This window comes from Alicycliphilus sp. T452 (assembly GCF_054512775.1).
The window spans coordinates 1-55,349 of sequence record NZ_JBTNEH010000021.1 but is presented as its reverse complement, the minus strand read 5'-3'; the positions used below and the strand labels follow the sequence as shown (position 1 = coordinate 55,349).

Below are 55,349 nucleotides of genomic sequence, written 5' to 3'. Positions count from 1 at the left end.
CTGCTCCAGCGGGCGCACGAAGGTGCTGAACATGTCCATCAGCATGCCCTTGCAGCCCTCCTGTATCACCTTGAGCACGTCCATGTTCACGAGCGTGGTGAAGACGATGGGCTTCTTGCCCTCCAGCTCTGCCGTGTGGTTGACCTGGCGCACCGCCTGGTGCGCCTTGTCCACGGTGTCCACGAAGGGCAGGCGCACATGGCGCGGCCGCATGTCGAACTGGGCCAGGATGGCGTTGCCGAAGGTTTCGGCCGTGATGCCGGTGCCGTCGGAGATGTAGAACACGGTGCGCGTGTGCATGGGCAGGAAGCGGATAGGGTAGGACGCGGGGCGTGCGCGGTAACGGGCTGCGCCCCTACAATGGCGCCCATTATTCCCAATTTCTCCCCATGCACCGCGCCGGCCCACAACCACAACAGCAAAGCCGTGGCCGCTGCATGGGCGACCGCCTGAGGCATCTCTTGGCCTGTGCAGGCGCAGACCCGGTTTCAACTTCTGGAGCTTTCCCATGTCTGCACGTTTCGAGGCGACCGCCCTGGTCGTACCGTTTGAAAACCTGAGAATGAGCGACGTCGAGGTCGTCGGCGGCAAGAACGCCAGCCTCGGCGAGATGATCTCGCAGCTGCCCCAAGGGGTGCGCGTGCCCACGGGCTTTGCCACCACGGCGCACGCTTTCCGCGAGTTCCTGAGGCACGAGGGCCTGGCGGACCGCATCAGCGCCCGCCTGGCCAGGCTCGATACCGAAGACGTGCGCGCCTTGGCCGAGGCCGGCGCCGAAATCCGCGGCTGGGTCGAGGCCCAGCCCTTCCCGGCAGACCTGGAGAAGGCCGTGCGCGAGGCCTTCGCCCGGCTTTCCGGCGGCAACGACCAGGCCAGCTTCGCCGTGCGCTCCTCGGCCACGGCGGAAGACCTGCCGGACGCCTCGTTCGCGGGCCAGCAGGAGACCTTCCTGAACGTCGTCGGCATCGAGGACGTGCTGCACAAGATGAAGGAGGTGTTCGCCAGCCTCTACAACGACCGCGCCATCTCGTACCGCGTGCACAAGGGCTTCGCGCACGACGTGGTGGCCCTGTCGGCCGGCGTGCAGCGCATGGTGCGCTCGGACCTGGGCGCGGCCGGCGTGATGTTCACCATCGACACCGAAAGCGGCTTCGAGGACGTGGTCTTCATCACCAGCAGCTACGGCCTGGGCGAGACCGTGGTGCAGGGCGCCGTGAACCCCGACGAGTTCTACGTGCACAAGCCCATGCTCAAGGCCTCCAAGCGCGCCGTGATCCGCCGCAGCCTGGGCAGCAAGCTGATCCAGATGGTGTTCGCCAGCCCCGAGGAAAAGGCGGCCACCGGCAAGCTGGTCAAGACCATCGACGTGGCGACCGAGCAGCGCAACCGCTATTCGCTGACCGACGCCGAGGTGCAGCAGCTGGCGCAATATGCCCTGGTGATCGAGCAGCACTATGGCCGCCCCATGGACATCGAGTGGGGCAAGGACGGCCAGGACGGCCAGCTCTACATCCTGCAGGCCCGTCCCGAGACGGTGAAGAGCCAGGCCAAGGGCCAGGCCGAGCAGCGCTACAAGCTCAAGGGCCACGGTCAGGTGCTGGCAGAGGGCCGCGCCATCGGCCAGAAGATAGGCACCGGCCCGGTGCGCCTGATCCACGACATCCGCGAGATGGACAAGGTGCAGCCGGGCGACGTGCTGGTCACCGACATGACCGACCCCAACTGGGAGCCGGTGATGAAGCGCGCCTCGGCAATAGTCACCAACCGCGGCGGGCGCACCTGCCACGCCGCCATCATCGCGCGCGAGCTGGGCATTCCCGCCGTCGTGGGCTGCGGCCACGCGACCGACCGGCTCAAGGACGGCACCCTGGTGACGGTGAGCTGCGCCGAGGGGGACACCGGCAAGATCTACGACGGCCTGCTGGAAACCGAGGTGACCGAGGTGCAGCGCGGCGAGATGCCGCAGATCGCCACCAAGATCATGATGAACGTGGGCAACCCGCAGCTTGCCTTCGACTTCGCCCAGCTGCCGAACGAGGGCGTCGGCCTGGCGCGCCTGGAGTTCATCATCAACAACAACATCGGCGTGCACCCCAAGGCCATCCTGGACTACCCCGCCGTCGATGCCGACCTGAAGAAGGCCGTGGAATCCGTGGCCCGGGGCCACGCCAGCCCCCGCGCGTTCTACGTGGACAAGGTGGCCGAGGGCGTGGCGACGATCGCTGCCGCATTCTGGCCCAAGCCCGTCATCGTGCGCCTGTCGGACTTCAAGTCCAACGAGTACCGCAAGCTCATCGGCGGCAGCCGCTACGAGCCCGAGGAAGAGAACCCCATGCTGGGCTTCCGCGGCGCGGCGCGCTACATCAGCGAGGACTTCGGCGAGGCCTTCGCCATGGAATGCGAGGCCCTGAAGCGCGTGCGCAACGACATGGGCCTGACCAACGTGCAGGTCATGGTGCCCTTCGTGCGCACCCTGGGCCAGGCCGACCGCGTGACGCAGCTGCTGGCGGAGCACGGCCTCAAGCGCGGCGAGAACGACCTCAAGATCATCATGATGTGCGAGGTGCCCAGCAATGCCGTGCTGGCCGACGAGTTCCTGCAGTTCTTCGACGGCTTCTCGGTGGGCTCCAACGACCTGACCCAGCTCACCCTGGGGCTGGACCGCGACTCGGGCCTGGAGCTGCTGGCGAAGGACTTCGACGAGCGCGACCCGGCCGTGCGCGCGCTGCTCAAGCGCGCCATCGAGGCCTGCAAGCGCCAGGGCAAGTACGTGGGCATCTGCGGCCAGGGGCCCAGCGACCATCCGGACTTCGCCCTGTGGCTGGCGGGCGAAGGCATCACGTCGATCTCGCTGAACCCGGACAGCGTGATCGACACCTGGCAGAAACTGGCCGGCTGACTGCCGCCACGCCATGCCGCACCGCAGGACGCTGACGCACGACGAGCACGCGGGGGCGCCGTTCGCCCCCGACCTGCACGACGCGCGCCACCTGTGGCTCAAGGCCGGGCTGCTGCTCGCATGGGCGCTGGTGTCGTTCGCCGCCTGCTTCTTCGCGCGCGACCTGCAGTTCACGGTGGGGCAGTGGCACCTGAGCTACTGGATCGCCTCCCAGGGGGCGGTGCTGATGTTCATCGCCATCGTCTGCGTCTACTGCGCGGCGATGAGCCACTTCGAGCGGCAGGACATGGCGGCAGAGCGCAAGGCCGCCGAAGCCCGGGCGCATGACTGAGCGAGGCGCAGGGCGCTCCTACATGGCGCGCCTGAACCGCATCGTCGCGATGTACATCGTGGGCCTGCTGGGCTTCCTGGCCCTGATGGCCTGGGCCGAGCAGAACGGCCTGTCGCGCCAGTGGATAGGGCCCATCTTCCTGTTCCTGACGGTGATGGTCTATGCCGCCATCGGCGTCTACGGGCGCACCACCGACCCGGACGAGTACTACGTGGCGGGGCGCCGCATTCCTCCCGTCTACAACGGCATGGCCGCGGCCGCGGACTGGATGAGCGCGGCCTCGTTCATCAGCCTGTCGGGGGCGCTGTACCTGCAGGGCTTCTCGGGCACGCCGGACCAGCCCGGCGGCCTGGCCTACCTGCTGGGCTGGACGGGTGGCTTCGTGCTCGTGGCCATGCTGGTCGCGCCGCACCTGCGGGCCATGAACCTCTACACCATCCCCGACTTCTTCCAGGTGCGCTATGGCGGGCGCTGGCCGCGCATCATCGCGGCCCTGGCGGCCGTGCTGTGCTCGTTCACCTACGTGGTGGCGCAGATCTATGGCGTGGGGCTGATCGCCTCGCGCCTGACCGGCGTGCAGTTCGAGATCGGCATCATGCTGGGCCTGGGCGGAGTGCTGCTGTGCTCGTTCCTGGGGGGAATGCGGGCCATCACCTGGACGCAGGTCGCGCAGTACATGGTGATCCTGCTGGCGTTCCTGATACCCGTGTCCTGGCTGGCCTACAAGCAGCTGGGCAATCCTGCGGCCCCGGTCGCAGTGGGCCTGCAGATCGGCAAGATCGCGCAGCTGGAAGAGGGATTGCTGGCCTCGGAGGTCGAGCACCAGGTCGTGGCCGCCTACCTGCAGCGAGCGCGCGACTACGAGGCGCGGCTGGCCGATGTGCCTGCCGCGCTGGCGCGCGAACACGAGGCCGCGCGCCAGCGCATCCAGCGCCTGCGCGGCCAGAACGCCGACGTGGGCCTGATCGTCGCGGCCAGCCGCGAGCTGGCCTCCATGCCGCGCGACGAGGCGGCCGCGCGCGAGCGCTGGACGCGCGAGATGCACGCCAACTACGAGCGCGCGCGCGCGCTGGGCGGCCTGCCGCGCCACAGCCAGGCCTTTGCCGGCGACCCGCAGGGCACGCCCGCCGAGCGGGAGGCCTTCGACAATTCGCGGCGCAACTTCCTGGCGCTGATGTTCTGCCTCATGGTGGGCACGGCAGGCCTGCCGCACCTGCTCACGCGCTATTACACGGTGCCGTCCGTGGCGGGCGCGCGCGCTTCGGTGGCCTGGTCGCTGTTCTTCATCGCCCTGCTGTACCTGAGCGCGCCGGCGCTGGCGGTGCTGGTGAAGTTCGAGGTCATGAACAACCTCGTGGGCAGCAGCTTCGACCAGCTGCCCAACTGGATGGCGCAGTGGGCGCGCGTGGATGCCTCGCTGCTGTCGGTCGAGGACATCAACGGCGACGGTATCGTGCAGTTCGGCGAAGTCCGCTTCGGCGCCGACCTCATCATGCTGGCCACGCCCGAGATCGGCGGCATGCCCTACGTCATCTCGGGCCTGGTGGCCGCGGGCGGGCTGGCTGCGGCGCTGTCCACCGCCGACGGCCTGCTGCTGACCATCAGCAACGCGCTGGTGCGCGACCTGTACTTCCAGGAGACGCGCCGCAGGGCGTCGCCCGAACAGCGCGTGATCCTCACCAAGTTCACGCTGCTCACGGTGGCGCTGTCGGCCGCCTTCGTGGCGGCGCTCAAGCCCTCGGAGATCCTGCCCATGGTCTCGGCATCGTTCTCGATCGCCGCATCGGCCTTCGTGCCGGCCATGGTCCTGGGCATCTTCTGGCGCGGCACCACGCGGCACGGCGCCGTGGCCGGCATGCTGGCGGGCCTGTCGGTCACCATGTACTACCTGCTTGCCCAGGTCGATGGGGTGCGCGAACTGGTGCCGAAACTGCTGCTCTCGGATGGCCTGTGGTTTGGCATACACCCGATCTCCGCCGGAGTGTTCGGCGTGCCCACGGGCCTGGCCGTGGCCTGGCTCGTCAGCCTGGCCACCCGGCCGGGCAGGCCGCGGCCCGTGCCGGCAGACGGGCTGTGACTCGCGCCTGACCGCACTTCTGCGCAAGTGGTTTTGCGGTTCACAAATTTTCACGTTTGTGCAAGACTGAAACCTCTATGGCGCCATGTTCCCGATGTGGCGCGAGGCGAGGGCAAGCGCATGATCTTTGTGAAAACCCAGGCCGGGCAGAAGGCGCTCAAGGAGCACCATGGCGTGCTGTCGCCGCGCCAGCGCTCGGCCTTCATATTGTTCGATGGCCGGCGCGCGCTGGCGCAGGTGCTTGCGGCCACCGCCGCGATCGGGATCACGCAGGACGACGTGCAGTTCATGATCGACGAGGGGCTGCTCGAACGCGCCAGCGCGGCGCCGCAGGCCAGGGAGCCCGAGGCGCCCGCGCAGGCCGATGAAGGCGGCGCCCACTCCGCCAGCGAGCGCTACCAGGCGGCCTACCTCATCGCCACCGAACTCACGGCCAGCCTGGGCCTGCGCGGGTTCCGCCTGAACCTGGCCGTCGAAGGCACGACGGGCTTCGAGTCCCTGGCCGCGCTGGCGCCCAAAATCCGCGACGCGGTGGGCGAGGCGAAGTACGAACGGCTGGAGCGCGCGCTGTTCGCATGACCGCGCGCCCGGAGAACGGGCATAAAAAAAGGAACGTGCAGGGCACGTTCCTTTCCAGCCGGGTGGCGTCCGTTCAGACGCGCTTGCGGTATTCGCCCGTGCGGGTGTCGATCTCGATCCTGTCGCCCTGGCCCACGAACAGGGGCACGGCCACTTCGAAGCCGGTGGCGATCTTCGCGGGCTTGAGCACCTTGCCAGACGTGTCGCCCTTGACGGCGGGCTCGGTCCAGGTGATCTCGCGCTCGACGCTGGTGGGCAGCTCCACCGAGATGGCCTTGCCGTCGTAGAACACCACTTCGGCGGCCATGCCGTCTTCCAGGTAGCTGATGGCGTCGCCCATGTTGCCGGCCTCGACCTCGTACTGGTTGTACTCGGCGTCCATCCACACGTACATGGGGTCGGCGAAGTAGGAGTAGGTGCAGTCCTTCTTGTCCAGGATCACGTTATCGATCTTGTCGTCGGCCTTGAAGACGACTTCGGTGCCCATGTTGGACAGGAGCGCCTTGAGCTTCATGCGCACGGTGGCGGCGCCGCGGCCGCCGCGGGCGTATTCGGTCTTGAGGACGATCATGGGGTCTTTGCCCTGCATGATCACGTTGCCGGCGCGGATTTCTTGAGCGATTTTCATGGCTTGCTTGGGATGGTAAGGTTGGGCCGCTCCACAAGTCGGGGCGGGCGGGCGTGGCCGCGGGGGGGCCGCCTTCCACCCCGGCGCATGTTCCGCGGCGGGGGCGCCGGCTGGGCACGCTAGCGTGCGGCCTTGGGGTATGGCGCAAAACCAGGAATTCTAGCGTTTCTCCGCCACAAACCCTAGTAGTAAGGTCAATAAATCGGGTTGTGCCAGCAGCCGGGCGCGTGCCGCCGCCGTGCAGGCGCGCCATTCGGCCAGCGTGGCGGCATCGAGCAGCGGCAGCGCGGGCGCGCTGTCCAGCCCGTTCCACAGCGCATGGAAGCGCCGCAGCGATGCGGGCGCTTGCAGCCAGTCCAGGAATGCCATCAGCTTGGCGTGGTGCGCGCCGTCGTGCTGCGGGTAGATGTGCCACACGAAGGGTTGGCCGGCCCAGAGCGCGCGCGCCAGAGAATCCTCGCCGCGCACGAGGTTCAGGTCGCAGGCCCAGAGCATTTCGTCGAATGCCGGCTGGGGGCAGGGTTCGAGGTATGAAAAAGAGAGCTGCTTGCGCTCCATCCATGCGGGTTTCAGGTCGATTTCATGCAAAACGGCCGCCGTGGCGCGGCCCGGCGTGACCAGCAGGTGCGCGCCGGGGCGGGGCCCGAGCTGCGCGAGCAGCTGCGCAAGGGCGGGGGGCTCGTAGCAGAACAGCGAGACGGCCAGGTCGTGCGGCGCGATGCCGTGGCGCGCGCGCCAGGCCTGGCGGTCGAAGGCCGCCTGGCGGGCGGCGAGGTCGCGCTCGCGCAGCAGGCCGCCCGTGCGTTCGGTGAAGCCGGGGTAGAAGAACCAGCGCGTCAGGCCCGCGCCGGGGCCGCCCGTGAGAGGCGAGGGCAGGCGGTGGCAGCGTTCGACGTAGCTTTCGGCCGACAGGTACTCCAGGTTGATCCACAAGGGTTTTTTGCCTCCATCGCCCGTGTGGCGGGCGATGGCAGCTATGAAGTCGGGAGCAATCTCGCAGCCGAAGGCCTCCACGACCACGTCGCCCGGCCCATCCGGCGGCGCCTGGGCGGGCCAGGGCAGCACCTGTACGCCTGCGGCTCCCCGTGGCGCCATCCACGACAGGGCCGTGGCGTCGTCCACCCACAGGCGCACACGGTGGCCCCGGGCGGCGAGCTCGGCGGCCAGGCGCCAGCACACGCCGATGTCGCCGTAGTTGTCGATGACTTGGCAGAAGATGTCCCAGCGCAACGAGGCGTTCATGCGCCGGCCTCCGTGCCCTGGGCGCGCAGGTGGTCCACCAGCAGCCGGGCCACGCCCGAGAGCGGCTCCTGCGCGCGCACGCACAGCGAGAGCCGCCGGCGCGCCCAGGGCTCGGCCAGCGCGACGGCGCGGATGGCCAGCGTGCCGCGCAGGTTCTGCGCGCTGCCGCGCGGCAGCACGGCCACGCCCAGGCCGGCCGAGACCATGAGGCACAGCGCGTCGTAGCTCGTGACCTGCATGCGCAGCCGCAGGGGCATCTCCAGCTCGGCCGCCGCGCGCGTGAGCAGGTTGTTGATGGCGCTGCCCGGGTGCATGCCGACGAAGTCGCAGGGCAGGGCGTCGGCCAGCCGCACGCGCCGCCGGCGCGCCAGCGCATGGCCCGTGGGCACGATGAGCACCAGCTCGTCCTCGCGGTAGGGCAGCAGCGCGACGCGCTCGCCGTAGCTGCCGTGGTTGAGGATGCCCACGTCGGCCGCGTTCTCGGCCACCGACTGCGCCACGGCGCTGCTGATCTGCTCCTGCAGCCGCACGCCGACCTGCGGATGCGCGGCCATGAAGCGCTGCAGTTCGCCGGGCAGGAACTGCGTGATGGCCGAGATGTTGGCCACCACGCGCACATGGCCGCGCACGCCGGCGCGGTAGTCGCGCATCTGCGTGGCGATGCCGTCCAGGTCGTTGAGCACGCCGCGCGCGAGGTTCAGCAGCGCGTAGGCCGCGGCCGTGGGCTCGGTGCCGCGGTTGCTGCGCGTGAACAGCTCCACGCGCAGCTGGTCCTCCAGCTCAGCCAGGCGGCGGCTGGCGGCGGATGGCGCGATGTGTTCGCGCGCGGCGGCGCGGGCGATGGCGTTTTCCTCCATCACCGCGACGAACAGGCGCAGGGAGACCGGGTCGAGCTTCATGGGCGGCGATGGTACTGCGGCGGCGCGCGGCCATGCCGGTTTGCGATGGCAGCGTCGCGCTTGAGCGTTTTGTGCGCGGCGCCGGGCGGCGCATCATCCACAGCGGATTTCAGGAGACGACACCGCCATGCAAGAGACAACCACCCCCGCCGCGCTGGCCGGCGTGCGCGTGATCGAGATGGGCCAGCTCATCGCCGGGCCGTTCTGCGGCAAGACGCTGGGCGAGTTCGGCGCCGAGGTCATCAAGATCGAGGCGGTCGGAGCCGGCGACCCGCTGCGCAACTGGCGCCTCATCAAGAACGGCACGTCCGTGTGGTGGCAGGTGCAGTCGCGCAACAAGAAATCGGTGGCGCTGGACCTGCGCCAGAGCGAGGCGCAAGCAATAGCGCGCCGCCTCATCGCCGAGGCCGACGTGCTCATCGAGAACTTCCGCCCCGGCACGCTCGAGGGCTGGGGCATGTCGCTCGAGGAACTGCACGCGCTCAACCCGGGCCTCGTGATCCTGCGCATCTCGGGCTACGGCCAGACGGGGCCGTACCGCGACCTGCCGGGCTTCGGCGTGATCGGCGAGGCCATGGGCGGCCTGCGCCACCTCACGGCCGAGCCGGGCCGCGTGCCGGTGCGCGTGGGCGTCTCGATCGGCGACACGCTGGCCGCGCTGCACGGCGCCATCGGCGTGATGATGGCGCTGTACCACCGCAAGGTGCACGGCGGCGCGGGCCAGGTGATCGACGTGGCGCTGCACGAGGCCGTGTTCAACTGCATGGAGAGCCTGATCCCCGAGTACAGCGCCTTCGGCGTGGTGCGCGAGGCCGCGGGCAGCGCGCTGCCGGGCATCGCGCCCTCCAACGCCTACCCCTGCCAGGACGGCTGGGTGCTGGTGGCGGGCAATGGCGACAGCATCTTCAAGCGCCTGATGGCCGCCGTCGGCCGCCAGGACCTGGCCGACGACCCGCAGCTGGCCGACAACGCGGGCCGCGTGGCGCGCGTGGCCGAGATCGACGGGGCTATTCAAGCGTGGACGGCCACGCTGACCGTGGCGCAGGTCATGGAGCGGCTGGCCGCCGCGCGCGTGCCCGCGGGCAAGGTCTACACGGCCCGGGACATCGCCGAGGACCCGCACTACCAGGCGCGCGGCATGCTGCTCACGCAGCAGACGCGCGACGGCGACGAAGTCACCGTGCCGGGCATTTGCCCCAAGCTCTCGGCCACGCCAGGCACGATCCGCTCCAGCGCCCCCCGCCTGGGCGACGACACCGACGCCGTGCTGGCCGAGGCCGGCCTGACGCAGGAACAGATCGCGCTGCTGCGCAGCAAGGGCGTCATCCAATGAACACCGTGTGGAACGGCGCCGGGCGCCGCATCGAGATCTGCGACGTGGGCATGCGCGACGGCCTGCAGATGGAGGCGCAGTTCGTGCCCACCGAGGACAAGATCGCCCTCGTCGACGCGCTGTCGGCGGCGGGCATCGCCAAGATCGAGGTGACCTCGTTCACCTCGCCCACGGCCATCCCCGCGCTGCGCGACGCCGAGGTGGTGATGCGCGAGATAGCGCGCCGCCCCGGCGTCACCTACACCGCGCTGGTGCCCAACGCGCGCGGCGCGGAGCGCGCCATCGAGTCGCGCACCGACGAGCTCAACCTCGTCATGTCGGTGAGCGAGACGCACAACCTGGCCAACCTGCGCATGACGCGCGCGCAGTCGTTCGCGGCGCTGGCGCAGGTGGTGGCCATGGCGCAGACCGCGCACGTGCCGGTGAATGTGTCGCTGTCGTGCGTGTTCGGCTGCCCCATGGAGGGCGACGTGGCCCTGGACGGCGTGTGGGACTGGGTGCAGCGCTTCGCCGGCCTGGGCGTGGCCGGCATCACGCTGTGCGACACCACGGGCATGGCCTACCCCTCGCAGGTGGCGCAGGTGGTGGCGCAGGCGCGCGCGCGCTGGCCGGGCCTGGCGTTCACGCTGCACTTCCACAACACACGCGGCATGGGGCTGGCCGACGTGCTCGCCGCCATCGACGCGGGGGCCGACCGGTTCGACGCCTCGCTCGGCGGCCTGGGCGGCTGCCCCTATGCGCCGGGCGCCACGGGCAACGTGTGCACCGAGGAGATCGTGCACGCGCTCGCGCTCATGGGCTATGACACGGGCGTTCAGCTTTCCGCGCTCATCGCGGCGGCCGCGCGCCTGCCCGCGCTCATCGGCCACGAGGTGCCCAGCCAGATCGTCAAGGCCGGCTGCCGGCTGGACCTGCACCCGGTGCCCGCCGGCTTCGACGCGATCCGCGAACGCGCACTGGCGCGGTGACGCCGTACCCCGCATACCCCACAGGAGACGACCCCATGCCTTTCACCCATGCCGTGGCCCGGCGCCATGCCGCACTGGCGCTGGCCGCCGTACTGTGCGCCGCGCCGCTGGCCGCCGCCGCGCAGGACAAGTACCCCTCCAAGCCCATCACCCTCGTGGTGCCGCAGGCCGCGGGCGGCGCCAACGATGCGATCGCGCGCGTGCTCGCGCAGCGCCTGACCGAGCAGATGGGCCAGAGCGTGATCGTGGACAACCGCCCCGGCGCGGGCGGCACGCTGGCCACGGCGGCCCTGGCGCGCGCCAGGCACGACGGCTACACGCTGCTGGTCACGGCCGACAGCGCGCACGTGATCGGCCCCGCGCTCTACAAGAACCCGGGCTTCGATGCCGTCAAGGACTTCGAGCCCGTGGCGCCCATCGCCACGGCGGGCTACGTGCTCGTGGCGCACCCCTCGTTCCCGGCCAACAACGTGGCCGACCTGATCCGGCTCGCCAAGGCCAGCCCGGGCAAGTACGCCATCGCCTCGGCCGGCAACGGCACGCTCAACCACCTGATCGGCGAACTTCTGCAGAAGGCCGCGGGCATCCAGTTGCAGCACATCCCCTACAAGGGCTCGGCCGCCGCCGCCACCGACGTGGCGGGCGGGCAGGTGCCGCTGTCGGTGCAGAGCCTGCCCTCGTCGATTTCCTTCATCAAGGCGGGCAAGCTCAAGGTGCTGGGCGTGGTGAACGAGAAGCGCGTGGCCGTGCTGCCCGACGTGCCCACCATCGGCGAGACGCTCAAGGGCTTCGGCCAGGCGCCGTGGTATGCCATGTTCGCCCCCGCGGGCACACCCGCGTCCATCGTGGAGCGGCTGCAGGCCGAGGTGGCGCGCGCGCTGGACCACAAGGACGTGGCGGACAAGCTCGCCGTCGTCGGCTGCGAGCCGTTCAAGGGCACATCGGCCCAGCTTGGCGCGCTGGTGCGGGCCGACCTGCCCAAGTGGGCGCGCGTGGTGAAGGACACCGGCGCCACCGTGGATTGACGGCACGACCCACCGTTTTGATTTGATGAAACCCTCGAAGGAGACGAGATGACGACGATCACCCGCAAACGCTTCACCGCGCTGGCCCTGGCCGCGCTCGCGCCGCTGGCGCTGTCCACGGCCTGGGCCCAGGGGCCTTACCCCTCCAAGCCCGTGACCTTCGTGGTGCCGGCCGCGGCCGGCGGCACCACCGACATCGCGGCGCGCATGGCCGCGCAGGCGCTGGCACCCGTGCTGGGCCAGTCGGTGGTGGTGGACAACAAGGCTGGCGGCAACGGCACGATCGCGGCTGCCATCGTCAAGCGCGCCGAGCCCGACGGCTACACGCTGCTCATGCAGTACTCGGGCTACCACGTGATCTCGCCCCACCTGACCCGCGCGCCGCAGTGGGAGCAGAAGGACTTCCAGCCCATCGCCAACGTGCTCTCGGCGCCGCAGATCATCGTGGTGCGCGAGGGCCTGCCCGTGAAGACGCTGGCCGAGCTGGTCGCCTACGCCAAGGCCAACCCGGGCAAGCTCAACTACGCCTCGTCGGGCAACGGCTCGCTGCAGCACGTGACGGGCGCCATGCTGGAGCAGCAGGGCGGCATCAAGATGGTGCACGTGCCCTACAAGGGCACGGGCCCCGCGCTGCAGGACCTGCTGGGCGGCCAGGTGGACCTGACCTTCGGCACCGCGCCACCGTTCATGCCGCACATCCAGTCCGGCAAGCTGCGCGTGCTGGCCGTCACGGGCAAGGAGCGCCTGCCCAGCCTGCCCGACGCGCCCACCACGGCCGAGGCCGGCTACCCCGGCGTCAACGCCACCTCGTGGTTCGCGCTGTTCGCGCCCGCGGCCGTACCCAAGCCGATCATCGACAAGCTGGCGGCCGACATGAAGAAGGTGGTGGAAGACCCGGCCTTCCGCAAGAAGGCGCAGGAGCAGGGCGCCACGGCCGACTACCAGGGCCCGCAGCAGCTCGGCGCGCGCGTGAAGGCCGACTTCGCGGCCTGGGCCGACGTGATCAAGAGCTCCAAGATCGACCCCGAGTAAGCAGCGTAGCCGCCCCCCGGGCGGCTACGGCGCATCGGGCGCCGTCATGGCATCGCGCTGGCGCGTGAAGCATTCGCGCACCACGTGCGCGAACAAGGGCGCGCGCGGATTGTGCGCGCCGAGGCGCTCGGGGTACGCCATGACCACCGACTGGGCCGCCAGCGGCCCGCGCAGGCGCCGGCAGGCCAGGCGCTTGCCGTCGTAGCTCCAGTCGCGCACGGGGCGCGTGGTGAGCAGCGAGACGCCCAGCCCGTTGGCCACCAGCGAGCGCACCATTTCGATCGACGGCGTCGCATGCGCGATGCGCGGCGCGACGCCCGCCTGGCGGAACAGCGACAGGAAGTATTCGCGGCTGTGCGGCAGGTCGATGAGGATGAAGGGCTCCTGCGCCAGCGCGGTGACCGGCAGGCTGGTGCGCGCCGCCAGCGCGTGGCCCGCGGGCAGCAGGGCGTAGGGCACGAATGACGTCACGGCCTCCAGGCGTACGGGGCGCGCCAGGCCCATGTCGTAGAGCAGGGCGGCGTCCAGCGCGCCGCGTTCGAGCATCTGCAGCAGCGCCTCGGTGTCGCCCTCGTGCACCTCGACCTCCACCTGCGGATGGCGTTCGCGCATGCGCACCAGCATGGCGGGCAGGTGGCGCGGCGCGAGCGTGGACAGGCAGCCGACGCGCAGCAGCCCCGCTTCCTCGTCCGTGCGCGGCCCTTCGAGCGCGCGGGCGCGCTCCAGCAGCGCGTGCGTCTCGCGGTGGCGCATCTGGCCCGCCGCCGTGAGCTCCAGGCCGCGCGCATGGCGGCGCACGAACAGCGCCTCGCCCCACAGAGCCTCCAGGTCGGCGATGGCCTTGGAAATGCTGGGCTGCGACACGCTGAGTGCCGCGGCCGCGCGCGCCGCGCCGCCGTGCTGGGCCGCGGCGGCGAAGTATTCGAGCTGGCGCAGGCTGATATTTATCAAGATAGTTGATTCAAGGTATCAAGATTGAATATTTTATTTTGATCCTGCTTTGGGCAACCATCGGGCTTCCGTGCATTCACAGGAGCCCCGCATGCCCGTACCGCCCCCCACCATCCGGCCGCTCGACGGCATCCGCATTCTCGACTTCAGCCGCGTGCTCGCGGGCCCGCTGTCCACGGCGCTGCTGGCGGACCTGGGGGCCGAGGTCATCAAGGTCGAGCCGCCGGGCGGCGACGACTACCGCCACATCGGCCCCATGCGCGGCGGCATCAGCAGCCTGTTCACCGCGCTCAACCGCAACAAGAAGAGCATGGTGCTGGACCTCAAGCACCCCGAGGCCGCGGGCATCGTGGCGCAGCTGGCGCAGGAAGTGGACGTGGTGGTGGAGAACTTCCGCCCCGGCGTGGCCGAGCGCCTGGGCGTGGGCCCCGATGCACTACGCCGCGCCAACCCGCGCCTGGTGTACGTGAGCGTGTCGGGCTTCGGCCAGACGGGGCCGCTCGCGCACCTGCCGGCCTACGACATCATCGTGCAGGCCATGAGCGGCCTGATGGAGGCCACGGGCGAGCCCGACGGCCCGCCCACCCTGGTGGGCGAGGCCGTGTCCGACGTGATCGCGGGCCTGTTCGCGTCCTGGGCCACGCTGGCCGCGCTGCTGCAGCAGCGCCGCACGGGCCGGGGCCAGCACGTGGACGTGGCGATGTTCGACGCCACGCTGGCTTTCCTCGTCACGGGCGTGGGCCGCTACCTGTTCACGGGCGAGAGCGCACGGCGCAATGGCAACCGGCATTCCTTCTCGGCGCCGTTCGGCGTGTACCGCGCGCGGGACGGGCATTTCGCGCTGGCCGTGCTCAACAACAGGCTGTTCGCCGCGCTGGCGGCGCTGATCGGCGCGCCCGGCTTTGCGCAGGACGCGCGCTTTGCCACCGACGAGCTGCGCCGCGCCCACGAGCCCGAGCTTGCCGCCGCCATCGAGGCCTGGGCCGGCAGGCTCGGCGTGACCGAGGTGGTGGCGCAGCTGGAGGCCGCCGGCGTGCCTGGCAGCCCGCTGTGGACCATGGCGCAGGCCCTCGAATCGGAGCAGGGCCTGGCGCGCGGCCTGCTGCGCGCGGTGGACGACCCGCGCCTGCCGGGGCTGCGCGTGCCCACGCAGCCCGTGAAGTTCGGCGGCGCCGCTCCCAACCGCGCCGAGCCCGCGCCCGATCTGGGCCAGCACACCGACGAGCTCATGGCCGGGCTGCTGCAGGCGGGCGGAGAGCGGCTGGCCGCGCTGCGCGCGGCGGGGCTGTTCGGCCCCGCCTGAATTCCACGATCGCCCACAACCTTGAAGGAGCTCTTTATATGAATACCTTGAACCGACTCGGCGTCACCGCCGACGACCGGGCCGTGGCCGACGCCGTGGCCCGCTTCGCCACCGGGACCCTCGCGCCGCGCGCGCGGGAGATCGATGAACATGGCCTGTCCGTCACCTGCCACGTGCCGCAGCTGGCCGAGCTGGGCGTGATGGGCATGAACCTGCCGGAGCACCTGGGCGGCGCGGGCGTCACGCCCACGGCGATGCTGCTGTCGCTGGTGGAGATCTCGCGGGCCTGCGCGGCCACCTCGTCGATGATCGGCGCGCACTACCTGGGCACCGACGCGGTGCTCATAGGCGGCAGCCCCGGGCAGCACGCGCGGTGGTTGCCGCGCGCGGCCAGCGGCGAGTGGCTGGCGGGCTTCGCGCTGACCGAGCCGCGCGGCGGGTCGCACCCGGCCGACCTGCGCACGCGCGCCACGCGCGAGGGGGAGGGCGAGGACGCGCATTACCGCATCGATGGCGTGAAGCACTTCATCTCGAACGCGAAGGAGGCCGGGTTCCTCGTGGTCTTCGCCAAGACCGACCCCGGCGCAGGCGCGCGCGGGGTCAGCGCCTTCGTGGTGGAGACCGATTCGCCCGGCATCGGCATCTCGTCGCCCGAGAGGCTCATGGGCATCCAGGGCGCGCACGCGTTCGAGGTGGCGTTCGACGGCGTGCGCGTGCCGGCTGCGAACCGCCTGGGCGCCGAGGGCACGGGCTTCAAGACCGCGATGAGGGTGCTGGACAACAGCCGCCTCGACGTGGCGGCCACGGCCCTGGGCATTGCCGAGGCCGCGCTGGCCGACGCCACGCGCTGGATGAAGGAGCGCCAGATCGGCGGCGAGCCCATCGCGGGCAAGCAGGGCCTGCAGTGGATGCTGGCCGACATGAAGCTGCGCCTGGAGGCGTCCTGGGGCCTCACGCTGCAGGCGCTCGCGCTGCGCCAGGCGGGCCAGCCGTTCACGCTGCAGTCGGCCATGGCCAAGCTGCACGCCTCCGAGATGGCGGGCTTCGTGGCCGACGCCGCGCTGCAGATCCACGGCGGCTACGGCTACACGCGCGAGATGCCGCTGGAGCGCTACGTGCGCGACGCGCGCATCCTGCGGATCTACGAGGGCTCGTCCGAGGTGCAGCGCAACATCATCGCGCGCACCGTGCTGGCGGACTGACACCGTGCCGGGACGTTCCGCAACGCAATCCCGGGAGATGGGAAGGAGGCCGTTTTCTTGGTGCCCGAGGGGCGGTTTCCTCGTGTTTACCCTGTATAGACAGGTGCGTGGGCGCGCCGATCATCGCGGCGAGGAGGCAGGGCCTGCTTCCCGATCCGGATGAGCCAACGTACTTTTTCCTACAGGAGCTGAAGATGAGCCGAACGGTTGTGAAGATGGCGCCGCTGGCGGCGGCGGTGGCATGCGTGGCGGGGCTGGCCGCGCCGGCCCAGGCGCAGGAGACCAAGGTGGCCCTGGGCATGTCGGGCTGGACGGGGTTTGCGCCGCTGACGCTGGCCGACAAGGCGGGCATCTTCAAGAAGAACGGCCTGGACGTGGAGCTCAAGATGATTCCGCAGAAGGACCGCCATCTGGCCCTCGCCTCCAAGGCCATCCAGTGCGCCGCCACCACGGTGGAGACGCACGTGGCCTGGAACACCAACGGCGTGCCCATCGTGCAGATCTTCCAGATGGACAAGTCCTACGGCGCCGACGGCCTGGCCGTGCGCAACGACGTCAAGGGCTTCGCCGACCTCAAGGGCAAGACCGTGGGGGTGAGCGCTCCCGGCACGGCGCCGCACTTCGGCCTGGCCTGGATGCTGTCCAAGAACGGCATGAGCCTCAAGGACGTGAAGATCGTCTCGCTCGAACCTCAGCCCGCGGCCCAGGCCTTCATCTCGGGGCAGAACGATGCGGCCATGACCTACGAGCCGTATCTCTCCACCGTGCGCGCCAACCCGCAGGCCGGCAAGATCCTGGCCACCACGCTGGACTACCCCATGGTGATGGACACCGTGGGGTGCGACCCCGCCTGGCTCAAGGCCAACCCCAAGGCCGCGCAGGCCATGGCCAATTCCTACTTCCAGGCGCTGGAGATGATCAAGGCCGATCCCGCCAAGTCCTACGAGATCATGGGCTCGGCCGTCAAGCAGACGGGCGAGGCATTCGGCAAGTCCGCGTCCTACCTGCGCTGGCAGGACAAGGCCGCGAACCAGAAGTTCTTCGCGGGCGAGCTGCAGCAGTTCATGAAGGACGCCGCGGCCATCCTGCTCGAGGCCGGCGTGATCCGCAAGCTGCCCGACGGCTACGACGCGATGTACGACGCCAGCTTCATCAAGTGAGCGCAGGGTGCAGGAGGACCGGGATATGAATCAGGCGATGAGCGCCGCCCCCGCGCTGGGGCGGCGGGAGCGGCGGCCGCGCCGCCGCGGCCTGGCGCCGCTGGAGCCCGTGAGCGCCCGCATGCGGGTGGCCCTGGGCGTGGGTTTCTTCGTGCTGTTCTTCGTGGTGTGGGCCTTCTTCACGCTGGGCGGCTTCGTGTCGCCCACGTTCCTAGCCAGCCCCATCACCATGGCCAGGGAGGGCTGGCTGCTCTTCACCGAGTTCGGCTTCCTGCACGACATCGGCATGACCGTGTGGCGGGTGCTCGGCGGCTTCGTCATGGCCGCCGTGGTCGCCGTGCCGCTGGGCATCGCGATGGGCGCGCACAAGGGGGTGGAGGCCTTCCTGGAGCCCTTCGTGTCGTTCTGCCGCTACCTGCCGGCCTCGGCCTTCATCCCCCTGCTGATCCTGTGGGCGGGGCTGGGGGAACTGCAGAAGCTGCTCGTGATCTTCATCGGCTCGGTGTTCCAGATCATCCTGATGGTGGCCGTCACCGTGGGCAACGCCCGCAAGGACCTCGTGGAGGCCGCCTACACGCTGGGCGCCTCCAGCAGCGGCATCGTGCGCCGCGTGCTGATCCCGGGCGCCGCGCCCGACATCGCCGAGACGCTGCGCCTGGTGCTGGGCTGGGCCTGGACCTACGTGATCGTGGCCGAGCTCATCGGCTCGGCCTCGGGCATAGGCCACATGATCACCGACAGCCAGGCGCTGCTCAACACGGGGCAGATCATCTTCGGCATCATCGTCATCGGCCTGATCGGCCTGGTGTCCGACGTGCTATTCAAGGCCGTCAACCGCCGCCTGTTCGCCTGGAGTGCCTTGTGATGAACCCGCTCCTTTCCATCCAGGCGGTGTCGCGCACCTTCGTCAGCCCCAAGGGGCAGGCCACCCAGGCCCTGCTGCCCGTCGATTTCGACGTGCAGGAGAACGACTTCGTGACCATCCTCGGGCCGTCCGGCTGCGGCAAGTCGACCATGCTGCGCATCGTCGCCGGGCTGGACCATCCGACCTCGGGCCGGGTGCTGCTGGGCGGGCAGCCCGTCGAGGGGCCCGGCGCCGACCGCGGCATGGTGTTCCAGAGCTACACGCTGTTTCCCTGGCTCACCATCGAGCAGAACATACGCTTCGGCCTGCGCGAACGCGGCATGCCCGAAGGCGCGCAGAAGGAGCGCGCGGCGTATTTCATCGCCAAGGTGGGGCTGCGCGGCTTCGAGCAGCATTTCCCCAAGCAGCTCTCGGGCGGCATGCAGCAGCGCACGGCGATTGCGCGGGCGCTGGCCAACGATCCCAAGATCCTGCTCATGGACGAGCCTTTCGGCGCGCTCGACAATCAGACCCGCGTGCTCATGCAGGAACTGCTGCTAGGCATCTGGGAGGCCGAGCGCAAGACCGTGATGTTCGTCACGCACGACATCGACGAGGCCATCTTCATGGCCAACCGCGTGGCCGTGTTCAGCGCGCGCCCCGGGCGCATCAAGAGCGAGATCGCCGTCCACCTGCCGCACCCGCGCCACTATCGCGTAAAGACCTCGCCCGAGTTCATGGAGCTCAAGGCGCGCCTCACCGAGGAAATCCGCGCCGAATCCATGGCCGCCGAGGCCCATTGAGCGGCGTCCCATGGCATCCGCTTCCTCCGCCCGCGCCAAGGCGCGGCCTGCACGGCTCACCGAGGCCTCGCCGGTGGCCCTGTACCAGCAGGTCAAGGACCATGTCGCGCGCCGGATCCAGGACGGCTCGTGGAAGGCCGGCGACCGCCTGCCGTCCGAGAACGAGCTGGTGCTGCAGTTCGGCATCTCGCGCATGACCGTGAACCGCGCCCTGCGCGAACTGGCGGAGCAGGGGCGCATCGTGCGCGTGGCGGGCGTGGGCAGCTTCGTGGCCGAGGGCAAGCCCCAGTCCACGCTGCTGCAGATCGCCAACCTGGCGAGCGAGATCCGCCAGCGCGGCCATGACTACAGCTGCAAGGTGCTCGGCGTGGAACGCGTGGCGGCCGGCATGGAGGTGGCGGCGGCGCTCGACCTGCGCACGGGCGAGCCGGTGTTCCATGCCCTGTGCGTGCACCTGGAGGACGGGGTGCCCGTGCAGCTCGAGGACCGCTACGTCAACCCGCGCATCGTGCCCGACTTCATCGACCAGGACTTCGCGCAACTGCAGCCGTCGGAGTTCCTGGTGCGCAACGTGCCCTACGACCAGATGGAGCACGTGGTCGACGCCGTGCTGCCCACGCCGCAGCAGGCCCGGCTGCTGGAGATGGAGCCGACCCAGCCCTGCCTGCTGCTGATGCGCCGCACCTGGAACCGCGGCACGCCCGTGACGCTGGTGCGCTGCCTGCATCCGGCGTCGCGTTACCGCCTGGGCTGCCGCATCCGCGCCGACGGCAACCCGGTGTTCGGATAGCCACGGGTCGGGCACGCGCGAACCGTTTTTGCTTGTGTGAGCTTGTATATACAGGATCGAACCATGAACCCAGCCAACCCTTCCGAGCCCGACGCTCTGGTGCTGCGCCCCGGCCACGTGAGCCTGGCCGAGTTGCGCCGCATCCAGGCCGGCGGCGTGCATCTGCGACTCGACCCTGCGGCCCAGGCCGGCATGCAGGCCGCGCAGGCCACGGTGCAGCGCATCGTCGATGAAGACCAGGTGGTCTACGGCATCAACACCGGCTTCGGCAAGCTGGCCAGCACAAAGATTGCCCACGACCACCTGGCCGAACTGCAGCGCAACCTGGTGCTCTCGCACAGCGTCGGCACGGGCGAGCCCCTGCCCGACCCCGTGGTGCGCATGGTGCTGGCCACCAAGGCCGTGAGCCTGGCGCGCGGCCACTCGGGCGTGCGCCCGGCCCTGGCCGATGCGCTGCTGGCCCTGGCCAATGCCGACGTGCTGCCCGTGATCCCGGCCAAGGGCTCGGTGGGTGCTTCGGGCGACCTCGCGCCGCTGGCGCACCTGGCCTGCGTGCTGATCGGCGAGGGCCAGGCCCGGGTGCAGGGGCGGGTCGTGCCGGGCCGCGAGGCCATGGCGGCCGTGGGGCTCGATCCCTTCGTGCTCGGGCCCAAGGAGGGGCTGGCGCTGCTCAACGGCACGCAGGTGTCCACGGCGCTGGCGCTGGCGGGCCTGTTCGATGCCGAGAGCGTGTTCGCCGCGGGCCTGGTGTCGGGCGCGCTCACGCTCGAAGCCATCAAGGGATCGGTCAAGCCCTTCGACGCGCGCATCCACGAGGCGCGCGGCCAGGCCGGGCAGATCGCCGTGGCCGCCGCCGTGCGCGCGCTGCTGGAGGGCAGCGCCATCGACCCCTCGCACCCGCACTGCGGCCGCGTGCAGGACCCGTACTCCATCCGCTGCGTGCCCCAGGTCATGGGCGCGTGCCTGGACAACCTGCAGCATGCCGCGCGCGTGCTGCGCATCGAGGCCAATGCCGCGTCCGACAACCCCCTGGTGTTCACCGACACCGCGGAAGTCATCTCGGGCGGCAACTTCCACGCCGAGCCCGTGGCCTTCGCGGCCGACATCGTCGCGCTGGCGCTGGCCGAGATCGGCGCGATCGCCGAGCGGCGCCTGGCGCTGCTGCTGGACCCGGGCCTTTCGGGCCTGCCCGCCTTCCTGGTGCGCGAGAGCGGGGTGAATTCGGGCTTCATGATCGCCCAGGTCACGGCCGCGGCCCTGGCCGCCGAGAACCAGTGCCTGGCCCACCCCAGCAGCGTGACCAGCCTGCCCACCTCGGCCAACCAGGAGGACCACGTGTCCATGGCCACCTACGGCGCGCGGCGCCTTGCCGATATGGCGCGCAACACGGCCGTGATCGTGGGCATCGAGGCCATGGCCGCCGCGCAGGGCATCGACTTCGACCGCGTGCCGGCCCCGGGCGCCGCGCCCGCGCCGTGGCTCAAGAGCTCGCCGCTGGTCGAGGCGCAGCTCGCCGCCATCCGCGCGCGGGTGGCCTTCCTCGAACGGGACCGCTACCTCGCGCCCGACATCGAGGTCATGCGCCTGTGGGCGCTTCGGACCTGCTGGCCCGAGACGCTGCGGCGCATCCTGCCCAGTTCGGCGAGCTAGAAACTGCCCGTGAACCGGTAGCGCGATGCCGGGTGCCACAGCGCCGATACGGAGGCCACCTGGCCCTGCGATCGCGTGCTGCGGCGCAGCACCAGGCAGGGCTCGCCGGCGTCCATGCGCAGCATGTCCGCCACCTCGGCGCCGGGCATGCCGGCCTCGATGGAGAACTGCACGCCCTGCAGCGGCGCCACGCGCATCAGGTAGGCGTTGGGTGTCTGGCTGCCGAAGTCCTGGGCCAGGTAGTCCGGCGCGACCGCGGGGTTGACGTAGCGGTCCTCGACCTGGATGGGCACGTTGTTCTCGAAGTGCACCACCACGGAATGGAACAGGGTCTGGGCGGCGGACAGCTCGAATTGCCGCGCCAGGGCGGCGTCGGCGCGGCAGCGTTCGAGCTTCTGCAGCTCGCCGCGGTACGCATGGCCGCGCGCCGCGATCTCGTCGGCGATGTTGCGCAGCTGGACCAGGGTGGACTGGTACTTCTGCTGGGCCACGAAGGTGCCCGATCCCCGCACGCGCGTCAGCGTCCGTTCGTCGCTGAGCTCGCGCAGGGCGCGGTTGACCGTCATGCGGGCCACCTCGAACTGCTTGGCCAGGGCCGCTTCGCTGGGGATGGCATCGCCTTCCTGCCACGTGCCGCTCTGGATCTGCTGCAGCACATAGTCCTTGATGCGTTGGAACGTCGGCACGGCGGCCGGGGAGGATGTGCGAATGGGGCGATGCATAGGGTTTGTACGGATCAAAAAACCTGTATAGACGATTGACGGTGCCGCCAGTAAAACACAAAATTTGTATATACAACTAATGAGAAATTCATCGATAGTTGTATGTGCAAATAAACATCACCAAGGGAATGACGGAGCACCCATGCGCAGTGAGACAAGCACGCCGGTCTCGACCGGTCCCATCGAGAGAAGAACCATAGACATGGTCCCGGAGGATGAGCGCCACGGCTCGCCCTCCAGCCAGTTCACCCTCTGGTTCGGCGCCAACATGCAGATCACGGCCGTGGTCGACGGCGCCCTGGCCGTGGTCTTCGGCGCCGAGGCCATGGCGGCCATCGTCGGCCTGCTGATCGGCAACGTCCTCGGCGGCATCGTCATGGCCCTGCACTCGGCCCAGGGCCCGCGCCTGGGCCTGCCGCAGATGATTTCCAGCCGCGTGCAGTTCGGCGTCAAGGGCGCTGCCCTGCCGCTGCTGCTCGTGATCCTCATGTACCTGGGCTTCGCGGCCACGGGCACGGTGCTCTCGGGCCAGGCCATCAACCTGATGTTCGGGTTCAGCGCGCCGGCGGCGGGCATCGCCATCTTCGGCGCGCTGACCGCTCTGGTCGCCGTCGTGGGCTACAGGCTGATCCACACGGTGGGCCGCATTTCCACCGTGGTCGGCATCCTGGGCTTCGGCTACCTGGCCTGGCAGCTGTTCCATCAGTACGACGTGGCCAGCGCCTTCGGCCAGAAGCCCTTCACCTGGGCCAGCTTCCTGACGGCCATGGCCCTGTCGGCCGGCTGGCAGATGACCTTCGCGCCCTATGTGGCCGACTACTCGCGCTACCTGCCGAGCAAGACCTCCACCGCCGCCACCTTCTGGACCACCTTTGGTGGCAGCGTGATCAGCGCCCAGCTGGCCATGACCTTCGGCGCGCTGGTGGCCGCTCTGGGCGCCAACTTCATCAAGAACCAGGTCGGCTTCCTGGGCGAGCTGGCCGGCCCGCTGGCCGTGGTGATCTACCTGGTCATCGTGACCGGCAAGCTCACGGTGAACTGCCTCAACGCCTATGGCGGCGTCATGACCATGCTCACCACCGTGAGCGCCTTCAACGACAGGAAGCAGTTCTCTCCCGCCACCCGCCTCGCCTACATCCTGGGCTTCGTGCTGGTGACGGTGCTGGTGGCCCTGCTGGCCAGCTCCAACTTCCTGTCCACGTTCAAGAACTTCGTGCTGCTGCTGCTCACCGTGTTCGTGCCCTGGAGCGCCGTCAACCTCGTGGACTACTACCTGATCTCCAAGGAGAAGGTGGACATCCCCGCGCTCTACGACAGCAGGGGCCGCTACGGCGCCTACAACGGCGTGGCCCTGTTCAGCTACGTGCTGGGCATCGCCGTGCAGATCCCGTTCATCAACCAGGCCATGTACGAAGGCCCGCTGGCCAAGGCCATGGGCGGCGCCGACATTTCCTGGATCGTGAGCCTGGTCGTCACTGCGCTGGTGTACTACCCGCTGGCGGCGAGAACCATGAACGTTCCCAGGCAAATGATCTATCCGGTCACCGAGCCGGCCACCGGGGCGCCCGACACGGTGCCCGGCTATGACGGCAGCCTTGCCCACACCAGCCATGCCGGGTAAACCGGCCAGACCCTTTCCCCTCTCATTCATGAAGGACACGACCATGAACGCCAACGACGCCATCCTCAACGCCGCCCGGCAGGACCCCCGCCACGACGCAAGCCGCGTCATCCGCGCGCCGCGCGGCAGCGATCTGCATTGCAAGAACTGGCTCGCCGAGGCCGCCTACCGCATGATCCAGAACAACCTGGACCCCGACGTGGCCGAGAACCCCCAGGCCCTGGTGGTCTACGGCGGCATAGGCCGCGCCGCGCGCAACTGGGAATGCTTCGACGAAATCCTCGCGCAGCTCAAGAAGCTCGAGGCCGACGAGTCGCTGCTGATCCAGTCCGGCAAGCCCGTGGGCGTGTTCAAGACCCACCCCGACGCGCCGCGCGTGCTGCTGGCCAACTCCAACCTCGTGCCCAAGTGGGCCACCTGGGAGCACTTCAACGAGCTCGACCAGAAGGGCTTGTTCATGTACGGCCAGATGACGGCCGGCAGCTGGATCTACATCGGCAGCCAGGGCATCGTGCAGGGCACGTTCGAGACCTTCGTCGAGGCCGGCCGCCAGCATTACAGCAACGACCTGACCGGCAAGTGGATCCTCACGGCCGGCCTGGGCGGCATGGGCGGCGCCCAGCCGCTGGCGGCCACGCTGGCCGGCGCCTGCTCGCTGACCATCGAGTGCAAGCAGAGCAGCATCGATTTCCGCCTGCGCACGCGCTACGTGGACAAGCAGGCCAGGGACATCGACGACGCGCTGGCGCTCATCAAGCACCACACCGGAAGGGGGGAGGCCGTCTCCATCGCGCTGCTGGGCAACGCGGCCGAGGTCCTGCCCGAACTGGTCAAGCGCGCCAAGGCGGGCGGCTCCCGACCCGACATCGTGACCGACCAGACGTCGGCCCACGACCTGGTCAACGGCTACCTGCCCGCGGGCTGGACCGTGGAGCAGTGGAACGCCGCCGCGGCCGACCCCGGCCAGCACCCCACGCTCAGGAAGGCGGCGGCCCAGAGCTGCGCCGTGCACGTGCAGGCCATGCTGGACTTCCAGGCCATGGGCATCCCCACGGTGGACTACGGCAACAACATCCGCCAGGTGGCCTTCGACGAGGGCGTGAAGAGCGCCTTCGACTTCCCCGGCTTCGTGCCCGCCTACATCCGCCCGCTGTTCTGCGAGGGCAAGGGGCCGTTCCGCTGGGTGGCGCTGTCGGGCGACCCGGAGGACATCTACAAGACCGACGCCAAGATCAAGGAGCTGTTCCCCGAGAACAGGCACACGCACCGCTGGCTCGACATGGCGCGCGAGCGCATCAGCTTCCAGGGCCTGCCCGCGCGCATCTGCTGGCTGGGCCTGGGCGAGCGCCACAAGGCGGCGCTGGCCTTCAATGAAATGGTCAGGAACGGCGAGCTCAAGGCCCCCATCGTGATCGGCCGCGACCACCTGGACTGCGGCAGCGTGGCCAGCCCCAACCGCGAGACCGAGGCCATGAAGGACGGCACCGACGCCGTCTCCGACTGGCCGCTGCTCAACGCGCTGCTCAACACCGCGGGCGGCGCCACCTGGGTCAGCCTGCACCACGGCGGCGGCGTGGGCATGGGCTACTCGCAGCACGCGGGCGTGGTCATCGTGGCCGACGGCACCGACGCGGCCGCGCAGCGCCTCTCGCGCGTGCTCTGGAACGACCCGGCCACGGGCGTGATGCGCCATGCCGACGCGGGCTACGAGAGCGCCGTGGCCTGCGCCAAGCGCAGCGGCCTGAACCTGCCGATGGTGCGTTGAGGAAAGGGGAGGGAAGGGAAAAGGGAATCCCACGGAACGTCAAAAAAAGGGACCTTCATTCCCAATTTTTGGGAATGAGGGGCTGTGAATGGCAACGGCTTGCTTTGATACTGCCGCCATGTCCAAGAGCGCTTCGTCCGCCGCCGTCCCCACCGCAGACCGTGTGCTGCAGGTGCTGGCCGTGCTGGCCCGGCAGGGCAAGACCCTGTCGGCCGCGGAGCTCATGGAGCACACGGGCCTGGCGCGCAGCACGCTGTACCGCCAGCTCGCGCGGCTCAAGCGCTGGGGCTTCGTGCTCGAAAGCGATGGCCACTACGCGCCCGGGCCGCTGAGCCTGCAGCTCGCGCTGGGGTTCGACCTGGCCTCACACCTGGTGCGGCTGGCGCGCCCCGGCATGCTGGAGCTGGCGCAGCAGTCGCAGGAAAGCGTGGGCCTGATCGTGGCCGTGAACGACCAGGCGATCTGCCTGGACATGGTGGAGAGCCAGCAGTCGCTGCGCTGCTCGTTCGAGAAGGGGCGCAGCGTGCCCCTGCGCGCGGGCGCCTCGGCCAAGTGCGTGCTGGCCCATCTGCCCGAGGCCGCGCGCGCGGCCGTGCTCGACGGCCTGTGGGGCCCGGGCACGCCCGAGCGCCAGGCCGCGCAGGACGAGCTCGACGCCATCCGCCAGGCGGGCTTCGCCGTGAGCGCGGGCGCGGTGGACCCCGGCGTGTGGGGCTGCAGCGTGCCGCTGTTCGGCGCCTCGCGCCAGGCCGTGGGCGCCATCACGCTGATGGCGCCGATCCTGCGCTCCCAGGGCCACGAGGAGGCGCTGATCCGCATGACGGTCGTGGCCGCCGCGCGCATATCGCGCCAGCTGGTCTTGCACTGATTTCCCTTTTCCCTACCCCTAGAACCTCAACCGGAGACTTTCCATGATGACTATCCGCCGCAACCTTCTTCTCGCCGGCATGGCCGCGCTGGCGCTGGGCGCCGCAGGCGCGCACGCCCAGGACAACGTGCTGCGCGTGGGCACCGACGCCACGTTCCCGCCCATGGAGTTCGTCGAGAACGGCAAGCGCACGGGCTTCGACATCGAGCTGGTGGAAGCCATCGCCAAGGCCATGGGCAAACAGGTCGAGTGGGTGGACATCGATTTCAAGGGCCTGATTCCGGGCCTGATCTCCAGGCGCTTCGACATGGCCGTGTCGGCCATCTACATCACCGACGAGCGCAGGAAGGTGGTGGACTTCACCGAGCCCTACTACGCGGGCGGCCTCGTGGCCATGGTGAAGGAGGGCAACACCTCGATCAGGAAACTGTCCGACCTCGACGGCAAGAGGGTCAGCGTGCAGGTGGGCACCAAGTCGGTGGGTTTCCTCACGCAGAACTACCCCAAGGTGCAGCGCATCGAGGTCGAGAAGAACCAGGAGATGTTCAACCTCGTGGACATCGGCCGCGCCGACGCCGCCGTGACGGGCAAGCCCGCGGCCTACCAGTACGTGCGCACGCGCCCCGGCCTGCGCGTGCTCGAGGAGCAGCTCACCACCGAGGAATACGGCATGGCCCTGCGCAAGGACACGCCCGAGCTCACCAAGGCCGTGAACGCCGCCATCGCCAGGCTCAAGGCCGACGGCACCTATGCCGCCATCGTGAAGAAGTGGTTCAGCACCGGCGCCGCGGCCAAGTGATGAGGGGTTGAGCGATGGAACTCGATTTTTCCCCCGTCTGGGCCGGATGGCTCCAGCTGCTGCAGGGTGCGGTGGTGACGGTGCAGGTCACCGCGGCCTCGCTGCTGCTGGGCTGCGTCATGGGCCTGCTGGTCGGCATCGGCCGGCTCAACCCCAGGAACCGCATCGTCTACGGCCTGTGCACGGCCTACGTGGCGGCCATCCGCGGCACGCCGCTGCTGGTGCAGCTGTTCCTGCTGTTCTTCGGCCTGCCGCAGCTGGGCGTGCTGCTGCCGGCCTTCGTGTGCGGCGTGATCGGCCTGGGCATCTACTCGGGCGCCTACGTGTCGGAGATCGTGCGCGGAGCGATCCAGTCCATCGACAGGGGCCAGATGGAGGCCGCGCGCTCCATCGGCCTGTCGTCGGGCCAGGCCATGCGCAGCGTGGTGCTGCCTCAGGCCGTGGTGCGCATGATCCCGCCGCTGGGCAACGAGTTCATCGCGCTCATCAAGAACTCGGCCCTGGTGTCGCTGCTCACCATCCACGACCTCATGCACGAGGGCCAGAAGATCATCAGCGTGTCCTACCGTTCGCTGGAGGTGTACCTGGCCATCGCGGTCGTGTACTTCGTCCTCACGGGCGCCACCACGCTGGTGCTGCGCCACATGGAGCTGCGCCTGCGCGCGGGGGGGATGGTGCAATGACGATGCAGGCCGGTTCCCAGGGCGCCGAGCCCATCGTGCGCATCCGCGGCCTGCGCAAGGCCTACGGCGACCATGTCGTGCTCAGCGGCATCGACTTCGACGTGCAGCCCTCGCAGGTGGTGGTCGTGATCGGCCCCAGCGGCTCGGGCAAGAGCACCTTCCTGCGCTGCTGCAACGGCCTGGAGCAGCCGCAGGGCGGGCGCATCGACATCTGCGGGCGCACGCTCGTCGATGACGGCCGGATGCTGCCCGACAGCGACCTCAACGCGCTGCGCGAGGAGGTCGGCATGGTGTTCCAGTCGTTCAACCTGTTCCCGCACCTGTCGGTGATCGACAACGTCACGCTGGGCCCGCGCAAGCTGCACAAGCTGCCGCGCGCCGAGGCGGAGGCCGAGGCGCGCGTGCTGCTCGAAAAGGTGGGCCTGGCCCACAAGGCCGAGGCCATGCCCGCGAGCCTCTCGGGCGGCCAGAAGCAGCGCGTGGCCATCGCCCGCGCCCTGGCCATGAAGCCGCGCGTGATGCTGTTCGACGAGCCCACCTCGGCGCTGGACCCCGAACTCGTGGGCGAGGTGCTGCAGGTCATGAAGGTGCTCGCGCGCGAGGGCATGACCATGATGGTCGTGACCCACGAGATGGACTTTGCGCGCGAGGTGGGCGACGTGGTCGTCGTCATGGACGGCGGCGGCATCATCGAATCGGGCCCGCCCGCCACCATCTTCACCAACCCCGGCCAGGAGCGCACGCGCTCGTTCCTGCAGGCCGTGCTCACGCGCGCGTGACCAGCATGCAACGCTTCGACCTCGCGGCCGTGCCGCCCACTCCCTGGAAGAACGGCGGCGGCCACACGCGCGAGCTGGCCTGCTGGCCGCCCGGCGCGGGCATGGAGGGCTTCGAGTGGCGCGTGAGCGTGGCCACCATCGCGGCGCCGGGGCCGTTCTCGGCCTTCGCGGGCGTTGACCGGCAGATCATGCTGCTCGATGGCGACGGCGTGCACCTGAGCGCGCCGGGCGCCGGCCTGGACCACCGGCTGGACCGGCGCTGGCGGCCGTTCGCCTTCCCGGGCGACGTGGCCGTGGGCTGCCGCCTGCTCGGCGGCAGCTCCACCGACTTCAACCTCATGCTGCGCCGCGGCCGCTGGCGCGGCAGCGTCGAGGTGGCGCGCGATGCGCGCGTGCCCGGCAGCACGCCCGCGGGCCTGTGCATGGTGCTCGCGGGCCGCTGGAGCCTGGGCGGCGACGTGCTGGAGCCGGGCCAGGGCCTCTGGTGGAGCGCCGCCGGGGCCGGCCCCGCGCTCGCGCCGCACGCGCGGCAGGGCGGCGAGGCGCCCGTGCTCGCCTGGGTGGGGCTCATGCCTTGTTTTCAAGAGAAAAACGCCTCCAGCGCTTGATGGACAAGCGCTGCAAGCTACCGTTTGCATAGCGAGAGAACCAACCATGGACGATACCGATCCCTTCACCGCGCCCAGCGCCGACGGCGTCTGGGAGGGCCTGCGCCTTGCCCCCGGCCTGGCCCGCGCCGACATGGCCGTGGGCACCGATGAGCGCGCCAGCCTGGTCGTGCAGGGCGGGGTGCTGCGCTGGGTGGGCCCGTCCGCGGCCCTGCCCGCAGGCTACGCGCGGCTGGCGCGCCGCGACGGCGGCGGCCTGCTGGCCACGCCCGGGCTGGTGGACTGCCACACCCACCTGGTCTACGGCGGCCAGCGCGCCAACGAATTCGCCATGCGGCTGGCCGGCGCCAGCTACGAAGAGGTGGCCAGGGCCGGCGGCGGCATCGTCTCCAGCGTGCGCGCCACGCGCGAGGCGAGCGAGGATGAGCTGTTCGCGCTCGCGCTGCCGCGCCTGTCGGCGCTGCTGGCCGAGGGCGTGTGCGCCATCGAGATCAAGTCGGGCTACGGCTTGGCCCTGGAACACGAGCGCAAGCAGCTGCGCGTGGCGCGCCGCCTGGGCGAGGCGCTGGGCGTGACGGTGCGCACCACCTTCCTCGGCGCGCACGCGCTGTCGCCCGAGTACGCCGGCCGCAGCCAGGACTACACCGACGCGGTCTGCAACGAGATGCTGCCCGCGCTCGCCGCCGAGGGGCTGGTCGACGCGGTGGACGCGTTCTGCGAGCGCATCGCGTTCACGCTGGCCGAGACGCGGCAGGTCTTCCAGGCCGCGCAAAGGCTGGGCATCCCGGTCAAGCTGCATGCGGGCCAGCTCTCCGACATGGGCGGCGCGCAGCTCGCGGCGCGCCACGGCGCGCTCTCGTGCGACCACATCGAGCATCTCTCGCAGGAGGGCATAGACGCGATGAAGGCCGCCGGCACCGTGGCCGTGCTGCTGCCCGGCGCCTACTACACGCTGCGCGACACGCACCTGCCGCCCATCGCGCAGCTGCGCGCCGCGGGCGTGCCCATGGCCGTCTCGACTGACCACAACCCCGGCACCTCGCCCGCGCTGAGCCTGCTGCTCATGGCCAACATGGCCTGCACGCTGTTCCGCCTCACGGTGCCCGAGGCGCTCGCGGGCATCACCACGCACGCGGCGCGCGCGCTGGGCCTCTCGGACACGCACGGCCTCATCGCGGCGGGGCGGCCCGCCAACTTCGTGCTGTGGTCCGTGGGCGAGGCGGCGGAGCTGGCCTACTGGCTCGGCCACAACCCGGCGCGCACCATCGTGCGCCAGGGCCGCATCGTGAAAGGCACGTGAACCCATGGACAAGACCCACACCTCAGCGCGGCCCGAAGCGCCGCACCTGCCCGCCCGCGACGCGGCGGGCGCCCTGTTCACCGAACATGCCTTGCTGCCCGGCGGCTGGGCCCGTGACGTGCTACTGCGCTGGGACGCGGGCGGGCGCCTTGTCTGCGCCGCCCCCGGCAGCGACGCGGGCGACGCGCCCCGTGCGCCCGGCCCCGTGGTCCCCGGCATGCCCAACCTGCATTCGCACGCCTTCCAGCGCGCGTTCGCGGGCCTGACCGAGTACCGCGCCCAGGCGCAGGACAGCTTCTGGAGCTGGCGCGACCTTATGTACCGCTTCGCCGCCCGGATCTCGCCCGAGTCGCTCCAGGCCATTGCCACCTGGCTGTACGTGGAGATGCTGGAGGCGGGCTACACCTCGGTGTGCGAGTTCCACTACGTGCACCACGACCAGGGCGGCCGGCCCTATGCCGACGACGCCACGCTGTCGCTGGCGCTGCTGCGCGCGGCGCGGGCGGCCGGCATCGGCATCACGCTGCTGCCCGTGCTCTACCAGGCCAGCGGCTTCGGCGGCCGGCCGCCGCGCGCCGACCAGGCGCGCTTCATCCGCAGCACCGACAACATGCTCTCTTTATTGGAGCGTCTTGCGCCCGCCACCAGGGCGCAAGAGGCCGTTCTGGGCCTTGCGCCGCATTCGCTGCGCGCCGTGCCGCCCGACAGCCTGCGCGCGGCCGTGCAGGGGCTTACGGCGCTGGACGCGCGCGCGCCCATCCACATCCACGTCGCCGAGCAGCGGCAGGAGGTGGATGACTGCGTGGCCTGGAGTGGGCAGCGCCCGGTGCAGTGGCTGCTGGACCATGCGAGCGTCGATGCGCGCTGGTGCCTGGTGCACGCCACGCACATGACGCCCGAGGAATACGCCGCCGCCGCGCGCACGGGCGCCGTGGCCGGCATCTGCCCCACGACCGAGGCCAACCTGGGCGACGGCATCTTCGACATGCCGCTGTGGCTGCAGCATGGCGGCCGCTGGGGCGTGGGCTCGGACAGCCATGCCTGCGTGAACGTGGCCGAGGAGCTGCTGATGCTCGAATACAGCCAGCGCCTGTCGCTGCGCCAGCGCAACGTGCTGGCCAGCAGCGGGCAGCCGCAGGTCGGCACGGCCCTGTGGCTCGCGGCCGTGCAGGGCGGGGCGCAGGCGGCGGGCCGCGCCGTGGCCGGGATCGCCGTGGGCCAGCAGGCCGACTTCGCCGTGCTCGACCCCCGGCACGTGGCGCTGGCCGGGCTGCCGGCCGAGGCCATGCTCTCGGCCCATGTCTTCGCAAGCAGCCGCGGCACGGCCCTGCACGGCGTCTGGACCGGCGGCGTGCAGCGCGTGGCCGCCGGGCGCCACGCGCTGCACGAGCGCGCCGCGCAGGAATTCGTCGCCGCACGCGCGGCCATCATCGCCGCTTGAATACAGGAACACTTCACGAGGCCCACACCATGCCCGACACCACCCACCCGCTCTTCACCTTCCACCAGGGAACGGCGCCGCTGTTCATCTCCATGCCCCACGTGGGCACCTACCTGCCGCCGGCCATCGCCGCGCGCCTGACGCCCGAGGCGCGCCAGGTGCCCGACACCGACTGGCACCTGGAGCGCCTCTACGGCTTTGCCAGGGAGCTGGGCGCCTCCATCCTCGTGCCCACGCATTCGCGCTACGTGGTCGACCTGAACCGCCCGCCCGATGGCGCCAGCCTCTACCCCGGCCAGAGCGTGACGGGCCTGTGCCCCGTGGACACGTTCGACGACACGCCCCTGTACGCCGACCCCGCCGACGCGCCCGGCGAGGCCGAGGTGGCCGCGCGCCGCACCGCCTACTGGGAGCCCTACCACGCGCAGCTGCGCGCCGAGCTGGAGCGCATGCGCGCCGAGCACGGCGTGGCCGTGCTGTGGGACGCGCACTCCATCCGCTCGGTGCTGCCGCGCTTCTTCGAGGGCAGGCTCACCGACCTGAACCTGGGCACGGGCAAGGGCACGAGCTGCGACCCGGCGCTGGCCGAGGAGTTGCTCGGCATCGCCAAGGCCGCCACGGGCTATAGCGCAGTGCTCAACGGCCGCTTCACGGGCGGCTACATCACGCGCCACTACGGCGAGCCCGCGCGCAACATCCACGCCGTGCAGCTGGAGATGACGCAGTGCAGCTACATGCAGGAGGCGCTGCCTTTCGACTACCTGCCCGAGGTGGCGGCGCGCGTGCAGCCGCACCTCCGGCGCATGGTCGAGGCGGCGCTGGCGTTCGCCCTGTCGCGGCGGGGCGGCTAGACGTCTGGCAGCGCGGCGCAGCACTGCGCCGGCAGCTGCAGCCAGCGCCCGGCTGCGGCCTGCAGCGCGCCGAGCTGGCCGGTGGTGTAGAGCCTGATGCCGCCCGGCGGCGCGCCGGAGCGCTCGTGCGCCAGCGCGCCGGCCTGGGCCAGGATGCGGCGCGTCTGGCGCGCCACGGCGGCGCCGGTGTCCAGGATCTGCACGTCCGGCCCGACCAGGGCGCGCAGCGCGTCCTTGGCGAACACGTAGTGCGTGCAGCCCAGCACCAGCGTGTCGATGTCGCCGGTCTTCAAGCCAAACTGGCCTAGAGCGCCCGTGTACCGGGCGCAGAGTGCTCTTATTTTTTCTGCCGACCCGGCGGCCGGCAGCGGCTCCTCGGTGCTCTGCTCTATGGCCCGGGCCAGGCCGTCGCAGGCCTGCACCGCGAACCGCGTCTGCGCCGAATGCGCCTGCAGCAGCCTTTGGAACCGCGCGCTGTCCACCGTGCCGCGCGTGGCCAGCACGCCCACGTGGTGCGTCTGGCTGCGCGCGGCCGCGGGCTTGAGCGCGGGCTCCACCCCTATGGCCGGCAGATCGGGCAGGGTGGCGCGCAGCTGCTCCACGGCGGCGGCCGTGGCCGTGTTGCAGGCCACCACCAGGGCCTTGATGCCGTGCCGCGCGCGCAGCCAGCGCGCGATGGCCAGCGTGCGCTGCTGCACGAAGGCCTCGCCCTTGGCGTCGCCATAGGGCGCGTTGCCGCTGTCGGCAAGGTAGACGAAGTCTTCGTGCGGCAGCTCGTGGCGCAGGGCCTGCAGCACGCTCAGGCCGCCTATGCCGCTGTCGAACACGCCTATGGGCCGGGCGGCAAGGGGTTCAGTCATGGAATGCGTGGCGGAAGAAATGGAGGCGAAGGGCGTCACTCTACGGCAGTGGCCTGGGCGCCGCCGCGGCGGAATACCAGCAGCCGGTTGTTGGCCGGCATGGCGTGGTCGCGCTCCAGCGCCAGACCGTGCCGCGCGGCCAGCGCCGCGATGTCCTCGAAGTGGCGTATGCCGCTCGCCGGGTCGCGCGCGCGCAGCCAGGCGTCGAAGGCGCGGTTGCTGTCGCTGGTGAAGCCGCCGCCGTAGTTGAAGGGGCCGTACACCGCCAGCACGCCGCCCGGAGGCAGGTGGGCGCCGGCCAGCGCGAACAGGCGCTGCACCAGCGGCCAGGCCACGATGTGCGTGGTGTTGCTGGTGAACACGGCGTCGAACGCGCCAGGGGGCCAGTCGCCGCCCTGCAGGTCCAGCAGCAGGGGCGGGCGCAGGTTGGGCGCCGGGTGCAGGGCGTGCCAGGCGCGTATGCCGGCGTGGTTCTCGGCCAGATCGCTGGTCTGCCAGACGAGGTGCGGCAGGCGCGGCGCGAAATGCACACCGTGCTGGCCCGTGCCCGAGCCGATCTCCAGCACGTGGCGGCGGTCGGCAAAGGCCTGCACGAGCACGGCCAGGATGGGGGCCTTGTTGTTTTCGCAGGCCTGGGAGAAGGGCAGGCCGGGAGGCTGGATGGCGGTCATGAGGGCTGGAGCATGCACCGCCCGATTATTTCAGCTATCCATTCCGCGTACGCGGCACCCGCGACGCATGAAACTGGCGCACCCCAAGCCAGGGCCGCCGTGCAAGGGCCGCCCCGCCGCACGGGCGGCGTCCCCCTTCCCACGCGTAGCGTGAGAGAAGGGGGAAGCGACGAAGTCGCTCAGGGGGTTGTCGTTTTATCTCAGTACGCGGCGCTGGGCGGGATGGCGCCGGCGGCGGGCTGGCCGTGTATTTCGGCGCGCCGCTTGCGCGCCGCCTGGGTGAACAGCAGCACGTCCACACCCACGGCCACGAAGGTGCAGCCCAGGTCGAGGTAGCGCCGCGCCAGCGCCGGGTCCGAGGTGAGCGTGCCCGCGGCCTTGCCGCTGGCGACGATGGTCCGCATCGCGCCCTCGATGGCGGCCTGCACCTCGGGGTGGCCCGGGTTGCCCCGGTGGCCCATGGACGCGGCCAGGTCCGCCGGGCCGATGAACACGCCGTGCACGCCGTCCACGGCGCAGATGGCCTCCAGGTTCCTGAGCGCCGTGGCGGTCTCGGCCTGCACCAGCAGGCAGACCTCGTCGTCGGCCACGGCCAGGTAGTCGGCGCGGCTGCTCCACTGCGACGCGCGCCCCGTGGCGCTGCCCACGCCGCGCACGCCCCTGGGCGGGTACTGCGTGGCGGCCACGATGGCGCGGGCCTGTTCCGGCGTATCGACCATGGGCACGAGCAGCGACCTGGCGCCTATGTCCAGCATCTGCTTGATGAGGGCGGTGCTGCCTTCCACCACGCGCACCACGGGCTGGCCGGGGTAGGGCGCCACGGCCTGCAGCGCGGCCAGGGTGCTGCGCAGGTCGTTGGGCGCGTGTTCGCCGTCGATCAGCAGCCAGTCGTAGCCGGTGGTGGCGGCGGCCTCGGCGAGGTAGGGGTCGGCCATGGAGAGCCACAGGCCGATCTGCGCCTGTCCGTTGGCAAGCGCGGTCTTGAAGGGGTTGTGTGCGGGCATGGCTTTTCAGTCGAGTTGGCCTTGGCAGACGTACTTGGTGTGCAGGTAGTCGTCGAGCCCGTGCGTCGATCCCTCGCGCCCGTAGCCCGATTCCTTCACGCCGCCGAAGGGCGCGGCCTCGGCCGAGATGGCGCCCTCGTTGATGCCGACGATGCCCGATTCGAGCGCGTCGGCCACGCGCCAGATGCGGCGCACGTCCTGGCTGTAGAAGTAGGCGGCCAGGCCGAAGGGCGTGTCGTTGGCGGCCTGGACCACCCCGGCCTCGTCGTCGAACACGGTGAGCGGCGCGACGGGGCCGAAGGTCTCCTCGCAGGCGCAGGCCATCGCGGGGTTGGCGCCGGTGAGCACGGTGGGGGCGTAGTAGGTGGGGCCAAGCCCGGGCAGGCGCTTGCCGCCGGTGAGCACCCTGGCGCCCCTGGCGACGGCGTCCTGCACGTGGCGCTCGATCTTCTCCACCGCGCGGCCGTTGATCATGGGGCCGATCTGCGAGGCCGGGTCGCTCGCGGGGCCGACCTTCAGCGCGCCCACGCGCGCGGCGAGCTTCTGCGCGAACGCGTCGAACACGGCGCGGTGCACGAGCACGCGGTTGGGGCACACGCAGGTCTGGCCGCCGTTCCTGAACTTGGCGGCCATGAAGCCTTCGACGGCGGCGTCCACGTCGGCATCGTCGAACACGATGAAGGGCGCGTTGCCGCCGAGTTCGAGCGAGAGTTTCTTCAGCGTGTCGGCGCCGCGGCGCGCGAGGTGCTTGCCCACGGGCGTGGAGCCCGTGAAGGTGATCTTGCGCACGCGCGCATCGTCGAGCCACACGTCCACCACCTCGGGCGTCTTCTCGCGCGAGGCGGTCACGATGTTGAGCACGCCGGCGGGCACGCCCGCCTCCTGCGCCAGCAGCACCAGCGCCAGGGAGGTGAGCGGCGTGTCCTCGGCGGGCTTGCAGACCACGGTGCAGCCGGCCGCGAGCGCGGGTGCGATCTTGCGCGCGATCATCGCGGCGGGGAAGTTCCACGGCGTGATGGCGGCCACCACGCCCACGGGCTCGCGCAGCGCGAACATGCGCCGGCCCGGCACGGGCGCGGGGATGACCTCGCCGTTCATGCGCGTGGCCTCTTCGCCGAACCATTCGATGTAGCTGGCGGCGTAGGCCACCTCGCCCTTGCCCTCGGCCAGGGGCTTGCCCTGTTCGCGGGAGATGAGCTTGCCCAGGTCGTCCTGGTGCGCCATCACGAGGTCGTGCCAGCGCTTGATGATGGCCGCGCGCTGCTTGGCCGGCACCTTGCGCCACGCGGGGAAGGCGGCGTGCGCGGCGTCGAGCGCGGCGCGGGCCTCGGCCGCGCCGCTGTCGGGAACGTCGGTGATGGTGCTGCCCGTGGCCGGGTCGGTGACGGCCAGGCGCGCGGCGGGCGTGCCGGTCCAGGCGCCGGCGATGAAGTTGGCGCTGCGGATCAGGTCGGGGCGGGAGAGAGTCAGTGGCATGGCTTTGAATGAAATATGCCGCCAGGGCTTGCCGGGAAAGCGCTGGCAGCTATGGTTTCAGGAGTTTCAGCTGACGATGCCCAGGTGCCAGGGCACGAACTCATTGTCGCCCAGGCCCAGCAGTTCGCTCTTGGTGGGCTCGCCGCTCGCGTGGCGCAGGATCTGCGCGAAGATGCGCTCGCCCATCTCGGGCACGGTGCATTCGCCATCGACGATCAGGCCGCAGTTGATGTCCATGTCCTCCTGCAGGCGCAGGTACATGGGCGTGTTGGTGGCCAGCTTGACCGTGGGCGCGGGCTTGCTGCCGAACATGGAGCCGCGCCCGGTGGTGAAGCAGATCATGTTGGCGCCGCTGGCGATCTGGCCCGTGGCGGCCACGGGGTCGTAGCCGGGCGAGTCCATGAAGACGAAGCCGCTTTGCGTGATGGGCTCGGCGTATTCGTACACGGCCTGCAGCGGCGTGGTGCCGCCCTTCATGGCGCTGCCCAGCGATTTCTCGAAGATGTTGGCCAGCCCCCCGGCCTGGTTGCCGTGGCCCACCACGCCGTTGAACTGGGCGTTCTGGCCCGCGGCGTACTTCTCCCACCAGGCCAGGCGGTCGAGCAGCTTCTGGCCCACCTCGGGGCTGACGGCGCGGCGGGTGAGCATGAACTCCACGCCGTGGATCTCGGGCGTCTCGCTCAGGATGGCCGTGCCGCCGTGGCGCACCAGGATGTCCATGGCCGCGCCCAGGGCCGGGTTGGCGGTGATGCCCGAGAAGCCGTCGGAGCCGCCGCACTCCAGCCCGATCTTGAGGTGGCTGGCACTCACCGCCTGGCGCCGCGCCTGGTTGGCGACGGGCAGCATCTCCTCGATGGCCGCGATGCCCGCCGCGATGGTGGCGCGCGTGCCGCCCATGTCCTGCATCACGAAGGTGCGCAGCAGCTGCCCCGGCTGCAGGCCCTGCGACTGCACCAGGGCGTCGACCTGGTTGCGCTCGCAGCCCAGGCCCACGATGAGCGCGCCCGCCAGGTTGGGGTGGCGCGCATAGCCCGCCAGCGTACGGCGCAGCACGTCGAAATGCTCGCTGGGCGAGGACATGCCGCAGCCGCTCGTCTGCGCGAAGGCCACGACGCCGTCCACGTTGGGATAGGCCGCGAGCCGCTTGGGCGTGAAGTGCGCGGCGATGTGCCGGATCGCCGTGGCCGAGCAGTTCACCGACGACAGGATGCCGATGAAGTTGCGCGTGCCCACGCGGCCGTCGGCGCGCACGAAGCCCTGGAACGTGGCGCGCCGGTCCTCGGGCACGTATTGCACGGGCCGCACGTCCGCGCCGAAGGCCGGGTCGCGGTAGTAGTCCACGATCATCAGGTTGTGGCTGTGCACGTAGTCGCCCGGCTCCAGGTCGCGCGTGGCCACGCCGATCACGGTGTCGTACTTCCTCACCTGCTCGCCCTCGGCGATGCGGCGCGCGGCGATCTTGTGCCCCGCGGGCACCTGGGCGCGTGCGCGCACGCCCAGCTCGGGAATCTCCTGGCCCAGCGCCAGCGCCGTCTTGGCGACGAACACGTTGTCGTTGGGGTGCAGGTGCAGCAGCGGGCCGGTGCTCATGCTCAGCCCTTCATCAGCTCGCGCAGCTTGAGCTTGTCGATCAGCACGGTCTCCTTCTGGTAGACCGCGTTCACGTATTTCTCGTAGTCGGGGCCGTCCAGGTACATGACCGGGGCATCGATCCTGTCCGTCACGGCCTTGAACTCGGGGCTGGCCACGGCCTGCCTGAAGGCGTCGCGCAGTTTGGCGAGGATGGCCGGGTCCATGCCCTTGGGCGCGCCTATGCCGTTGGGCGCGTCCACCACCACGTTGTAGCCCAGCTCCTTGAGCGTGGGCACGTCCTTGAAGCGCGGCGTGCGCTGCTCGCCCCAGGTGGCCAGCAGGCGCAGCTTGCCGGCCTCGACGTGCGGCGCCCACGAGCTGGAGTCGGCCAGCGCGTCCACGTGGCCGCCCAGCACGCCCTGCAGCGCCTCGGCGCCGCCCTTGTAGGGCACGTGGTTGAACTGGACGCCCGCGGCCATGGCGAACTCCTCCATGCCCACGTGCGTGGCGCCGCCCACGCCCGCGTGGGCGTAGGTCACCTGGCCCGGCCTCGCCTTGGCGGCGGCCACGAGCTCCTGCAGCGTCTTGTAGGGCGAGCCGGCCGGCACCGCGATGCCGAAGGTCTGGCCCGAGGTGCGCGCGATGTAGGTGAAATCCTTGCGCGGGTCGGCCGCCAGCGTGCCGACCTGGGAGAAGCGCGTGACCGAGATCGGGATCTGCCCGATGGTGTAGCCGTCGGCCTTGGCCGATGCCAGCGCCTTCGCGCCGATCATGCCCGAGGCGCCCGCGCGGTTCTCCACCGCGATCGCCTGGCCCAGTACGCGCGCGGCCACGGTGCACAGTGCGCGCATCGACTGGTCGGCCGTGCCGCCCGCGGGCCAGGGGCAGATGAAGGTGATGGGGCGCGCGGGCCATTCCTGCGCGAACAGGCGGGTGGAGCCGGTGGCGAGGGCGGCGGCGCCGAGCGCGCCGAAGATGAACTGGCGGCGTTCACTGCGTGGGGTCTGCATGCGTGTCTCCTGTCGTGGGGTTGTTGCCAGTCCGCCATTGTTGGATCCTGCTGCATAACAATCCAATGAAAATACGGACTTGCTTCATTGCCTGCGGGTTATGAAGCCCCTGCGACGAAAGGCCCGGCGATGGCACAGATAGACCGCGTACTGCGCAGCAACCTCAAGCTGCGCCACCTGCAGATGCTGGTGGCGCTGGACCAGTTCCGCCACCTGGGGCGGGCGGCGGAATTCCTGTCGGTCACGCAGCCGGCCGTCTCCAAGACGCTGGCCGAGATCGAGTCCATGTTCGGCCTGCCGCTGTTCGAGCGCTCCACGCGCGGCACCGAGCCCACGGCCGCGGGCGCGAGCGTGGTGCGCTTCGCGCGCTCGGTGCTGGCCGGCTACGACCGCACGCGCGACGAGATCGCCGCCGAGGCCAGCGGCGCCAGCGGGCGCACCAGCGTGGGCGCCATGGTGTCGGCCACGCCCGTGCTGCTGGCGCAGGCCGTGCAGCGGCTCAAGGCGCGCTCGCACCGCACCACGGTGCTCATCGAGGAGGGCGACCTCGCGCGCCTTCTGCCCAAGCTGCGCCTGGGCGAGCTCGACCTGTTCGTGGGCCGCCTGGAGCCCGGCTACGCCTCGCCCGACCTGGAGACCGAGCCGCTCTACGAGGACCCCATGGTGGCCGTGGCGCAGCCCGGCCACGCGCTCGCGCGCAGGCGCGCCGTGCAGTGGGCCGACCTGGCCGGGCAGCCCTGCGTGATGCCCCCGCCCTGGGCCTCGCTGCGCGTGAAGCTGGAGCAGCAGTTCTTCGCCCACGGCCTGCACCCGCCGGCGGACATCGTCGAATCGGCCTCGTTCCTGTCGCAGATCACCTTCCTGCACCAGCGCGGCGCCGTGGCCTTCATGGCGCGCACGGTGGCGCGGCATTTCGCGCAGCAGGGCATGCTGGCGGTGCTGAGGCTGCCCGTGCAGGTCGCGCTCCCGCCCGTGGGGCTGATCACGCTGCGCGGGCAGCGGGTGACGCCGGTGACGGGGTTGCTGGTGGAGTGTTTGAGGGAGGCGGCACCTTAAGTCCTAGCCGGGCTGCAGAGGCCCCACCAGCTCCGCCACGCCGGCCCATGGTTCGCTGGCGAAGGACCGGACCAGATGCTCGATCAGGGCCTGCACGCGCGCAGGGCGGGCGCGGCCCGGCGGGGTCAGGATATGCAGTGCGATGGGCTCCACCTGCCAGTCTTCCATCACCGCTTCCAGTGTGCCTGCCTGTAGTTCCTGCCAAACCAGGAAGGTAGGCTGCAGCGCCACGCCGAGTCCTGCCAGCAGCGCGGGGGTCAATGCGTCGGCATTGTTGGCCTGCATCTGCACCGCCATCGACTGGGTGAACTCGCCGTGCTGCGCATGCTTGAAACGCCAATGGGTGCCGCTGTTCTGGTAGCTGTACTGCAGCGCCTTGTGGTGGGCCAGGTCGCTGGGGTGGCGCGGCCGGCCGTGGCGCTCGAAGTAGGCTGGCGAGCCCACGAGCACGATCCGCACCTTGCACAACTGGCGCGCCAGCAGGCTGGAATCCACCAGGTTGGCGATGCGCAGGGTCAGGTCGAAGCGGTCGCCCACCAGATCCACCTGCTTGTCGTTGAAATGCACGTCCAGCTCCACGTCGGGATGGGCCTGCAGAAAGCCGGGCAGCGCCGGCGCCAGCCGCGCGAGGCCGAAGGACATAGGGGCGGACAGGCGTATCACGCCGCGCAGGCTGGTGGACTGCTCGGCCACTTCGGCCTCCACGGCCAGGCCCTCTTCGAGGATGCGCGAGGCGCGCTCCAGCGCCGCATGGCCGTTGGTGGTCAGCGACATGCGGCGCGAGGTGCGGTGGAACAGCGTGGTCTTCATGCGTGCTTCCAGCCGCGAGACAGCCTTGGACACCGTGGCCTGCGACAGCGAAAACTCGGCCGCGGTGCGTGCGAACGAACCGGTTTCCGCGACCTTGGCAAAGATCGCCCACGCTTCCAGGTCTGGCAGTTTGTTCATGGCGTTGGTAGGTCGGAACCGCTATAGGACATACCCGCAATATGCCAGCGCAAGAGGCTATCCGTGCATGTCAAAAACGGAAAGGATGGAATTCCATTCTTTGTCTTCTCAGCGTGATCACCGGTTTCTAGACTGGCTCCATCGTCATCAACGCGTCCCGCAGGAGCAGACCATGATCGAACGCCGTCCTTTGGCAAGCCTGGGTGCCGCCCACCACGGCTGGCTCGACGCCAGGCACCATTTCTCCTTTGCCGAGTACCACGACCCCGAGCGCGTGCACTGGAGTGCACTGCGGGTGTGGAACGACGACGCCATCGCGCCGGGCTCGGGCTTTCCGCCGCACCCGCATGCCGACATGGAAATCATCACCTATGTGCGCGAAGGCGCCATCACCCACCGCGACAACCTGGGCAACCAGGGCCGGATCGTGGCCGGCGACGTGCAGGTGATGAGCGCGGGCACCGGCATACGCCACTCCGAATTCAATCTCGAGCCCGACGTCACGCGCATCTTCCAGATCTGGATCCTGCCGGACCAGCGTGGCCAGCGGCCCGCCTGGGGCACCAAGCCCTTTCCCAAGGGCGAGCGCGCGGGCCGCTTCGTGACGCTGGCCAGCGGTGCAGGCGGCGACGAGGATGCCCTGCCCATCCGTGCCGATGCGCGCGTGCTGGGCGCCACGCTCAAGGCCGGCGAGAGCTCCGAATACCAGTTCGCCTCGGGCGACCGTTATGGCTACCTGGTACTCGCCAAGGGCCGTGCCGAAGTCAATGGCGTGATGCTGGATGCCCGTGACGGCGCGGCTGTGCATGCCGAAAAAAGCCTGCGCATCACCGCGAGCGAAGACACCGAGATCGTGCTGGTCGATGCCGGCGCGGTGCACTGATCTTTCCCTTTCCACCCCCAATCAAGGAGTTCACCATGCCCAAAAGCAAGTACACCGAAGTTCTGACCCCCCAGAACAGCCAGATCATCTTTATCGACCAGCAGCCGCAGATGGCTTTTGGCGTGCAGTCCATCGACCGCCAGACGCTGAAGAACAACGTCGTGGGCCTGGCCAAGGCGGCCAAGGTCTTCGAAATCCCGGCCACCATCACCACGGTGGAGACCGAGGGTTTCTCGGGGCACAGCTATCCCGAACTGCTGGGTGTGTTCCCCGAGAACAAGATCCTCGAGCGTAGCTCGATGAACTCCTGGGACGATCAGAATGTGCGCGATGCACTGGCCGCCGGTGCCGCCCAGGGCCGCAAGAAGATCGTCGTGTCGGGCCTGTGGACCGAGGTCTGCAACCTGGGCTTCGCGTTGTCGTGCATGCATGACACCGACTACGAGATCTACATGGTGTCCGATGCCTCGGGTGGCACCTCGCTCGAAGCGCACGAGCGCGCCATGGACCGCATGGTGCAGGCCGGCGTGGTGCCCGTGACCTGGCAGCAGGTGATGCTGGAATGGCAGCGCGACTGGGCGCGCAAGAGCACCTACGACGCGGTGATGGACATCGTGCGCGAGCACTCCGGCGCCTACGGCATGGGCGTGGACTATGCCTACACCATGGTGCACAAGGCTCCCGAGCGCGTGCAGCACGGCGAGCGCATCGGCCCCAATCCGGCCAGGTAATAAGGCTCGGCCATCCATCCCAGGGTCTGCGCGGCGTACGTCGCCAAGCCTTGGGCTACATCCATTTCCAGACCCGCGGAGCGGATCATGAAACTCTATGCGATGTCAATCGGCGCTGGCCTGCTGGTCGGCGTCATCTACAGCCTGCTGAACGTGCGCTCACCCGCACCGCCGCTCATCGCCTTGCTGGGGTTGCTGGGCATGCTGGTGGGTGAACAGGTCATTCCGGTGGGCAAGCAGCTGCTGAGCGGCAGTGCCTTCAGCACCGCTTGCAATGAGACCCGGGCTACCGCTTCCGTGCTGGGCCAATTGCCTGGCCGGCAGGCAGCCGACAAGCCGGCTGGAGACCAGCAGGCCTGACCGTACGGTCCAGGCACCGGCTTTCCATGAAAGAAAACGCATGACATCCCGTCGAGACATCCTGGGCGCCGCGACGACGCTGGCGCTGGGTGGCTTACTGGGGCGCAACGCCTCCGCAATCGATCACCAAGGAGCATCTTCCATGTCCGATCCCCATCCCGACGCCATCTTTTTCAACGGCCAGGTCACCACGCTGGACCGCAGCAAGCCCGTGGCCAGCGCTGTGGCCGTCAAGGCCGGCCGCTTCGTCGCCGTAGGCGACGACCAGGAAGTCCTGGCGCTGGCGGGCGACCGCACCCGGCGTATCGACCTGCAGCGCAAGAGCGTGCTGCCCGGCCTGTTCGACAACCACACGCATGTGGTGCGCGGCGGCCTCAACTACAACATGGAACTGCGCTGGGACGGCGTGCGCTCGCTGGTCGATGCGCTCGATATGCTCAAGCGCCAGGTGGCCATCACCCCGGCACCGCAATGGGTGCGCGTGGTGGGCGGCTTCACCGAGCACCAGTTCGTTGAAAAGCGTCTGCCCACGCTGCAAGAGATCAACGCCATCGCACCTGATACGCCGGTGTTCCTGCTGCACCTGTACGACCGCGCACTGCTCAATGCTGCCGCGCTGCGCGCTGTGGGCTACACCAAGGGCACCCAAGCGCCTCCGGGCGGTGAGATCGTGCGCGACTCCAGCGGCAGTCCCACCGGGCTGCTGCTGGCCAAGCCCAATGCTGCCATCCTCTATGCGACCCTGGCCAAGGGCCCTAAGCTGCCGCTGGACTACCAGATCAACTCCACGCGCCATTTCATGCGCGAGCTCAATCGCCTGGGGGTGACCGGCGTGATCGACGCGGGCGGGGGCTTTCAGAACTATCCCGAAGACTACGAGGTGATCCAGAAGCTGGCCGAGGCCAACCAGATCACCGTGCGCCTGGCCTACAACCTGTTCACGCAAAAGCCCAAGCAGGAGAAAGAGGACTTCCTGAACTGGACCAGATCGGTCAAGTACAAGCAGGGCGACGACTACTTCCGCCACAACGGCGCGGGCGAGATGCTGGTGTACTCGGCGGCCGACTTCGAGGACTTCCGCGTGGAGCGCCCCGACATGCCGCCGCAGATGGAAGGCGAGCTCGAAGAAGTGGTGCGCGTGCTGGTGCAAAACCAATGGCCCTGGCGCCTGCATGCCACCTATGACGAAACCATTTCGCGTGCGCTTGATGTGTTCGAGAGGGTTCACCGCGACACGCCGCTCACGGGCATCAACTGGTTCTTCGATCACGCCGAGACCATTTCCGACCGGTCGATCGACCGCATCGCGGCGCTGGGCGGCGGCGTTGCCGTGCAGCACCGCATGGCCTACCAGGGCGAGTACTTCATCGAGCGCTACGGCGCGCGCGCTGCCGAAGCCACGCCACCCATCAAGCGCATTCTGGAAAAAGGCGTCAAGGTCTCGGCGGGCACCGACGCCACGCGTGTCGCTTCCTATAACCCCTGGGTTTCGCTGTCGTGGATGATCACCGGTAAGACGCTGGGCGGCACGCAGATGTACCCGCAGCGCAATCTGCTCGATCGCGAGACGGCCCTGCGCATGTGGACGGAAAACGTGGCTTGGTTCAGCAACGAGGAAGGCTTGCGTGGCCGCATTGCCGTGGGCCAGCTGGCCGACTTCATCGTGCCGAGCAAGGACTTCTTCAAGGTGCCCGAGGACGAGATTTCCTTCCTGACTTCGCACCTCACGGTCGTCGGCGGCCGCGTGGTCTACGGCGAAGGCGAGTTTGCCCGGCATGACGACAACCCGCTGCCGCCGCCCATGCCCGACTGGTCGCCCACCAAGCTGTTTGGCGGCTATGCGGCCTGGGGCGAACCGGAAGGCGCGGGCAAGAACTCGCTGAACCCGGCCCGCTACCGCAACCTGGCCGCCGCCTGCGGCTGCGGCACGAGTTGCGGGCTGCACGGACACCAGCATGCCGATGCTTGGGCGTCGAGCGTGCCGTCCTCCGATCCGAAGAGCTTCTTTGGCGCTCTGGGCTGCTCTTGCTGGATGGCTTGAGGCAGGGGCGCTGCGATGACCGGCATCCACATGGAGAGCCGTCTGACGGCGATGGCCTGCCCCATCTTCGGCAGTGCCGCTATGCGCTTCGTGGCCTACCTGGGCCTGTGCGCGGCCTATCTGCAGGGCGGGCTGGTCAAGCTCACCGACTTCCCTGGCATCATCGGCGAGATGCAGCATTTCGGCCTGGCACCGGCGCCCGTGTTCGCGGTGCTGGTGATAGCACTGGAACTGGGCGCCTCGGCGCTGATACTGGGCGGGTGGCTGCGCTGGCTGGGCGCTCTGGCCCTGGCCGGCTTCACCTTGCTGGCCACGCTGCTGGTGCTGCGCTTTTGGGAGTTGCCCGCGGGCCAGGAGCGCTTCATGGCGGCCAATTCCTTTTTCGAGCATATGGGCCTGGTCGGCGGATTTCTGCTTGTGGCCTGGCTGGACCTGCGGGAAAAGGAGGCTGTATGACGGCTGCCAACAATGTGTCGCCGGCTGGGGGGCAGGTCACGGGGCTCTGGGCGCAGTGTCGCGCGCCCGTGCTGCTCACCATCGTGGGAGGTGCCATCGACACCATAGGCTTCATCGCGCTGCTGGGCTTTTTCACCGCCCATGTGACTGGCAACCTGGTGCTGGCCGGCGCCGTTTTCGTCAAGGGCGGGGCGGGCCTGTGGATCAAGCTCGGTGCGATCCCGCTGTTCATCGCCACGGTCATGCTCACCAAGATGTGGATCGATCGCTGCAGCCAGTCCCATAAGACGCTGGGCTGGCTGTTCGTGGCCGAGGCTGTGTTCCTCACAGGCTTCATGCTCGCGGGCCTGCAGTTGGAGCCGTTCCGCGACCCCAATGCCGGTGCGCTGGCGCTGACCGGCGGTCTGGGCCTGATGGCACTGGCGATCCGCAACACGGCCAGCAAGACGCTGATCAAGCACATCAGCCCCAGCACCATGATGACGGGCAATACCACGCAGTTCGGCATCGACCTCTCCAACTATGTGCGCCAGCCCGGCCGCGAGCAGGGCCAGGCCCTGTTCAAGAGCGGCAGTGTGGTGGGTGGCTTCGTGCTGGGCGCCTTTCTGGGTGCCGTGCTCTACATGCGCTTCGGCTTCTGGAGCGTGCTGCCCTTCATGTTGGCCGTGCTGTACCTGGCCAGCCTGTCGTTTCGCAAGCAGTTCATCTGAGGCAGGCCATGAACAAGAGCCGGCTCGAATCCTTCAGCGATGGCGTCATTTCGGTGAGCCTGACGCTGATGCTGGCCCAGATCCAGCTGCCGGCCGAGTTCACCTGGAGCGGGCTGTGGAAGGAGGCGCACAGCTTCTTCGGCTATGTGCTTAGCTTCATCTATGTCGGGGTCTACTGGAGCAACCACCATCACCTGTTCCAGGTGGTCAGCGGCATTAACGGCCGGATCATGTGGGCCAACCTGAACCTGCTGTTCTGGCTGACCATGATTCCCGTCACCACGGCCTGGGCGGAGCGTTCGGAGTTCGAGGAAGTGCCTACGGCCCTGTACGCGTTCGCGCTCTTCATGTGCTCGGTCTCCTACTGGCTGTTGGCGCGCGCCATCATCGCGTCGGAAGGCAGGGGCTCGGTGCTTGCCTGCACCTTGGGCAAGGACGGCAAGGGCAAGCTCTCGCTGCTGGTCTATGCCTTGGCCGTGGCTTGCAGCTTCTGGAGCGCGTGGGCCACGTTCGCCGTGCTCACCGCGATGGCCGCGCTCTGGTTCCTGCCCGACTCGCGCATCGAAAAATACCTGACGAAGCAGGACGGCAAGCAGTCCTGACCACCCATCCTTCCCTGGAGCACCCATGCCCGAGACTCATGGCACTCCCGCCCCCTTGAGCCATCTGCTGGGCTTCAACGCCGGCTATGTGGACACGGCCGGTTTTCTGGCACTGGGTGGCCTGTTCGCCGCGCATGTGACGGGCAACTTCGTCACGCTGGGCGCGGCACTGATCCATGGCAGCGCGGGCACGGTCTCCAAGCTGCTGGCGCTGCCCATGTTCTGCGTGGCCGTGGTGCTGACACGCCTGGCCAGCAATGCCCTGGCGGCGCGGCAGCAGGCGCCCATGCGCAGCCTGATCACGGCCCAGGTGCTGATGCTGGCGCTGGCGGCGGCGCTGATGCTGGGCTTCGGCCCGTTTGCGGACGGCGATGTGTTACCCGCGTTTGCCGCCGGCATGCTGATGGTCTGTGCCATGGCCGTGCAGAACGCCATGCAGCGCATGCACCTGGCCCAACTGCCACCCTCGACGCTGATGACGGGCAATACAACTCAGGTCATGATCGATCTGGCCGATCTGTTCAAGGGCTTGCAAGGTGACGCACGCAGCGCGGCCATCGGGCGGCTGCGCAAGATGCTGCCGGCCATCATGAGCTTTGCCGTGGGCTGCGCACTGGCGGCGCTGGCCTATGTGGCCTTGGGCATGGTGTGCTTTGTGCTGCCGCCGGTGGTCGCGGCGTTGACGGTCGCTATCAGTTGGCGAGAACGCAACGGCAGCTCGATGAGGTGAGTCCGCCGGTATTCGCTTTTCAGCGTGACGCCGCTGGTTTTTAAGCGTCAATCACTAGGAGGAGTCATCATGGCCAAGGTACTGGTTCTTTATCATTCGGTGTATGGGCACATTGAAACCATGGCGTATGCCGTGGCGGAAGGTGTTCGTGAGGCCGGGGTGGAGGTTGTGGTCAAGCGGGTCCCCGAACTGGTTCCGGAGGAAATCGCAAGAAAGTCAGGCTACAAGCTGGACCAGCCCGCGCCGGTCGCAACGGTGCAGAAGTTGCCCGAATACGATGCCATCATTTTCGGTACCGGCACACGCTATGGGAACATGTCGTCGCAGATGAAGAACTTCATCGATCAGACGGGTGCCCTGTGGGCCAGCGGCGCGCTGGTGGGCAAGGTCGGCTCCGTGTTCGCGTCCAGCGCCACGCAGCATGGCGGCCAGGAATCCACCATCCTCACTTTCCACCCGGTGCTCTTGCATTTGGGCTTCGTCGTTGTCGGCCTGCCCTATGCCTTCCAGGGGCAGATGGGGGTGGGTGAAGTGATGGGTAATTCGCCCTACGGCGCTTCGACCATCGCCTCAGGCGACGGTTCGCGCCAGCCCAGCCCGGTGGAGCTCGCAGGCGCCCGCTATCAAGGCAAATATGTCGCGCAGATTGCCACGAAGCTGAAAGGCTGAGCCCTGCACAGCGCATGGCCGCCACACTGGTTCGGGGGACCATCCCCAGCGCCTGGGCCCAGGTAACGCTCAAGCAGGAGGCTGCCGCTCAGCTGAAGGCCGACGAGCGCCGCCTGCAGCGTGACGACAAGCCAGGGCGCATGGCCGCGACATCACCTGTTGCCGAGAAGGTCTACCAGGACCAGCAGGCCATCAAGGGGCAGGAAAAGGTGATTGCAGCGGACAAGGCCTCCGACTGAACAGGAGGCGCTCAGGGGATGGCGCAGGAGTCATCGAGCCTTGCCATCCCCGCCAGTTTCCGCAGGCGCGAGCGGTTGTTCAGGCAGGCCTCGCGCTGGGCGTCGAGCGCCTTTTGCTGCGCCAGGCGCGTGGCCTGCGCGCGCTCTTCCTGCACCTGGGCGATGCGTTCGCGGATCTGCGGCATGGCGGCCAGCGCGGCCTTTTCGCCCTCCACGATGGCGCTGGCGCGCTGGCTGAAGTCCACCGGGCCGATGTCCAGCACCTTGGGGCGGATGACCACGTCGGCGCGGGCCAGCTCGGCCTGGCCGAGCTTCTGGCCCATGATGGCGATGGACTGGCCCAGCGCGCCCAGCAGGTGTTCCGGTGCCTTGCCGCGCGCCTTGTTGGAGATGTCCACCGCCACCACCACGTCGGCGCCCAGCTGGCGCGCCGCATCCACGGGCACGGGGCTGACGATGCCGCCATCGACGTAGTGGTACTGGCCGATGGCCACGGGCTGGAACACGCCCGGGATGCTGCTGGATGCGCGCACCGCCTGGCCCGTGTTGCCGCGCGCGAACACGGTGCGCTCGCCGTCCTCCAGCCGCGTGGCCACGGCCACGAAGGGCTTGGCCAGCTGCTCCAGGGGCTTGCGGCGCACCTGCTCGTTCACGTAGTCCTCGAGCTTCTGGCCCTGCACCAGCCCGCCGGAGGACAGCTGCAGGTCGCGGATCCTGGCCTCGTCCAGGGCCACGGCCTTTTCCTGCAGCTCGAAGGCATTCATGCCGCTCGCATACAGCGCGCCGACCACGCTGCCCGCGCTGGTGCCCGCCACCACGGCGGGCGCCAGGCCATTGGCCTCCAGCATCTTGATGACGCCGATGTGCGCGAAGCCCTTGGCCGCGCCGCCGCCGAGGGCGATGCCGATCCTGACCGGCTCGGCCGCGGACGCCGCCGCGGCCTGCGCGGGCGCCGCGCTCTTGCCCGCCGGTGCGCTGCCGCACGCGGCCAGGCCGGCCAGGCCCAGATAAGCCAACGGGCGCCAAAGGACTGCCATGCGCATGCCAAGAGTTCCTGCATTCATCGGGGCGGGGAGTATAGGGCGGGTGCCCCGCCTGCTTGCAGGTAGTGTCGCCGCGCTGCGGAAAGTTCAATCAAAAATAGCTGCCAGCGCTTTTGCAGTAAGCGCTGGCAGCTATCGAATAAAGAGCGGACGCGGCGGCTGGTGCGCGGGGGCTCAGCCCTTGGCGACCAGGGCCGCTATGGCCTCGCCCACCTGCTGGGTGCTGGCCTGGCCGCCCAGGTCCGGCGTGCGCGGGCCGCTCCTGATGACCTCCTCGATCGCCGCCACGATGGCGTCGTGCGCCTGCCGGCCCGCGCCCTGGCCCTGGGCCAGGAAGTCCAGCATCAGCGCGCCGGACCAGATCATGGCGATGGGGTTGGCGATGTTCTTGCCGTAGATGTCGGGCGCCGAGCCGTGCACGGGCTCGAACAGGCTGGGGAAGCTGCGCTCGGGGTTCAGGTTGGCCGAAGGCGCCAGGCCGATGGTGCCGGTGGTGGCGGGGCCCAGGTCGGAGAGGATGTCGCCGAACAGGTTGGTGGCGGCCACCACGTCGAAGCGGCCCGGCTGCAGCACGAAGCGCGCGGTGAGGATGTCGATGTGCTGCTTGTCGAGCGTGACGCCGGGATACTGCCTGGCCACTTCGTCGGCGCGCTGGTCCCACCAGGGCATGCTGATGGCGATGCCGTTGCTCTTGGTGGCCAGGGTCACGTGCTTGCGCGGGCGGCTCTGCGCGAGGTCGAAGGCGAACCTGAGCAGGCGCTCGGCGCCCTTGCGCGAGTAGACCGATTCCTGGATCACGATCTCGCGGTCCGTGCCCTCGTACATGATGCCGCCCAGCGACGTGTACTCGCCCTCGGTGTTCTCGCGCACCACGTAGTAGTCGATGTCGCCGGGCTTGCGGCCGGCCAGCGGGCAGGGCACGCCCTCGAACAGGCGCACGGGGCGCAGGTTGATGTACTGGTCGAACTCGCGGCGGAACTTGAGGAGGGACCCCCACAGCGATACGTGGTCGGGCACGGTGGCGGGCCAGCCCACGGCGCCGAAGAAGATGGCGTCCATGCCTTGCAGCCGGGCCTTCCAGTCGTCCGGCATCATCTGGCCGTGCCGGGCGTAGTAGTCGCAGCTGGCCCATTCGAAGTGGTGGACGTCCAGCGCCAGGCCGAAGCGCCGGGCGGCGGCCTGCACGGCGCGCAGGCCTTCGGGCATGACTTCCTTGCCGATGCCGTCGCCGGGCAGCACGGCGATCTTGTATGTGCGTTGTTGCATGGTGGGTTCTCCAGGAAATGTTGGCCGCCATTGTTCACTGATGACGAGATCCATACAATGCGCGCTTCCGTGGTTCCACCATTCACGAACTGTGCAGAAAATACCGCCGGCCGACGACTTGCGCGTCTTCTGCACCGTGGTGCGCAAGGCGGGCTTTGCCGCGGCGGCGCAGGAGCTGGCGGCATCGCCCGCCTACGTGAGCAAGCGCATCCGCCTGCTGGAGCAGGAGCTGGGCGTGCCGCTCTTGCACCGCACCACGCGCCGCGTGGCCGTCACGGACCAGGGCGAGCGCGTGTTCCACTGGGCGCAGCGCATCCTCGACGACATGGACCAGCTCCTGCAGGAGGTGGCCGTCACGCGCCGCGAGCCGCGCGGGCTGCTGCGCGTGTCCAGCAGCTTCGGCTTCGGGCGCAACGTGGTCGCGCCCATGCTCTCGCGCCTGGTGCAGCGGCACCCGGGCCTGCAGGTGCGGCTGGAGGTGTTCGACCGCCTCGTGGACGTGGCGGGCGAGGGCTTCGACCTGGACGTGCGCGTGGGCGACGAGATCGCGCCGCACCTCATCGCGCGGCGCCTGGCCGACAACCACCGCGTGCTGTGCGCCGCGCCGGACTACCTTGCGCGCCGGGGCACGCCGCGCAGCCCGGCCGAGCTGCCCGCGCACGACTGCCTGGTCATCAAGGAGCGCGACCACCCGTTCGGCGTGTGGCGGCTGCGCGCGGGCGCCGTGGAGCAGTCGGTGAAGGTGACGGGGCCGCTGTCGGCCAACAACGGCGAGATGGTGGTGCAGTGGGCCGTGGATGGCTGCGGCATCGCGCTGCGCTCGCTCTGGGACGTGGGCGCCCACCTGGAGGCGGGGCGCCTCGTGCAGGTACTGCCCGAGTGGCGCCAGGAGGCCAACATCTGGGCCGTCTACCCCACGCCGCTGGAGCGCTCGGCCAAGGTGCGGGTGTGCGTGGAGTTCATGCAGGCGCATTTCGGCCTGCAGCGCCCGCCCGCCTCCTTGAAGGCGAGCTTCAGGCCGTCGAGCATCTGATGGTTTGCGCGAAAGCCACGGTGCGAGCCCTGTGGTGGCCGTCGCTGCAGCAAGTCGCCGGCAGGTTCGGGTCTGCATCGGAAAGGTGGGCCTGCCGCTCGGTTCGGTCGTGTACATGAGGCAGGGCTATCAGTCGCGAAGCCTGCATGCGAGATCTGCGACTGTGGCCCAGCGCAGAGAACCTACAGGTGGAAATCGCCCGCGGCTTCTGGCTGGTAAAGCACTTTCTCGATCCAGATGCGGCGGGTCCGGTCCGGAATCCGCCAGTCGATGGCATCGCCCTCCTTGTAGCCCAGGATCGCGGTACCGACGCCGGAGCAAACCGACAGTTTCCCGGCACTACCGTCCGCATCCTGCGGGTAGACCAGGTTCACTTCCATTTCCTCGTCGTCCAGATGCAGCAGGGCCTTGGAGTTCATCGTGACCACATTCCGCGCCACCTGCCGCGCATCAACGACGATGGCTCGCTCGATCTCGTGCTCCAGTTCGACCACATCCGGGCCTTGCTCCAGCGCGACCAAGTTCCTGAGCCGGGCCTGGTCGATTTCAGTAATGTAGATCTCAGAGGGGTCGCCCGCAGCGCCTTCACGCAAGCGCTGGAGATAGCGCTCCGAGGTCAAGGCATATGACTTGAGCGTGGGCGTTTCGCTGTCAAGCAGGAAGCCGCAGCGCAGGAAGGCCCTCAGCGAGCGCGTGTTGTCTGCGTGGATCTTGGCGATGAGCTTCTCGGCTCGCATGTCGAAGAAGGCGCGCTTCATGCCTTCGCGGAGGGTGCTGGCGCCGAGCTTGCGGCCCCAGTTGTCGCGGTTTCCGATGACCAGGACGATCTCGCAGTCCGGCCCCGTCTTGACGAGGCGGACGAAGCCCACTGGCTCGTCATGCCGGTCGTAAGCCATGAAGAACCGGCCGCCCTGGTTGAACAGATGGGTCAGGATCGGCAACTGGACCCGACCGATGACTTGCTCGATGAACCGGGAGACATGGCGCGAATCGCTCAGATAGCGGATGACGTTTTCGTCTTCCAGCCAGTCCATCAAATTCAGCGCGTTTGCCCGGGTGATCTCCGGGCACAGAGAAATGAAAGGCTTGCTCATCTTCACCACACTTGGTTGCAAGAATGAAAGCCTTTCATGGCCAAGGCCATGACGGTTCTTTCGACAGAGCGCCCATTCTAAGGCGGTGCGCGCGGGCGGGGAAGTTCGATGCCCTGCTGCAACCGTACGTTGCGTGCCGCAGATATTCAGCGACATTCGTGACTGCTTGCCCAGCCTTGCTGCCCTTGGCCGAGACGAATAACGACAACCTGTTGGAGTCCCCCAGGTTGTATATCTTGCAATGGAGCGGGCGATGGGAACTACTCTAAGCATCCAACCCATTGATTAACAACAGGTTTTTCGGGTTCAGTTGCCAGATTAGGGCCAGCAATTGTACCATTTGCCCGCCCTCGATGACATAGCAGCGTCTACTGTGGCCCACTGACAAGCACGGAAAGCCAGTGAGATGATTTCTTAAGCGGCTGACGGTCCATTCGCTCGCGCTGAGACCTTTTCGCTGTCATACCTATCCATTGCAGCACGGTAGCCGAGCAGACGTACGTCAGCTGACTCCCATCTTCAAGACCGAGCTGAACATGACGCCGGCCGCCTACATCGAATCGGTGCGCGTGGAGATGGCGCGCAACCGGCTGGAGACCACCGATGAGCCGCTCGACCGCATCGCCACGGCCTGCGGCTTCAACACCACCGACACGCTCAACCGCGCCATTCGCAGGAAGCTGAACACCACGCCGGCCGAATACCGCAGTAGGTTCCGCACCGCCTGCTGAGCCCGGGCACTTCGCCTGTGCGGCCGCTGGGGTTTGTGTGACGCGGGCGCACCATGCGTCAGCCAACAAGCCAGGAGAGACTAGCCTGCGGCAGTGGCTGCAATCTGTAGCGCTCTGCGCTCGAACCGCTCAGCCACCGGGTCTGCTCGTCCGCTGGGCCGCTGCAGGTGCGTCACGATTTCGTAGGGGCCGTCAGCAAGCGGTCGCATAGTGATCCCCCATCCATGACCATGTTCGATGCGCGATTGGGCGGATACCCCGACGCCGTAGCCGGCCGCAACCCATAGCGCCATCATCTCGAATGAAGTCACCCGCTGGATGTTCTCTTGGTCCAGAGGCATGAGGGAGGCCAACCTCTCATCCAGCAGGGGGCAAGCCTCGGCCTGCCAGCGATAAATGGGGTAATCCTGGAGATCGGCGATGGTGAGCTTCGCCTTGTCAAGTAAGTGAGACCGCGGCGGCATGGCAACGGCCATGTTCTCGGTCCACAAGGGTTGCGTTCTGAGGGTCGGATCGCTGAACCGCTGAAGCGAAATCCCTACGTCGTAGCAGCCTTCACGAAGTCCCTCAAGCAGATCGTCGCCTGCAACCTCAAAAAACGTGAGTGTGACGTCTGGTTCTTCCGCGCGTTGCCGTGCGAGAAGCGCCGAAAGTTGTGATGACGGTACGCCCGGCGCTACCGCAAGCCTGAGACGGGGAGGCGGGCTGGTGGCGTCGTGCATAAGAGCCCCCAAGAAGAGAATTTATCGTTTTCTGTTAAAAGCCGGAATGGCGAAGCACGTAAAGCCGCGCCAATCCTTGCTTTCGCTGATTTCCCAATTTCCGTTAAATCCCGGAATGGGGTCGAAATTTCCGTTAAAGCTGAACTGACCGGAGGGCCAGTTTGAACCGCCCCGGCTTTCAAGGAGGCCGATTGGTTTAAGTTGACACCTCTGTCGAGGTGTCGCTGACGGCGAGTTGCCTCCAGTAGTTTGCCTCAGCTTCTGCCGGAGGGATGCCCCCAATCGGCGT

General features: G+C 69.0%; 55 protein-coding genes (1 of these 55 running past the window's edge). 38 read left to right on the top strand and 17 right to left on the bottom strand.

Annotation, left to right across the window (positions count from 1 at the left end; genetic code table 11):
• Positions 1–300, bottom strand: partial view of a posphoenolpyruvate synthetase regulatory kinase/phosphorylase PpsR gene (gene ppsR / locus ACX12L_RS17425; RefSeq protein WP_459263719.1) — the start only. The gene continues 522 nt to the left of window position 1, outside the view; 300 of the gene's 822 nt are visible here — the first part of the coding sequence; it begins with the start codon at positions 298–300; the stop codon falls past the left edge of the window.
• Positions 301–508: 208 nt separating this feature from the next.
• Between ppsR and ppsA the strand changes: the two genes are divergently transcribed.
• The 4 genes from ppsA to ACX12L_RS17405 all read left to right on the top strand — a co-directional run bounded on the left by ppsA (position 509) and on the right by ACX12L_RS17405 (position 5,886).
• Positions 509–2,899: a phosphoenolpyruvate synthase gene (gene ppsA, locus ACX12L_RS17420; RefSeq protein WP_459263718.1), complete on the top strand. Its 2,391-nt coding sequence runs from the start codon at positions 509–511 to the stop codon at positions 2,897–2,899.
• A 13-nt stretch (positions 2,900–2,912) separates the two neighbouring features.
• Positions 2,913–3,230, top strand: a complete 318-nt coding sequence (locus tag ACX12L_RS17415) for a DUF4212 domain-containing protein (RefSeq protein ID WP_459263717.1) — start codon at positions 2,913–2,915, stop codon at positions 3,228–3,230.
• The gene (locus ACX12L_RS17410; protein ID WP_459263716.1) at positions 3,223–5,307 is read left to right on the top strand and encodes a VC_2705 family sodium/solute symporter; all 2,085 of its coding nucleotides are present in this window, start codon (positions 3,223–3,225) and stop codon (positions 5,305–5,307) included. Before ACX12L_RS17415 ends, ACX12L_RS17410 begins: the two co-directional genes overlap by 8 nt.
• A gap of 120 nt (positions 5,308–5,427) precedes the next feature.
• A complete protein-coding gene (locus ACX12L_RS17405) occupies positions 5,428–5,886 on the top strand; it encodes a hypothetical protein (protein WP_459263715.1) in 459 nt (152 codons plus the stop codon).
• A gap of 73 nt (positions 5,887–5,959) precedes the next feature.
• Here ACX12L_RS17405 and efp read toward each other — a convergent pair whose 3' ends face one another.
• From efp to ACX12L_RS17390, 3 genes are all read right to left on the bottom strand, one after another.
• The gene (gene efp, locus ACX12L_RS17400) at positions 5,960–6,514 is read right to left on the bottom strand and encodes an elongation factor P (RefSeq protein WP_459263714.1); all 555 of its coding nucleotides are present in this window, start codon (positions 6,512–6,514) and stop codon (positions 5,960–5,962) included.
• Positions 6,515–6,673: 159 nt separating this feature from the next.
• Positions 6,674–7,756 (bottom strand): elongation factor P maturation arginine rhamnosyltransferase EarP, encoded by a 1,083-nt coding sequence (gene earP / locus ACX12L_RS17395; RefSeq protein ID WP_459263713.1) that lies wholly within the window; start codon positions 7,754–7,756, stop codon positions 6,674–6,676.
• Positions 7,753–8,655: a LysR family transcriptional regulator gene (locus tag ACX12L_RS17390; protein ID WP_459263712.1), complete on the bottom strand. Its 903-nt coding sequence runs from the start codon at positions 8,653–8,655 to the stop codon at positions 7,753–7,755. The genes earP and ACX12L_RS17390 overlap by 4 nt, the downstream gene beginning before the upstream one ends.
• A 127-nt stretch (positions 8,656–8,782) precedes the next feature.
• Here ACX12L_RS17390 and ACX12L_RS17385 point away from each other — a divergent pair, with 127 nt between their 5' ends.
• The 4 genes from ACX12L_RS17385 to ACX12L_RS17370 are packed head-to-tail and all read left to right on the top strand — an operon-like array spanning position 8,783 to position 13,013.
• Positions 8,783–9,988 (top strand): CaiB/BaiF CoA transferase family protein, encoded by a 1,206-nt coding sequence (locus ACX12L_RS17385; RefSeq protein ID WP_459263711.1) that lies wholly within the window; start codon positions 8,783–8,785, stop codon positions 9,986–9,988.
• Entirely contained in the window at positions 9,985–10,956 is a 972-nt protein-coding gene (locus ACX12L_RS17380; protein WP_459263710.1) for a hydroxymethylglutaryl-CoA lyase, read from the top strand. The genes ACX12L_RS17385 and ACX12L_RS17380 overlap by 4 nt, the downstream gene beginning before the upstream one ends.
• Before the next feature lie 35 nt (positions 10,957–10,991).
• Positions 10,992–11,981: a tripartite tricarboxylate transporter substrate binding protein gene (locus ACX12L_RS17375; RefSeq protein ID WP_459263709.1), complete on the top strand. Its 990-nt coding sequence runs from the start codon at positions 10,992–10,994 to the stop codon at positions 11,979–11,981.
• 48 nt (positions 11,982–12,029) lie between these two features.
• On the top strand, positions 12,030–13,013 hold the full coding sequence (locus ACX12L_RS17370) for a Bug family tripartite tricarboxylate transporter substrate binding protein (RefSeq protein WP_459263708.1): 984 nt from the start codon (positions 12,030–12,032) through the stop codon (positions 13,011–13,013).
• A 24-nt stretch (positions 13,014–13,037) separates the two neighbouring features.
• Here ACX12L_RS17370 and ACX12L_RS17365 read toward each other — a convergent pair whose 3' ends face one another.
• Entirely contained in the window at positions 13,038–13,964 is a 927-nt protein-coding gene (locus ACX12L_RS17365; protein ID WP_459263707.1) for a LysR substrate-binding domain-containing protein, read from the bottom strand.
• 91 nt (positions 13,965–14,055) lie between these two features.
• Between ACX12L_RS17365 and ACX12L_RS17360 the strand changes: the two genes are divergently transcribed.
• The 7 genes from ACX12L_RS17360 (at position 14,056) to hutH (ending at position 21,716) form a co-directional block, all read left to right on the top strand.
• The gene (locus tag ACX12L_RS17360) at positions 14,056–15,267 is read left to right on the top strand and encodes a CaiB/BaiF CoA transferase family protein (RefSeq protein ID WP_459263706.1); all 1,212 of its coding nucleotides are present in this window, start codon (positions 14,056–14,058) and stop codon (positions 15,265–15,267) included.
• Positions 15,268–15,305: 38 nt separating this feature from the next.
• Positions 15,306–16,469: an acyl-CoA dehydrogenase family protein gene (locus ACX12L_RS17355; protein WP_459263705.1), complete on the top strand. Its 1,164-nt coding sequence runs from the start codon at positions 15,306–15,308 to the stop codon at positions 16,467–16,469.
• A gap of 194 nt (positions 16,470–16,663) precedes the next feature.
• Complete coding sequence (locus ACX12L_RS17350) at positions 16,664–17,629, top strand: ABC transporter substrate-binding protein (protein ID WP_459263704.1); 966 nt, start codon at positions 16,664–16,666, stop codon at positions 17,627–17,629.
• Between the two features lie 25 nt (positions 17,630–17,654).
• Positions 17,655–18,494, top strand: coding sequence for an ABC transporter permease (locus ACX12L_RS17345; RefSeq protein ID WP_459263703.1), 840 nt, complete (start codon positions 17,655–17,657; stop codon positions 18,492–18,494).
• Positions 18,494–19,276, top strand: a complete 783-nt coding sequence (locus ACX12L_RS17340; RefSeq protein WP_013519599.1) for an ABC transporter ATP-binding protein — start codon at positions 18,494–18,496, stop codon at positions 19,274–19,276. The genes ACX12L_RS17345 and ACX12L_RS17340 overlap by 1 nt, the downstream gene beginning before the upstream one ends.
• Before the next feature lie 10 nt (positions 19,277–19,286).
• Positions 19,287–20,066 (top strand): histidine utilization repressor, encoded by a 780-nt coding sequence (gene hutC / locus ACX12L_RS17335; RefSeq protein WP_459263702.1) that lies wholly within the window; start codon positions 19,287–19,289, stop codon positions 20,064–20,066.
• 63 nt (positions 20,067–20,129) lie between these two features.
• Complete coding sequence (gene hutH / locus ACX12L_RS17330) at positions 20,130–21,716, top strand: histidine ammonia-lyase (protein WP_459263701.1); 1,587 nt, start codon at positions 20,130–20,132, stop codon at positions 21,714–21,716.
• Here hutH and hutC (ACX12L_RS17325) read toward each other — a convergent pair.
• Complete coding sequence (hutC, locus tag ACX12L_RS17325) at positions 21,713–22,438, bottom strand: histidine utilization repressor (RefSeq protein ID WP_459263700.1); 726 nt, start codon at positions 22,436–22,438, stop codon at positions 21,713–21,715. The genes hutH and hutC (ACX12L_RS17325) overlap by 4 nt on opposite strands.
• A 142-nt stretch (positions 22,439–22,580) precedes the next feature.
• Here hutC (ACX12L_RS17325) and ACX12L_RS17320 point away from each other — a divergent pair, with 142 nt between their 5' ends.
• The 10 genes from ACX12L_RS17320 to hutG all read left to right on the top strand — a co-directional run bounded on the left by ACX12L_RS17320 (position 22,581) and on the right by hutG (position 33,153).
• Entirely contained in the window at positions 22,581–24,059 is a 1,479-nt protein-coding gene (locus tag ACX12L_RS17320) for a purine-cytosine permease family protein (protein ID WP_459263699.1), read from the top strand.
• Between the two features lie 43 nt (positions 24,060–24,102).
• The gene (hutU, locus tag ACX12L_RS17315) at positions 24,103–25,824 is read left to right on the top strand and encodes a urocanate hydratase (RefSeq protein WP_459263698.1); all 1,722 of its coding nucleotides are present in this window, start codon (positions 24,103–24,105) and stop codon (positions 25,822–25,824) included.
• A 118-nt stretch (positions 25,825–25,942) separates the two neighbouring features.
• Positions 25,943–26,692, top strand: coding sequence for an IclR family transcriptional regulator (locus ACX12L_RS17310; protein WP_459263697.1), 750 nt, complete (start codon positions 25,943–25,945; stop codon positions 26,690–26,692).
• A gap of 46 nt (positions 26,693–26,738) precedes the next feature.
• The gene (locus ACX12L_RS17305) at positions 26,739–27,491 is read left to right on the top strand and encodes a glutamine ABC transporter substrate-binding protein (RefSeq protein WP_459263749.1); all 753 of its coding nucleotides are present in this window, start codon (positions 26,739–26,741) and stop codon (positions 27,489–27,491) included.
• A gap of 14 nt (positions 27,492–27,505) precedes the next feature.
• Complete coding sequence (locus ACX12L_RS17300; protein WP_459263696.1) at positions 27,506–28,174, top strand: amino acid ABC transporter permease; 669 nt, start codon at positions 27,506–27,508, stop codon at positions 28,172–28,174.
• On the top strand, positions 28,171–28,953 hold the full coding sequence (locus ACX12L_RS17295; RefSeq protein ID WP_459263695.1) for an amino acid ABC transporter ATP-binding protein: 783 nt from the start codon (positions 28,171–28,173) through the stop codon (positions 28,951–28,953). The genes ACX12L_RS17300 and ACX12L_RS17295 overlap by 4 nt, the downstream gene beginning before the upstream one ends.
• 5 nt (positions 28,954–28,958) lie before the next feature.
• The gene (locus tag ACX12L_RS17290; protein ID WP_459263694.1) at positions 28,959–29,561 is read left to right on the top strand and encodes a HutD/Ves family protein; all 603 of its coding nucleotides are present in this window, start codon (positions 28,959–28,961) and stop codon (positions 29,559–29,561) included.
• A 46-nt stretch (positions 29,562–29,607) separates the two neighbouring features.
• A complete protein-coding gene (gene hutI / locus ACX12L_RS17285; RefSeq protein ID WP_459263693.1) occupies positions 29,608–30,861 on the top strand; it encodes an imidazolonepropionase in 1,254 nt (417 codons plus the stop codon).
• 4 nt (positions 30,862–30,865) lie between these two features.
• Positions 30,866–32,302 carry a formimidoylglutamate deiminase gene (locus ACX12L_RS17280; RefSeq protein WP_459263692.1) on the top strand — a complete coding sequence of 479 codons (1,437 nt, stop codon included), beginning with the start codon at positions 30,866–30,868 and terminating at the stop codon, positions 32,300–32,302.
• Between the two features lie 29 nt (positions 32,303–32,331).
• Positions 32,332–33,153: an N-formylglutamate deformylase gene (gene hutG / locus ACX12L_RS17275; RefSeq protein WP_459263691.1), complete on the top strand. Its 822-nt coding sequence runs from the start codon at positions 32,332–32,334 to the stop codon at positions 33,151–33,153.
• On the opposite strand, the gene murI is transcribed toward hutG, so the two are convergent.
• The 6 genes from murI to ACX12L_RS17245 form a co-directional block, all read right to left on the bottom strand.
• Complete coding sequence (gene murI / locus ACX12L_RS17270) at positions 33,150–34,013, bottom strand: glutamate racemase (RefSeq protein WP_459263690.1); 864 nt, start codon at positions 34,011–34,013, stop codon at positions 33,150–33,152. The two genes, hutG and murI, sit on opposite strands and share 4 nt — an antisense overlap.
• A 35-nt stretch (positions 34,014–34,048) precedes the next feature.
• A complete protein-coding gene (locus ACX12L_RS17265; RefSeq protein ID WP_459263689.1) occupies positions 34,049–34,684 on the bottom strand; it encodes a DUF938 domain-containing protein in 636 nt (211 codons plus the stop codon).
• Positions 34,685–34,884: 200 nt separating this feature from the next.
• Complete coding sequence (locus ACX12L_RS17260; RefSeq protein ID WP_459263688.1) at positions 34,885–35,688, bottom strand: aldolase/citrate lyase family protein; 804 nt, start codon at positions 35,686–35,688, stop codon at positions 34,885–34,887.
• A gap of 6 nt (positions 35,689–35,694) precedes the next feature.
• Entirely contained in the window at positions 35,695–37,164 is a 1,470-nt protein-coding gene (locus ACX12L_RS17255; protein ID WP_459263687.1) for an NAD-dependent succinate-semialdehyde dehydrogenase, read from the bottom strand.
• Between the two features lie 66 nt (positions 37,165–37,230).
• Positions 37,231–38,754, bottom strand: coding sequence for a UxaA family hydrolase (locus ACX12L_RS17250; RefSeq protein ID WP_459263686.1), 1,524 nt, complete (start codon positions 38,752–38,754; stop codon positions 37,231–37,233).
• Between the two features lie 2 nt (positions 38,755–38,756).
• Entirely contained in the window at positions 38,757–39,746 is a 990-nt protein-coding gene (locus ACX12L_RS17245; RefSeq protein WP_459263685.1) for a tripartite tricarboxylate transporter substrate binding protein, read from the bottom strand.
• A 129-nt stretch (positions 39,747–39,875) separates the two neighbouring features.
• On the opposite strand from ACX12L_RS17245, the gene ACX12L_RS17240 reads away from it, so the two are divergent.
• Complete coding sequence (locus ACX12L_RS17240; RefSeq protein WP_459263684.1) at positions 39,876–40,802, top strand: LysR substrate-binding domain-containing protein; 927 nt, start codon at positions 39,876–39,878, stop codon at positions 40,800–40,802.
• Positions 40,803–40,805: 3 nt separating this feature from the next.
• Here ACX12L_RS17240 and ACX12L_RS17235 read toward each other — a convergent pair whose 3' ends face one another.
• Complete coding sequence (locus ACX12L_RS17235) at positions 40,806–41,750, bottom strand: LysR family transcriptional regulator (protein WP_459263683.1); 945 nt, start codon at positions 41,748–41,750, stop codon at positions 40,806–40,808.
• A 172-nt stretch (positions 41,751–41,922) separates the two neighbouring features.
• Here ACX12L_RS17235 and ACX12L_RS17230 point away from each other — a divergent pair, with 172 nt between their 5' ends.
• From ACX12L_RS17230 to ACX12L_RS17185, 10 genes are all read left to right on the top strand, one after another.
• Positions 41,923–42,633 carry a pirin family protein gene (locus ACX12L_RS17230; protein WP_459263682.1) on the top strand — a complete coding sequence of 237 codons (711 nt, stop codon included), beginning with the start codon at positions 41,923–41,925 and terminating at the stop codon, positions 42,631–42,633.
• A 35-nt stretch (positions 42,634–42,668) separates the two neighbouring features.
• Positions 42,669–43,364: a hydrolase gene (locus tag ACX12L_RS17225; RefSeq protein WP_459263681.1), complete on the top strand. Its 696-nt coding sequence runs from the start codon at positions 42,669–42,671 to the stop codon at positions 43,362–43,364.
• Between the two features lie 87 nt (positions 43,365–43,451).
• Entirely contained in the window at positions 43,452–43,724 is a 273-nt protein-coding gene (locus ACX12L_RS17220; protein ID WP_459263680.1) for a DUF1427 family protein, read from the top strand.
• Positions 43,725–43,866: 142 nt separating this feature from the next.
• Positions 43,867–45,765 (top strand): amidohydrolase, encoded by a 1,899-nt coding sequence (locus ACX12L_RS17215; protein WP_459263679.1) that lies wholly within the window; start codon positions 43,867–43,869, stop codon positions 45,763–45,765.
• Positions 45,766–45,780: 15 nt separating this feature from the next.
• The gene (locus ACX12L_RS17210; protein WP_459263678.1) at positions 45,781–46,221 is read left to right on the top strand and encodes a DoxX family protein; all 441 of its coding nucleotides are present in this window, start codon (positions 45,781–45,783) and stop codon (positions 46,219–46,221) included.
• On the top strand, positions 46,218–46,931 hold the full coding sequence (locus tag ACX12L_RS17205; RefSeq protein WP_459263677.1) for a YoaK family protein: 714 nt from the start codon (positions 46,218–46,220) through the stop codon (positions 46,929–46,931). The genes ACX12L_RS17210 and ACX12L_RS17205 overlap by 4 nt, the downstream gene beginning before the upstream one ends.
• An 8-nt stretch (positions 46,932–46,939) precedes the next feature.
• Positions 46,940–47,533 carry a TMEM175 family protein gene (locus ACX12L_RS17200; RefSeq protein ID WP_459263676.1) on the top strand — a complete coding sequence of 198 codons (594 nt, stop codon included), beginning with the start codon at positions 46,940–46,942 and terminating at the stop codon, positions 47,531–47,533.
• A 25-nt stretch (positions 47,534–47,558) separates the two neighbouring features.
• Entirely contained in the window at positions 47,559–48,263 is a 705-nt protein-coding gene (locus tag ACX12L_RS17195) for a YoaK family protein (protein ID WP_459263675.1), read from the top strand.
• 69 nt (positions 48,264–48,332) lie between these two features.
• On the top strand, positions 48,333–48,932 hold the full coding sequence (gene wrbA / locus ACX12L_RS17190) for an NAD(P)H:quinone oxidoreductase (protein ID WP_459263674.1): 600 nt from the start codon (positions 48,333–48,335) through the stop codon (positions 48,930–48,932).
• A gap of 14 nt (positions 48,933–48,946) precedes the next feature.
• Positions 48,947–49,171 carry a hypothetical protein gene (locus ACX12L_RS17185; protein WP_459263673.1) on the top strand — a complete coding sequence of 75 codons (225 nt, stop codon included), beginning with the start codon at positions 48,947–48,949 and terminating at the stop codon, positions 49,169–49,171.
• An 11-nt stretch (positions 49,172–49,182) separates the two neighbouring features.
• Here the strand turns inward: ACX12L_RS17185 and ACX12L_RS17180 are convergent, their stop codons facing one another.
• Both ACX12L_RS17180 and ACX12L_RS17175 read right to left on the bottom strand, forming a co-directional pair.
• Complete coding sequence (locus ACX12L_RS17180; protein ID WP_459263672.1) at positions 49,183–50,214, bottom strand: patatin-like phospholipase family protein; 1,032 nt, start codon at positions 50,212–50,214, stop codon at positions 49,183–49,185.
• Between the two features lie 174 nt (positions 50,215–50,388).
• Positions 50,389–51,480, bottom strand: a complete 1,092-nt coding sequence (locus ACX12L_RS17175) for a tartrate dehydrogenase (protein ID WP_459263671.1) — start codon at positions 51,478–51,480, stop codon at positions 50,389–50,391.
• A gap of 40 nt (positions 51,481–51,520) precedes the next feature.
• Here ACX12L_RS17175 and ACX12L_RS17170 point away from each other — a divergent pair, with 40 nt between their 5' ends.
• Entirely contained in the window at positions 51,521–52,513 is a 993-nt protein-coding gene (locus ACX12L_RS17170) for a LysR family transcriptional regulator (RefSeq protein WP_459263670.1), read from the top strand.
• A gap of 182 nt (positions 52,514–52,695) precedes the next feature.
• On the opposite strand, the gene ACX12L_RS17165 is transcribed toward ACX12L_RS17170, so the two are convergent.
• Positions 52,696–53,607, bottom strand: a complete 912-nt coding sequence (locus ACX12L_RS17165; protein WP_459263748.1) for a bifunctional GNAT family N-acetyltransferase/nucleoside diphosphate kinase regulator — start codon at positions 53,605–53,607, stop codon at positions 52,696–52,698.
• Positions 53,608–54,080: 473 nt separating this feature from the next.
• Here ACX12L_RS17165 and ACX12L_RS17160 point away from each other — a divergent pair, with 473 nt between their 5' ends.
• Positions 54,081–54,338, top strand: a complete 258-nt coding sequence (locus ACX12L_RS17160) for a helix-turn-helix domain-containing protein (protein ID WP_256376569.1) — start codon at positions 54,081–54,083, stop codon at positions 54,336–54,338.
• 80 nt (positions 54,339–54,418) lie between these two features.
• Here ACX12L_RS17160 and ACX12L_RS17155 read toward each other — a convergent pair whose 3' ends face one another.
• The gene (locus ACX12L_RS17155; RefSeq protein ID WP_172206892.1) at positions 54,419–55,060 is read right to left on the bottom strand and encodes a substrate-binding domain-containing protein; all 642 of its coding nucleotides are present in this window, start codon (positions 55,058–55,060) and stop codon (positions 54,419–54,421) included.
• Positions 55,061–55,349: the final 289 nt, after the last annotated feature.

Coding starts and splice junctions, on each gene's coding strand:
- ACX12L_RS17305 (WP_459263749.1), top strand. CDS start 26,739: ATGACTATCCGCCGCAACCTTCTTCTCGCCGGCATGGCCGCGCTGGCG.
- hutG (WP_459263691.1), top strand. CDS start 32,332: ATGCCCGACACCACCCACCCGCTCTTCACCTTCCACCAGGGAACGGCG.
- ACX12L_RS17375 (WP_459263709.1), top strand. CDS start 10,992: ATGCCTTTCACCCATGCCGTGGCCCGGCGCCATGCCGCACTGGCGCTG.
- ACX12L_RS17380 (WP_459263710.1), top strand. CDS start 9,985: ATGAACACCGTGTGGAACGGCGCCGGGCGCCGCATCGAGATCTGCGAC.
- ACX12L_RS17280 (WP_459263692.1), top strand. CDS start 30,866: ATGGACAAGACCCACACCTCAGCGCGGCCCGAAGCGCCGCACCTGCCC.
- ACX12L_RS17165 (WP_459263748.1), bottom strand. CDS start 53,607: ATGAGCAAGCCTTTCATTTCTCTGTGCCCGGAGATCACCCGGGCAAAC.
- ACX12L_RS17300 (WP_459263696.1), top strand. CDS start 27,506: ATGGAACTCGATTTTTCCCCCGTCTGGGCCGGATGGCTCCAGCTGCTG.
- ACX12L_RS17390 (WP_459263712.1), bottom strand. CDS start 8,655: ATGAAGCTCGACCCGGTCTCCCTGCGCCTGTTCGTCGCGGTGATGGAG.
- ACX12L_RS17295 (WP_459263695.1), top strand. CDS start 28,171: ATGACGATGCAGGCCGGTTCCCAGGGCGCCGAGCCCATCGTGCGCATC.
- ACX12L_RS17410 (WP_459263716.1), top strand. CDS start 3,223: ATGACTGAGCGAGGCGCAGGGCGCTCCTACATGGCGCGCCTGAACCGC.
- ACX12L_RS17350 (WP_459263704.1), top strand. CDS start 16,664: ATGAGCCGAACGGTTGTGAAGATGGCGCCGCTGGCGGCGGCGGTGGCA.
- ACX12L_RS17245 (WP_459263685.1), bottom strand. CDS start 39,746: ATGCAGACCCCACGCAGTGAACGCCGCCAGTTCATCTTCGGCGCGCTC.
- ACX12L_RS17340 (WP_013519599.1), top strand. CDS start 18,494: ATGAACCCGCTCCTTTCCATCCAGGCGGTGTCGCGCACCTTCGTCAGC.
- ACX12L_RS17235 (WP_459263683.1), bottom strand. CDS start 41,750: ATGAACAAACTGCCAGACCTGGAAGCGTGGGCGATCTTTGCCAAGGTC.
- ACX12L_RS17180 (WP_459263672.1), bottom strand. CDS start 50,214: ATGCGCATGGCAGTCCTTTGGCGCCCGTTGGCTTATCTGGGCCTGGCC.
- hutC (WP_459263702.1), top strand. CDS start 19,287: ATGGCATCCGCTTCCTCCGCCCGCGCCAAGGCGCGGCCTGCACGGCTC.
- ACX12L_RS17185 (WP_459263673.1), top strand. CDS start 48,947: ATGGCCGCCACACTGGTTCGGGGGACCATCCCCAGCGCCTGGGCCCAG.
- hutH (WP_459263701.1), top strand. CDS start 20,130: ATGAACCCAGCCAACCCTTCCGAGCCCGACGCTCTGGTGCTGCGCCCC.
- ACX12L_RS17155 (WP_172206892.1), bottom strand. CDS start 55,060: ATGCACGACGCCACCAGCCCGCCTCCCCGTCTCAGGCTTGCGGTAGCG.
- hutU (WP_459263698.1), top strand. CDS start 24,103: ATGAACGCCAACGACGCCATCCTCAACGCCGCCCGGCAGGACCCCCGC.
- ACX12L_RS17225 (WP_459263681.1), top strand. CDS start 42,669: ATGCCCAAAAGCAAGTACACCGAAGTTCTGACCCCCCAGAACAGCCAG.
- murI (WP_459263690.1), bottom strand. CDS start 34,013: ATGACTGAACCCCTTGCCGCCCGGCCCATAGGCGTGTTCGACAGCGGC.
- ACX12L_RS17355 (WP_459263705.1), top strand. CDS start 15,306: ATGAATACCTTGAACCGACTCGGCGTCACCGCCGACGACCGGGCCGTG.
- ppsA (WP_459263718.1), top strand. CDS start 509: ATGTCTGCACGTTTCGAGGCGACCGCCCTGGTCGTACCGTTTGAAAAC.
- ACX12L_RS17220 (WP_459263680.1), top strand. CDS start 43,452: ATGAAACTCTATGCGATGTCAATCGGCGCTGGCCTGCTGGTCGGCGTC.
- ACX12L_RS17240 (WP_459263684.1), top strand. CDS start 39,876: ATGGCACAGATAGACCGCGTACTGCGCAGCAACCTCAAGCTGCGCCAC.
- ACX12L_RS17310 (WP_459263697.1), top strand. CDS start 25,943: ATGTCCAAGAGCGCTTCGTCCGCCGCCGTCCCCACCGCAGACCGTGTG.
- ACX12L_RS17170 (WP_459263670.1), top strand. CDS start 51,521: ATGACGAGATCCATACAATGCGCGCTTCCGTGGTTCCACCATTCACGA.
- ACX12L_RS17205 (WP_459263677.1), top strand. CDS start 46,218: ATGACGGCTGCCAACAATGTGTCGCCGGCTGGGGGGCAGGTCACGGGG.
- ACX12L_RS17290 (WP_459263694.1), top strand. CDS start 28,959: ATGCAACGCTTCGACCTCGCGGCCGTGCCGCCCACTCCCTGGAAGAAC.
- ACX12L_RS17415 (WP_459263717.1), top strand. CDS start 2,913: ATGCCGCACCGCAGGACGCTGACGCACGACGAGCACGCGGGGGCGCCG.
- wrbA (WP_459263674.1), top strand. CDS start 48,333: ATGGCCAAGGTACTGGTTCTTTATCATTCGGTGTATGGGCACATTGAA.
- ACX12L_RS17200 (WP_459263676.1), top strand. CDS start 46,940: ATGAACAAGAGCCGGCTCGAATCCTTCAGCGATGGCGTCATTTCGGTG.
- ACX12L_RS17345 (WP_459263703.1), top strand. CDS start 17,655: ATGAATCAGGCGATGAGCGCCGCCCCCGCGCTGGGGCGGCGGGAGCGG.
- ACX12L_RS17370 (WP_459263708.1), top strand. CDS start 12,030: ATGACGACGATCACCCGCAAACGCTTCACCGCGCTGGCCCTGGCCGCG.
- earP (WP_459263713.1), bottom strand. CDS start 7,756: ATGAACGCCTCGTTGCGCTGGGACATCTTCTGCCAAGTCATCGACAAC.
- ACX12L_RS17255 (WP_459263687.1), bottom strand. CDS start 37,164: ATGCCACTGACTCTCTCCCGCCCCGACCTGATCCGCAGCGCCAACTTC.
- ACX12L_RS17175 (WP_459263671.1), bottom strand. CDS start 51,480: ATGCAACAACGCACATACAAGATCGCCGTGCTGCCCGGCGACGGCATC.
- hutC (WP_459263700.1), bottom strand. CDS start 22,438: ATGCATCGCCCCATTCGCACATCCTCCCCGGCCGCCGTGCCGACGTTC.
- ACX12L_RS17385 (WP_459263711.1), top strand. CDS start 8,783: ATGCAAGAGACAACCACCCCCGCCGCGCTGGCCGGCGTGCGCGTGATC.
- ACX12L_RS17360 (WP_459263706.1), top strand. CDS start 14,056: ATGCCCGTACCGCCCCCCACCATCCGGCCGCTCGACGGCATCCGCATT.
- ACX12L_RS17195 (WP_459263675.1), top strand. CDS start 47,559: ATGCCCGAGACTCATGGCACTCCCGCCCCCTTGAGCCATCTGCTGGGC.
- hutI (WP_459263693.1), top strand. CDS start 29,608: ATGGACGATACCGATCCCTTCACCGCGCCCAGCGCCGACGGCGTCTGG.
- ACX12L_RS17265 (WP_459263689.1), bottom strand. CDS start 34,684: ATGACCGCCATCCAGCCTCCCGGCCTGCCCTTCTCCCAGGCCTGCGAA.
- ACX12L_RS17215 (WP_459263679.1), top strand. CDS start 43,867: ATGTCCGATCCCCATCCCGACGCCATCTTTTTCAACGGCCAGGTCACC.
- ACX12L_RS17405 (WP_459263715.1), top strand. CDS start 5,428: ATGATCTTTGTGAAAACCCAGGCCGGGCAGAAGGCGCTCAAGGAGCAC.
- ACX12L_RS17230 (WP_459263682.1), top strand. CDS start 41,923: ATGATCGAACGCCGTCCTTTGGCAAGCCTGGGTGCCGCCCACCACGGC.
- ACX12L_RS17320 (WP_459263699.1), top strand. CDS start 22,581: ATGCGCAGTGAGACAAGCACGCCGGTCTCGACCGGTCCCATCGAGAGA.
- efp (WP_459263714.1), bottom strand. CDS start 6,514: ATGAAAATCGCTCAAGAAATCCGCGCCGGCAACGTGATCATGCAGGGC.
- ACX12L_RS17210 (WP_459263678.1), top strand. CDS start 45,781: ATGACCGGCATCCACATGGAGAGCCGTCTGACGGCGATGGCCTGCCCC.
- ACX12L_RS17250 (WP_459263686.1), bottom strand. CDS start 38,754: ATGAGCACCGGCCCGCTGCTGCACCTGCACCCCAACGACAACGTGTTC.
- ACX12L_RS17260 (WP_459263688.1), bottom strand. CDS start 35,688: ATGCCCGCACACAACCCCTTCAAGACCGCGCTTGCCAACGGACAGGCG.